This window comes from Aeromonas sp. sif2433 (assembly GCF_019218705.1).
Classification (GTDB): domain Bacteria; phylum Pseudomonadota; class Gammaproteobacteria; order Enterobacterales; family Aeromonadaceae; genus Aeromonas; species Aeromonas encheleia.
Genome location: NZ_JAHUXD010000009.1, coordinates 1 through 55,870 on the forward strand (window position 1 = coordinate 1; position 55,870 = coordinate 55,870).

Sequence of the window (55,870 nt, forward strand, 5' to 3'; positions counted from 1 at the left end):
TTTGCCTGGCGGCCATAGCGCCGTGGAACCACCTGATCCCATGCCGAACTCAGAAGTGAAACGCGGTAGCGCCGATGGTAGTGTGGCATTCGCCATGCGAGAGTAGGACACTGCCAGGCACCCAATTCGAAGAAGCCCGCTCTCACGAGCGGGCTTTTTTATTGCCTGAAATTGACCGTTTTCACGTGATGCGCGGCCAATCCATATACTGTTTCCTGCCTTTATCTGCCTTTATCTGCCTTTATCTGCCTTTATCTGCCTTTATCTGCCTTTATCTGCCTTTATCTGCCTTTATCTGTACAGGGCAGCGCCATATTGACCACCCCATCTTCCAGCTGGATGTCGATCTGAAAACCCAGTCGCTTGGCCAGGTTGATCATGCCGCGATTGCTGGGCATGGTCATGCCGGAGAGCTGGTCGATGCCCCGCTCTCTGGCGTAGCGCACTATCTTCTCCATCATCAGCTTGCCCAGCCCCAGCCCCTTCAGGTCCGAGCGGATCAGGATGGCAAATTCCGCATCGGACAGGTCCGGGTTGGAGATGGCACGCACCACCCCCAGGATCTGCTGGTTGAAGGCGCCATCCTGTCCCACGGCGACGAAGGCCATCTCCCGGTCGTAGTCGATCTGGGTCATGCGGGCCAGCTCTTCATGGCTCAGTTCCCCCACATCAGCGAAGAAACGCTTGTACCTGTCTTCATCGGAGACCTTGAGCACGAACTGCTTGTGGGCAGGCTCGTCCTCCGGCCGGATCGGGCGCAGCAGGACATGGCTCTGATCCTTGAGCCAGGCCCCCTCCTCCAGCTCGGTGGGATAGGGGCGAATGGCCAGGGGGAGTGCCTGCTGGCCCTCCGCCAGCAGGACGAGCCTGGCGTCCAGGATCACCATCTCGTCGGCGCAGGCCTGCAGTGGATGCAGATCAAGTTCCTGAATCTCGGGGAAGGCCAGCAGCAGCTCCGACAGCTGGCACAGCACCCGGCCGAGGGCATCGATATCGAGCCGCGCCGGACTGGCTTGCTCGCGGATCTTGCCCTGCTTGAGGGCGCCGATGATCTGGTAGCGGGCCAGAGCCTGGTTGAGCGGCGGCAGGGCGGCGACCATCTCGTGTGGTGCGGCGCCGGATTCACCGAGCAGGATGACGGGGCCGAAGACGGGATCCTGCTGCAGACGGATGCGCAGCTCGAGCCCGCCGCTGCGTTTTGCCATGCGCTGCACCAGCAGGCCTTCGATGCGTGCCCCCGGATCGTGCTGACGGACCCGATCCAGGATGGCATCCGCCGCCTGGGCCACCTCGGCCGAGGTGCGCAGATTCAGCATGACACCGTGGACCTCGGATTTATGGGCGATATCCGGCGAGCGTAGCTTCACGGCCACCGGATAACCGATCTGCTCTGCGGTCAGCGCTGCCTCGATGGCGTCCGAGACGATCCAGGTTGGCAGGGTGGAGAGCCCGGCGGCCTGCATGATGGGGTGAACCAGGTGGGTATCGAGCACCCGCTGCTTGCGATCCAGCGCCTGCCGGATCAGCTGCTGGCAGCGTTCGACATTGAGTTGGCCAGCTTGCAGGGAGGCGGGGGTTTCCATCAACTGCTTCTGGTTGCGGCGATATTCCACCATGTGCATGAAGGCGGTGACGGCACTCTCCGGGGTGCGATAGGTGGGAATGCCCGCCTCATTGAACAGGCGGCGGCCGGCTTGCGCCGAGTATTCCCCGGCCCAATTGGTCAGGATGTTGAAACGCCTGGCTCTGGGATGCTGCTTGATAAAGTCGATCAGGTTGCCGGCCAAGGCGGCGCCCCGCGCGGTGAGGGAGGGGGCATGGATCAGCAGGATGGCGTCGGTACCGTCCCCCTGCAGCAAGGCATCCAGCGCCTGTCGGTAGGCATCGACATCGGCATCGCTGCCGATGTCTTGCGGCGGCATGGCCAGCTTGCCACCGCGCTCCAGCAGCACATCGGCGGCCATGTTGGCCAGCCCACGGCCGTTGGAGAGGATGGCGAGCCGCTCCCCCTTGAGGGTCAAGGAGTGGCTGAGGGTCTCGACGGTGGCAAACAGCTCATGGGTATCCCGTACCCGCAGCATGCCGGCCCGGCGGATGGCCGCGTCGTAAACGTTGTCGAGCCCGTTGGCCGGATCGTGGCGACCGCTCTTGAGCACCAGGATCGGCTTGTTGCGCGAGGCGGCGCGGGCGGCCGAGAGGAAATGGCGGGCGTCGTGCAGCTTGTCCATGTAGATCAGGATGGCGCGGGTCGAGCCGTCGCGGGAGAGCTGATCCAGCAGCTGACCGAAGTCGATGTCGCAATGATCCCCGAGGGAGACGAAGGCCGAGAAGCCGATCTCCCGCTGCTTGGCCCAGTCGAGAATGGTGGTGCTGACCGCCGCCGACTGGGAGAGGAAGGCCACCTGCCCTGGGGTGGCGGCGATGGGGGAGAAGCTGGCGTTGATGCCCTGCCCAGGCAAGAGCATACCCATGCTGTTGGGGCCGAGCAGGCGGATGCCGTATTGGCGGCACAACCTCTGCAACTGATGGCGATCCTCGGCGGAGAACTGGGCGGCCAGTATGATGGCGGCGCCTGTGCCCTTCTTGCCGAGCTCCTCGATGAGTGGCAGTACCCGCTCGCGCCGGGTGCAGACGATGGCGAGATCGGGGGCCAGCGGCAGGCTGGCGATATCGGGATAGGCGAGCACGCCGGCGATGGCCTGGCTGTGGGGGCTGACCGGCAGTATGGGGCCCTTGAACTGACCCGCGAGCAGGTGCCTGATCACCACATGACCCGCCTTCTGCGGGTCGGTCGAGGCGCCGATGACGGCAATCGATTGGGGTTTAAAGAGCCGATCCAGGCCGCTTGGTTTCATGGGCACTCCTCATGGCGACCCCCGGAGGCGAGGGTGACGGATGGTGCCAGTCTAATACGCTTTCAGGGTATGTTCTGTGACCGATTGCGGATCATGACCGGACCAGGGCGTTGGCGCGCAGGTAGAACCGCAGTTCCCCCTGAATGCGCCTGATGGTGGCCAGGTGCCGATCCTGCAGATAGATCTCCTGCTCCCGATCGAGCGGGCAACGGCGGACGCCAAGGCTCTGCAGATACTCTTCAAACAGGATGGACCCCTTGATCTCGACAAGATGCTGGCTCACGGCGTGCTCCTCTGTGGCTGATGTGCTCGTCGGGCAAGTCTCCGCTCTTAGCGGGCGCTTTCCTACTGACACATCTGACACCTGATAGGAGCGCCATCCCGTCTGCGCTTACCGGGCCTGAGCTCCTTCCTCAGCGCAGGGTGTGGCCGCGAGCCGTGTCCCAGAAGGCGCGGATCAGCGGCTCTTCCAGCCGCTTCTTGAGCACGGCGATGCCCACATCGAACGGCTTGAGCGCCGGCTTGGGCTCGACGATGCGCACCTTGTCCCCCATGGGACTGTGATCGATCACGGCGGCAGGCACCAGACCCACCCCGAAGCCGAGCGCCACCATGGCGACTATGCCCTCGTTGCCGGCGACCTCGGCGTAGATGTTGGGGGCTATGCCCTTGTTGCGAAACCACTGGTCACAGCGTTTGCGAGCCAGTCCCTGCTCGGAGAGGATCAGCGGCAGCCGCTCCCAGTCCGGCTCGCCTTGCAGGAACCATTGGTTGGGTTGGGGGGCATTGCGCGGCGCGATAAACACCAGCGGCACCTGCTGCAGGCTGGCAAACTCCAGCTTGGCGGAGAGTGCATCCGGTCTCGCTGCGATGGCGAGATCGGCCTCGTCGGCCAGGATCTTGTCCACCGCCAGCGCCGGGTCGCCGGTCTCGAGCTTGATCTCGAGCTGGGGATAGCGGCGGCGGAAGCGTTCCAGCACCTCGGGCAGCAGAAAATAGCTGGCGGTGACCGAGCAGAACACCCGCAGTCGACCCTGCAGCGGTTCGTCGCTGCGCTTGAGCTCCTGCTTGAGCCGGCGCCACTCCTGCAGCAGGCTGCCGCCGAACTCCCGCAGCTTCTCGCCGGCGGAGGTGAGCCGCACGCTGCGGTTGTCCCGTTCGAACAGCACGCAGCCGGTTTCCTGCTCCAGCCGCTGGATGGCGCGGCTCAGGGTGGAGGGGCTGACCGCCATGGCATCGGCGCTCTTGCCGAAGTGAAGGGAGTCGGCGAGGTGGAGAAACAGCTCGAGATTGCGAAGGTCCATCTTTCATTCCTGCAACGGCATCGGGTGCCGAATTGTTCAGCTCAGGCAACAACCCCTCCGGCGCTCTTGCCGAACTGGGGGAGATCCCGCCTGAGATTGCGCAGAATCATCTTTCAATTTCTGCAACGTACTGTTTCGAATATATCAGTTCAGGCAATAAGTGTCCCGCGCTATAGTGGTTCAGACAACGCCGCCATCCGGCATGGAATCAATCGAACGGAGCAATCACCATGGCTAATTATTTCAACACCCTGAACCTGCGTCAGCAGTTGGCCCAGCTGGGCAAGTGTCGTTTCATGCAGCGCGAAGAGTTCGCTGACGGTTGTGCGGCGCTCAAGGGCAAGAAGGTGGTGATTGTGGGTTGTGGCGCCCAGGGTCTGAACCAGGGCCTGAACATGCGCGACTCCGGGCTGGACATCTCCTACGCCCTGCGCAAGGCTGCCATCACCGAGAAACGTGCCTCCTGGCAGAAGGCGACCGACAACGGCTTCGTGGTCGGCACCTATGAAGAGCTGATCCCGAGCGCGGATCTGGTACTGAACCTGACTCCGGACAAGCAGCACGCCGACGTGGTGAAAACAGTGATGCCGCTGATGAAGCAGGGCGCGGCCCTGGGTTACTCCCACGGCTTCAACGTGGTGGAAGAGGGTCAACAGATCCGCGCCGACATCACGGTCGTGATGGTGGCGCCCAAGTGCCCGGGTACCGAGGTGCGTGAAGAGTACAAACGTGGCTTCGGCGTGCCGACCCTGCTCGCGGTACACCCGGAGAACGATCCCCAGGGTGAGGGCATGGCCATCGCCAAGGCCTGGGCTTCCGCCACCGGCGGCGATCGCGCCGGGGTACTGGAATCCTCCTTCGTGGCGGAAGTGAAATCCGACCTGATGGGCGAGCAGACCATCTTGTGCGGCATGCTGCAGGCCGGTTCCCTGCTGTGCTACGACAAGCTGGTCGCCGAGGGGACGGATCCGGCCTACGCCGGCAAGCTGATCCAGTTCGGTTGGGAGACCATCACCGAGGCCCTGAAGCAGGGCGGCATCAGCCTGATGATGGACCGCCTCTCCAACCCGGCCAAACTGCGTGCCTTCGAGCTGTCCGAGCAGCTGCGCACCCTGATGCGTCCGCTGTTCGAGAAGCACATGGATGACATCATCGCCGGTGAGTTCTCCCGCGGCATGATGGCCGACTGGGCCGAGGATGACGCCAAGCTGTTCGGCTGGCGCGAAGAGACCGGCAAGTCCGCCTTCGAGAATGCCCCGGCTTATGCGGGCAAGATCGCCGAGCAGGAGTACTTCGACAACGGCGTGGTCATGGTGGCCATGGTCAAGGCGGGGGTGGAGCTGGCGTTCGAGACCATGGTAGCCTCCGGCATCTATGAAGAGTCCGCCTACTACGAATCCCTGCACGAGCTGCCGCTCATCGCCAACACGGTCGCTCGCAAGCGTCTGTATGAGATGAACGTGGTGATCTCGGATACCGCCGAATACGGCAACTACCTGTTCGCCAACGCCGCCGTGCCCTTGCTGCGCGAGCACTTCATGCCGACCCTGCAGGCCGGCGATCTGGGCAGCTCCCGCGCCGAGAGCAAGGGGATCGACAACCAGTCCCTGCTGGCCGCCAACGAGGCGACCCGCAGCCACCCCATCGAGCAGATCGGCCAGACCCTGCGTGGCTACATGAAGGACATGAAACGTATCGCGGTCGGCGGCTAATGAGGCGGCGGTCAGCAAGCATGCCCTTGTCAGACCCTGCGTTGTTATAGATGAAAGACATGAAGCGCATCGCCGTCGGTGGCTAAGCTTCATCGGGGCGGGGGTGACGATCCCCGCTTGCTGGCTGGCTTAGACACCTGGCCAGGTTCCCGGAGTATGCAAACAAGCCGGTTATCGGCCACAAAAAAGCCCCGCTCATCGAGCGGGGCTTTTTTATTCAGGCAAGCACCGGAAATCAGGCTTTCCAGGCTTTCCAGGTGTTGATCAGGCCGTTGGTGGAGCAGTCGTGGCTGCTGACAGCCTCGGCGGTGTTGAGCTCCGGCAGGATCTTGTTGGCCAGCTGTTTGCCCAGCTCCACGCCCCACTGATCGAAGCTGAAGATGTTCAGGATGGCGCCCTGCACGAAGATCTTGTGCTCGTACATGGCGATCAGGGCACCCAGCGTCTTCGGAGTCAGGCTCTTGAACAGGATGCTGTTGGTCGGGCGGTTGCCTTCGAACACCTTGAATGGTACCAGATCCTTGACCTGCTCCAGCGTCTTGCCGGCGGCCAGGAACTCGGCCTCGACCTGTTCCTTGCTCTTGCCGAAGGCCAGCGCCTCGGTCTGGGCGAAGAAGTTCGCCAGCAGTTTCGGATGGTGGTCGCCGATGGGGTTGTGGCTGATGGCCGGCGCCAGGAAGTCACAGGGGATCAGCTTGGTGCCCTGGTGGATCAGCTGATAGAAGGCGTGCTGGCCGTTGGTGCCCGGCTCACCCCAGATGATGGGGCCGGTCTGGTAGTCCACCGGCTTGCCGTTGCGATCCACCTGTTTGCCGTTGGACTCCATGTTGCCCTGCTGGAAGTAGGCAGGGAAGCGGTGCATGTACTGATCGTACGGCAGTATGGCCTCGGACTCGGCACCATAAAAGTTGTTGTACCAGAGGCCGATCAGCGCCAGCAGCACAGGTACGTTCTGCTCATAGGAGGCGGTGGCGAAGTGCATGTCCATCTCGAAGGCGCCTTGCAGCAGGGCCTCGAAATTCTCGAAACCGACGGAGAGGGCGATGGGCATGCCGATGGCAGACCAGGAGGAGTAGCGACCGCCGACCCAGTCCCAGAACTCGAACATGTTCGCGGTGTCGATGCCGAACTCGGCCACGGCCTTGCCGTTGGTGGAGAGCGCGGCGAAGTGTTTGGCGACGTGGGCCTTGTCACCGGCGATCTTGATGAACCAGTCGCGGGCGGTCAGGGCGTTGGTCATGGTCTCCTGGGTGGTGAAGGTCTTGGAGGCCACAAGGAACAGGGTGGTTTCCGGATCGATCTTCTTCAGGGTCTCGGCGATGTGGGTGCCATCGACGTTGGAGACGAAGTGCATCTGCAGGTGGTTTTTGTACGGGCGCAGCGCCTCGGTGATCATCACGGGGCCGAGGTCAGAGCCACCGATGCCGATGTTGACCACGTGCTGGATGGCCTTGCCGGTATAACCCTTCCACTCGCCGTCGATTACCTTCTCGCAGAAGCCCTTCATCTTGGCCAGCACGGCGTTCACTTCCGGCATCACGTCCTTGCCATCGCACTCGATCGGGCGATCGGATCGGTTGCGCAGGGCCACGTGCAGCACGGAGCGCCCCTCGGTCATGTTGATCTTGTCGCCGTTGAACATGGCGTCGATGGCGCTGCGCAGGTCGGTCTCTTTGGCCAGATCCACCAGCAGCTTGAGGGTCTCTTCGGTGATCAGGTTCTTGGAGTAGTCGACCAGGATGTCACCGCCGAAGGTGAGGGAGAACTTGTCGAAACGCTGGGGATCCTGTGCGAACAGCTCCTTGAGCTTGGTCTTTTTGTGAGCCGCGAAGTGGGTTTCCAGGGCCTGCCAGGCCTTGGTCTGGGTTGGATTGATGTTTTTCATAGGATTCCTGAGATTCCAAGTTGTGTTTGAACCTTGCAGGCAAGGCTCCCGCCAAACCTTATTATTCGAACATTATACCGAGCCCTGCGTGTGGCCCGTGTAACAGAGCTTTACCAATTGTCTGTCATCGAAGGAGTTTACATCCAAAACGCTGCGATTATGAGTCAGCAGGGGCCATCAGATCTTGCGCTTGCGCATGCTTCCCCGGCCTCGTCCGGCTGAAAGGGCTTTCAGCTCAGGGTGCGGGCAGATCGGCCTTGCCTCCGGCTCAAAGCAGGCATGGATAGGCATCTTTCCGGTGATTTTATGAGCAAACGCAACTTTGCCCCGCCAACGGCTGGTTATCATCTGAGCCAGATGGACGAGTCTCCCAGGGATGGCCAATGTTGTTGGAACGAGGAGATCAACATGAAACGCGCTTTATCCCTGTTTGCCCTTAGCCTGATCGCCACCGGCCTCATCGGCCTGCTGACCCTGGTGCTGACCAGCGCCGCCCCGACCCTGGAGATGCGGGTGCTGGCCGTGATGGCCGCCGTGTTGGGAGGCTATGTGCTGGTGCAGCCGCTGCTCAACCGGGTCGCCCGCCGGCTGGTGTGAGGGCTTGCGGGCCCGAGGTCGCGGGCGATAGCCTTATCTCCGACCCCGGTGGCCGGATTTTTTATGGCCCAGCCCGGGACCCGGAAACGACAATGCCAGCCCGGAGGCTGGCATTGTCGTCATCAGGTCTGGATTCAGGCCTGGGACTTTTGCATGTGCATGACCATCTGCGGGAAGGGGATCTCGACGCCTTCGGCATCGAAGGCCAGCTTCACCTTCTCGTGGAAGTCGAACCAGACACCCCAGTAGTCGGCGGTCTTGACCCAGGGGCGCACCACTATGTTGACCGCGGAGTCGGCCAGGGCGGCGACGGCGATGACGGCTTCCGGATCCTTCAGGATGCGCGGCTCCTCGTTGACCAGTTGCTCCAGGATCTGCTTGGCCTTGCGCAGGTCAGAGCCGTAGCCGATGCCGAAGGTCATGTCGACCCGACGGGTATCCATGCGGGAGTAGTTGACTATGGTGCCGTTGAGGATGGCGGAGTTCGGCACCACCACCATCTTGTTGTCGCCGGAGGTGAGGGTGGTGGTGAACAGTTGCACCGACTGCACCACACCCGCAGTGCCGGCCACTTCGATGAACTCGCCCGCCTTGATGGGGCGGAAGATGATCAGCAGGAAACCGGCGGCAAAGTTGGAGAGGGAGCCTTGCAGCGCCAGACCGATGGCCAGGCCGGCGGCACCTATGATGGCGACGAAGGAGGCGGTCTGTACCCCGACCCGGCCGAGGGCGGCGATCACCACGAACACCAGGATGGTGTACTTGAGGATGCTACCGACGAAGTGGGTGACGGTGGCATCCAGTTTGCGGGTCTGCATCACCTTGACCACACCACCGCTGAGGATGTTGGCGGCGATGTAACCGATCAGCAGGGTGAGCAGAGCGGCGGCGATGTTGACCGCATACTCGATGATCAGTCCCTGGTTATTGGTCAACCAGGTCTGTGCTTCTGTGATGATCTCGGGTTCCATAGGATATCCTGTTGGTATAAAGGTTTATGGCGCATGAATCTAACACCGGGACGCGACAACCTGGGTCGCATCTGGTGCTTATTTTGTGCCATAGAAAGCTGCCACAAAAAACAAGGGAGGCCAAGGCCTCCCTCTTTGTTCAATCCAATAAGGCCTCCCTCTTTGTTCAATCCAATGTGGCTCAGCTTTGCAGTAGCTGGCTGCGCATGAATTGCCACTGAGCCTCAAACCCGGCGGTGGGTTTGAGTTTGAACTCGGAGCGGACAAACTGGCTGATCCGCCCCTTTGGCTCAGCTCTGCAGCAGCTGGCTGCGCATGAATTGCCACTGGTCTTCAAACCCGGCGGTGGGTTTGAGTTTGAACTCGGAGCGGACAAACTGGCTGATCCGCCCCTCGGCATAGGCTAGCAGCAGGTTGGCCAGCATGGTCTCGTCGAGCTGGAAACCCTGGCCTTCCCGCAGCCGCTTCTCGCGCAGCGCCTGTTTGAGCTGGGTCTCCAGCTTGTCGAACAGGGTGCTGATGCGATCTCGCAGCCGATCGTGCTCGCCCAGCAGGGCATCGCCGTTGAGGATGCGGGTGATGCCGGGATTGCGCTCGGCGAACACCAGCAGCAGCTGCAAGATGTGGTGGCAGCGGGCCATGGTGTCCTTCTCCTCGGCCATGATCAGGTTGACCCGTGACAGCAGGGAATCCTCGATAAAGTCGATCAGCCCCTCGAACATCCGCGCCTTGCTGGGAAAATGTCGATAGAGGGCGGCCTCGGACACACCCACCTCGGCCGCCAGACGGGCCGTGGTGATGCGCTGGCCCGGGCTGCTTTCCAGCATATGGGCGAGTGCCTGCAGGATCTGATCGCGCCGACTCTGTTTCTGGTTACTGCTTGCCATGGATTCCCCTAAAAAAACAATGGCTTGATTCCGTTATTAGGCACCGGTCACGAGGACAGGTGTGGTCTGTTATTGGCGACCAGAAGAACCAAACCCGCCTTCACCCCGTTCACTCTGATTGAATTCGTCGACCAGCTGGAAGCTGGCCTGCACCACCGGCAGGATCACCAGCTGGGCGATGCGCTCGCCGGGCTGCATGGTGAAGCTGTCGTTGCCGCGATTCCAGACCGAGACCATCAGCTGGCCCTGGTAGTCGGAATCGATGAGGCCGACCAGGTTGCCGAGCACTATGCCGTGCTTATGGCCGAGACCGGAGCGGGGCAGTATGGTGGCGCACAGGCCCGGATCCTGGATGTGAATGGCGAGGCCGGTCGGCACCAGGCTGGTGTCCCCCGGCGCCAGGGTCAGCGGCGCATCCAGCAGGGCGCGCAGATCCATGCCGGCAGAACCCGGTGTGGCGTAGGCAGGCAGCGGGAATTCGGTGCCGATGCGGGCATCCAGGATTTTCAGTTCAACTTGTGTGTTCATGAATCGTTCGTTTTCAATGAGTGCTTGTGTGGACGCCCAGAATTTTCAATGCAATCTGCGCCGTCATGAATCTTTCGTCAGTTGGAATGGGCCGGGGCTCAGGGTCGATAGTGGCGTGCAATCAGGGTGACAAGATGACGAGCCAGCGTCAGCTTATCGGCCAGGGGCAGGGCGGCTTGACCCCCTTGCCAGAAGACGGTCAGGGCGTTGTCATCGGCATTGAAGCCTTGACCTGCGCGGGACACGTCGTTGGCGGCGATCATATCCAGCCGTTTTCGCTGCAGTTTATCGAGGGCGTATTGTTCCACATCCACGGTTTCGGCGGCAAATCCGACGGTGAAGGGCTTGTTCGGCAGCGCCCCCACGGCGGCGATGATGTCGGGATTCTTGACCAGGGTCAGCAGCATCTGGTCGTTGTCACCGGTCTTCTTGATCTTCTGGTCGGCGACCCGCTCCGGGCGATAGTCCGCCACGGCGGCGCAGCCGATGAAGAGGTCGCACTCGCCAACCCGGCTCATCACCGCCTGATGCATCTGCTCGGCGCTCTCCACCTCGACCCGTTCCACCCCCTGAGGGGTGGCCAGGGTGACCGGGCCGCTCACCAGCGTCACCTCGGCGCCCGCCTCACGGGCGGCGCGGGCGATGGCATAGCCCATCTTGCCGGAGCTGTGGTTGCTGATGTAGCGCACCGGATCCAGCGCCTCGCGGGTCGGCCCTGCGGTGAGCAGCAGTTTGACGCCCGCCAGCAACGGCTCGGTGGCGAGCCGCTGGCAGCAGCGTTCGACCAGCTCGAGGGGATCCAGCATCCGGCCTGGACCGACATCACCGCAGGCCTGGCTGCCGGAGTCCGGCCCCCACAGCAGGATGCCACGGCTGGCCAGGGTATCGAGGTTGGCCTGAGTGGCGGCGTTGCGATACATCTGCTGGTTCATGGCCGGGGCCAGCGCCACCGGTGCCGGCGTCGCCAGGCAGAGGGTGGTCAGCAGCTCGTCCGCCATGCCGGCGGCCATGCGTGCCATCAGGTTGGCGCTGGCGGGGGCGATCAGCACCAGATCGGCCCACTTGGCCAGCTCGATGTGGCCCATGCCCGCCTCGGCGGCGGGATCCAGCAGACTGTCGGCGACCGGGTGGCCGGAGACCGCCTGCAGGGTCAGCGGGGTGATGAACTCCTTGGCGGAGCGGGTCATCACCACGCGCACCTCGGCCCCCTGATCTTTCAGGCGGCGTACCAGTTCGGCACTCTTGTAGGCGGCGATCCCGCCACTGACACCCAACAGGATGCGTTTATCGGCCAATCTCATCTGCTGCATCTCTTCCGGCTCACTCTGACTGGTCGGCTAAGATACCACAGGCGACGGGCGACGACAGAGGCTGACATGGGGGAGTTGTGGTCGGGCTCCCGTGATTTTTTGCTATGGTTTCTCTCAATAGGGATGAGGGAGAGACAAATGAGCATCAAGGAGTGGCCGGAGGAGGAACGTCCGAGAGAGAAGCTGTTGCGGCGGGGGGCCGGGGTACTGTCCGATGCCGAATTGCTGGCCATCTTCCTGCGCACCGGGGTCAACGGACTGAGCGCGGTGGACCTCTCCCGCCAGCTGTTGCAGCAGTTTGGCTCGCTGCGGGCGCTGCTCGGCGCCGAGCAGCAGAGCTTCTGCAGCGCCCACGGGCTGGGGCCGGCCAAGTACGCCCAACTGCAGGCGGTGCTGGAGATGGGCAAGCGCCATCTGGCCGAGCAGTTGCAACGGGGAGATGCGCTCACCTCGCCCCAGCTGACCCGGGATTATCTGCAGGCCCAGCTGCGGGATAGACCGCGGGAGGTGTTCGCCCTGTTGCTGCTGGACAACCAGCATAGAGTCATTCAATTCGTTGAACTTTTCTACGGCACCCTCGATTCGGCGAGCGTCTGGCCCAGAGAAATCGTGCAGATCGCGCTCAAACATAATGCAGCCGCCGTGATTCTGGCGCATAATCACCCGTCCGGCGTAGCCGAGCCCAGTAGGGCCGACCGCCAACTCACGGATCGGATCTTGGCCGCCTTGGCCCTGATCGATATCAGAGTGCTGGATCACTTGGTGATCGGTGATGGCATCACGGTTTCTTTCGCAGAGCGTGGTTGGTTGTAACTGGGCTCTGGCACTGTATTAGTTGATCTTTGATCACGGATGCTGTATAAAATGCCGCCTTCTGTTTGCCCCGCAATCGAAGGCCAGCGGGGCAGATATTTGCTCGAGCAATAATGAAGTAAGATTTGGAGAGACTGACATGTCTAGAGTATGCCAAGTAACCGGCAAGCGCCCGGCAGTTGGTAACAACCGTTCGCACGCTAACAACGCGACCAAGCGTCGTTTCCTGCCGAACCTGCACACTCACCGTTTTTGGGTTGAGAGTGAAAAACGCTTCGTGAGCCTGCGCGTATCCGCAAAAGGCATGCGTATCATCGACAAGCGCGGCGTTGAAGTGGTTCTGGCTGAACTGCGTGCCAGCGGCGTTAAGGTATAAGGAATTAGATCATGGCTAAAGGTATTCGCGATAAGATTCGTCTGAACTCCAGCGCCGGTACTGGTCACTTCTATACCACTACCAAGAACAAGCGCACCATGCCCGAAAAAATGGAGATCAAAAAGTTTGATCCCGTGATTCGTCAGCATGTGATCTACAAGGAAGGCAAAATCAAGTAATTACTTGATGCTGCATTCCCAAAAGCCCGGCTTCGTGCCGGGTTTTTTTATGGCCGGAATTCAGTACACTGCCGGTTGAAACGGAGGCTTGTCATGTTCAAATTGAGCCGTAAAGGCTGGAATAACGTGATCATTGTGGTGGTGCTGATCGTGATCACCCTGCTGCACCGGTTGGAGCAGGCCCAGCAGGAGAACAGCGCCCAACGGCCGCGGCCCCTGTTGCCGGACGCCGCCGTGGTGCTGACCTGGCAAGGCCCGAGCTGGCAGATAGAACGCATCGGCCAGGGCTGGCGCAGCGGGCCGGATCTGGGGCTGAGCAGCGCCCAGCTGGCCGCCCATATCGAGGCGTGGCAAGGCTGGTTGCTGCCACCCGGCGGCGCCGTGCGCGGCACCCCGGTCACCCTCAAGGTGTGGATCGCCGGCCAGAGCGATCCGATCGAGCTGGGGCTCTATCAGGACAGCGGCAAGTTTGCCGCCCTGCTGCCCCCCTCAACCTGGCTCAGCCTGAGCCAGGCGCAATACCGCAGCCTGCTGCGGCCAACCCCCTGATCCACACTCATTAGCGTGAGAGCCATTTATGCCTGAATTACCGGAAGTCGAAGTCAGCCGCCAGGGTATCTCCCCCTGGCTCACCGGCATCAAGGTTACGCGCGTGGTGGTGCGGGACGGGCGCTTGCGCTGGCCGGTGCCCGGCGAGATCCAGGAGCTGGTGGATCTGTGCATCAACCGGGTCAGCCGCCGCGCCAAGTACCTGTTGCTGGAGACCGATTTCGGCACCGCCATCCTGCACCTTGGCATGTCCGGCAGCCTGCGGGTGCTGGACATCGGCACCCCGGCCGAGAAGCACGATCACGTGGACATCGAGCTGGCCAACGGCAAGCTGCTGCGGCTCAACGATCCGCGCCGCTTTGGTGCCCTGCTGTGGACCCGTGAACCGGCCGAGGCCCATGCGCTGCTGGCCAGGCTGGGGCCGGAGCCGCTGACCGAGGCCTTCAGTGCCGAGTACCTGCAAGGGCGTGCCAAGGGGCGCAGCACCGCCATCAAGACCTTCCTGATGGACAACCAGGTAGTGGTCGGGGTGGGCAACATCTACGCCAACGAGGCGCTCTACGCCGCTGGCATTCACCCCAAGCGGGCGGCAGGCAATATCAGCGCCGAGCGGCTGGCGACCCTGGTCGCCGAGATCAAGCGGGTGCTGGCCGCCGCCATCCAGCAGGGGGGCACCACCCTCAAGGATTTCACCAGCGCCGATGGCAAGCCAGGCTATTTCGTGCAGCAGTTGCAGGTCTATGGCCGGGGTGGTCAGCCCTGTTTCCACTGCCATACCCTGCTCAGCGAAGTGCGGCTGGGGCAGCGCACCACGGTGTTCTGCTCCCATTGCCAGCGCTGAGGGGGGACCATTTGGGGGGAAAGGTGGTGAAGTTGTAACGACGTATTTCCAGTCTGTTGAAGCCCTGCCTGTCGATTACTAGTATCTCGCTGTACACGCAGAGAGATAATAAAATGACAGCAAAATCAATAGACTGGGAACATCTGTCCCGGCAGGGGCACTATTGTGCCCAAAAAATGGCCCGCTTCCTCTATCCCGATGACAGCGCCCGCAAGACCTTCAACCGCGGCAAGTTCGTGCTGCGCAGCCTGCTCTATCGGCCGCAACTGAGCCGGGTGTTCGAGCTGTTTCAGGCAGAACCTCTTCGGGCCCTGCCTGCCCAGCACCCCGAGTTGCTCGACAAGCCGATGCGGCCCTATCGCTTCGCCTGCTCGACCGTCAGCCAGCGGGCCGAGATGGTGGAGGATCACTACCGGCAACTGTTGGCCCGCTATCCGGAGCTGATCGACCCGCTCTATCTAGGGGAGGGGATCGAGCTCGGCCGTTACCCCGCCAGCGAACATCGCATCGTGCTGCGCCACGATGGCACCTTCCGCCGCGAGGCCGAGCTGGCTCTCTCCGTCGTCAACGAGCGGGGCGAGCGGCTCTACAGCTGCGCCTTCTCGCTGGCCGGCAGCGGCGCCGAGCTGGTGCTGGTGATCGGCTCGGTGCAGGGGCCTGAACCCTGTGTCGCGCAGCCGCAACAGCAGGTGCGGGCGTTGACCAAGGCGGGCCATGGCCTGAGGCCCAAGTCGCTGGTGGTGATGATGGTGCTGGCGTTGGCCGAGGCGATGGGGGCATGCCGCGTGTCGGCGGTGCGGATGAAGGCGCACATCTTCCAGGCCAAGCGCTACAGCAAGAAGAAGAGAGCCTGTCTGCAGGCGGATTATGACGAGCTGTGGCAGGAGTTCGGCGCCCTCTCGCAGGACGCCAACTTCGTGCGGTTGCAGCCGGTGGTGCGCAAACCGCTTGAGGAAATCGCGGCCAAGAAGCGCGCAATGTACCGGCGACGCTACGCCTGGCTCGACGAGTTGCAGCTGGCCTGCCGTCAGGCCCTGAGCTGACGCCAGGGCCCTGGCTGGCTATGACGGGCCACTGGTCGTCACTTGCCTCGCTTGGCGGCAATCGCCTTGGCGACGAGGGGATCGACGAACTGGTGAATGTCGCCACCGTGCAGGGCGACCTCCTTCACCAGGGTGGAGGAGATGAAGGAGTTCTCCTCCGCCGGGGTGAGGAAGACGCTCTCCAGCTCCGGCATCAGGCGACGGTTCATGTTGGCCAGCTGGAACTCGTACTCGAAGTCGGAGACGGCGCGCAGGCCCCGGATCAGCACGTTGGCCTGCTGCTCCCTGGCAAAATCCACCAACAGGCCGGAGAAGCCGACCACCTTGACGTTGGGCAGATGGGCGGTCACCTGGCGAGCAAGTTGGACACGTTCTGCCAGATCGAACAGCGGTCGCTTGCTCGGGCTGTTGGCCACCCCGACCACCACCTCGTCAAACAGCCTGGCGGCCCGGCCAATCAGGTCGGTATGGCCATTGGTGATGGGGTCGAAGGTGCCGGGATAAATTACCTTGTTGGTCATGCTGTTGAGTCCTGCAACCGGGAAATTTGGTCGCATTATAGGGGCTGTTGAGGTTTTGTCGCGACCGCGACTGAGTCATCGCTTGAGAATAGCAGTGCATCAGGCAAGAATACCGGCACCGCGCATCAAGCCTTCCTGCATTGGTGACAGGAAGCATAGGGATTTCTTATGAAACGCATTCTGGTAGTACGCAATGACAAGATTGGCGACTTCATGCTGGCCTGGCCGAGCTTTGCCATGCTCAAGCGCTCCATGGATTGTCATGTGACTGCCCTGGTGCCTGCCTACACGGCGCCGCTGGCCCGCCTCTGCCCCTGGATCGACGAGATCATCCTGGACCCGGGCGCCCGGGCCGACAAGGAACAGCAACGGGCCTTGCAGGCCCGCATCAAGGCCGCTGCCTTCGATGCGTCCATCTGCCTCTTCTCCAACTCCCGCAACGCCATGCTGGTGTGGAAGGCGCACATCCCTTACCGGCTGGCCCCCGCCACCAAGCTGGCCCAGGTGCTCTACAACCAGCGCCTGATCCAGCGCCGCTCCCGCTCCCAGAAGCCGGAGTACGAATACAACCTGGACCTGGTGCGCCGCTTCCTCGCCGATCAGCAGCAGAGCGTGGTGGAGCCGCAGGCCCCCTACCTCAGCTTCGATGAGCAGAGCCTGCAGCAGGTGCGCGAGCAGGTCGCCAGCCGGCTGAAACTGGACGCCAGCCGGCCCTGGCTGATGGTCCATGCCGGCAGCGGTGGCTCGGCCAACAACCTCTCCATCGAGCAGTACTCGCGGCTCATCATCAAGCTCAACCAGGCCTGCCCCGAGTTGCAGTGCGTGCTGACCGCGGGACCGGGGGAGGAGGGCAAGGCCGAGCAGCTGGCGGCGGAACTGCTGGCCCACGGCGGCAACGGCTGGATCTACCGCTCCGACGAGGGGCTGCCCAAGTTCTGCCAGGTGATGGCCAACGCCGCCCTGTTCGTGGCGGGCAGCACGGGGCCGCTGCACATAGCCGCGGCGCTGGACGTGCCGACCATCGGCTTCTTCCCGGCCCACCGCTCCGCCACCCCGCTGCGCTGGCGGCCGCTCAACAGCGAGGGACGCCACCTGGCGTTCAGCCCGCCGGAAGACAGCGATCACCCGGATGACATGAGCCAGCTCGATCCCAAGACCATGGCGGCGGCGATCGCCCGCTGGGCCTCGCCGTTCTGGCAGGAGAAAAACGGATAGACAGCAACAGGGCCCTCGCGGGCCCTGTTTCATCATGCTGGTTTATCCGGTTGGGGCCGGCGTTACTTGTCCGCTTGGTCCGGCGCCTGGGGCTGCTGCCGGATCCAGAGATCCGCGTACTTCACGAAGGTGGAGTGGGCGGAGAGGATGGCCAGCAGCAGGCCCTGCTTGCCATCGAGGAAGCCGGCCTTGAGCAGGTACATCTTCAGGAAGCAGCCCAGCGCATGCACCAGCCCCTGGCCGAGGGAGCCCTTCTTGCCGCGGACGGTGCGCTGATCGGCCCAGGCCCTGGCGTAACCGGCTGACTTCACCAGATAGTGCTCCAGATCCCGATAGGTGAAGTGGAGCAGGTCGCCGTGCAGGTTGACTATCTTCATGTTGGCGCGCACCTCCACCTTCTCGTGCACCAGCACCTCGTTGTAGCTGGTCAGCGCCTTGGGATAGAGGCGCAGCACCCGATCCGGATACCAGCCGCTGTGGCGGATGAAGCGGCCGAACACCCAGGAGAGGCGTGGCAGGGAGTAGATGGTGTCCTGGGCCGGGTTGGCCATGACGGTGGCGATGGCCGCTCTCAGCTCGGGGGTGAGCCGCTCGTCCGCGTCCAGCCACAGCACCCATTCCGACTGGACGTGGGACTGGGCGAGGCGGCGCTGGCGGCCGAAGCCGGGCCACTGGGCGTTGACGAAGAAGCGAGCGCCGAATTCGGCGGCGATGGCGGGGGTCTCGTCCTGGCTGCCGGAGTCCAGGATGACGATCTCGTCCACCAGATCTTCGAGGGAGGCGAGGCAGGCGCGCAGGTTGTCGGCTTCATTCTTGACGATCAGGACGGCCGCCAGGGTCGGTTTTTTCACGGGTTCAGGGCTCTCGTTGGCGCCCGGCGGGCGGGTCATGCTCAGATTGGCGCCCATTCTAGCCTAAAACACCGGCCGGAGCATGGGTCTGCGACCAGGTTCGGGCATCTCCTTTTGGCATGTGCTGAGCGGGTTATCGGGGATCTTCGGCCATTCTTGGGGCATAATCTCGCCCAGCAACGATTAACCGCAGGGCTTGGCCCAAGAGACGCGTGAGATGAAGATATTGGTGATCGGCCCCTCCTGGGTCGGCGACATGGTGATGTCCCAGAGCCTCTACAAGGCGATCAAGGCCAATCACCCCGACAGCGAGCTGCATGTGATGGCCCCGGCCTGGTGTGTAGCCCTGCTGGAGCGGATGCCCGAGGTGGACAAGGCGATTCCCATGCCGCTCGGCCACGGCGACTTCAAGCTGGGGGCCCGCCGCCGGCTCGGCAAGCAGCTGGCCGCCGAGCAGTACGATCAGGCCATCATCCAGCCCAACTCCATGAAGTCGGCGCTGATCCCCTGGTTTGCCAACATCCCGGTGCGTACCGGCTGGAAGGGGGAGCACCGCTTCGGCCTGCTCAACGATCTGCGCAGCAACAAGAAGGCCTTCCCGCTGATGGTGGAGGCCTATCTGGCGCTGGCCTATCCCAAGGCGCAGATGAAGAGCCGGACCGACATCCCGACCATTCCCCATCCCTCCCTCCATGTGGACCTCATCAACCAGGACAAGGCGCTGGTGCGGCTCGGGCTGGATCGCGCCCGCCCTGTGCTGGTGCTCTGCCCGGGGGCCGAGTTCGGGCCGGCCAAGCGCTGGCCTGAGGGGCACTACGCCGTGGTGGCCCAGAAGCATCTGGATGAGGGCTGGCAGGTATGGATCTTCGGCTCCGGCAAGGATGTGGAGGTGGCCAACACCATCCGCGATCGGATCAATCCGCTGTCGCGCTCCAACTGCCACGTGCTGGCGGGCAAGACCAGCCTGCACGAGGCGATCGATCTGATGGCGCTGGCCGGTCGGGTCATCGCCAATGACTCCGGCCTGATGCACGTCGCCGCCGCCCTCAACCGGCCGCTGATCGGCGTCTATGGCTCCACCTCGCCGCTCTACACGCCGCCCCTGGCGGATCGGGTCGAGATAGTGCACACCGACATCGAATGCCGCCCCTGCTTCAAGCGCACCTGCAAGTTTGGCCACCTCAAGTGCCTGATCGAGCTGATGCCGGAGCAGGTAATTGAGGCGGGTAAACGCTTGGAGCGGGGCGAGTCGGCGGAGCTTGTCATCGCGCTGCAACCAGTCAACGACGGTGCCGCCGGCTCGGGACAGGGCCAGTAGCATGGGGTACCGGCTGCTCTACAACCTGCTGATCCATTTAGGCTTGCCGCTGGCGCTGCTGGCGCTCTACCGGCCGAAGAAGGGCAAGCCGGGCTTCGGGGCACGCTGGGCCGAGCATCTGGGTCGCTCTCCCGCCAGCGGGCAGGAGGCGCCACTCTGGATCCACGCGGTCAGCGTGGGCGAGACCCTCGCCATCACCCCCTTCATCCGTGCCCTCAAGGCCGAGCGGCCGGATCTGCCCATTCTGCTCACCACCACCACTCGCACCGGTGCCGAACAGGCGGCCAGGCTCGGCGAGCTGGTGGTGCATCGCTACGCGCCCCTCGACTACCCCTGGGCGATCGCGGCCTTCCTCAAGCGCTTCCAGCCCCGTGCCCTCTGGGTGATGGAGACCGAGCTGTGGCCGAACTGGCTGGCCGCCTGCGAGGCACATCACCTGCCGGTGACCATCCTCAATGCCCGCCTCTCCGAGCGCTCCTGTCAGCGTTATGCCCGTTTCCAGGGGGCGTTCGATGCCCTCAGCCGGCCGCTGACCCACCTGCTCTGCCAGCATCAGGACGATGCGGATCGCTTCCATCGGCTTGGGCTGGGGCGCGAGCGGCTGGCGGTGACCGGCTCCATCAAGTTCGATATCCAGCTGGGGGACGAGCTGCTGGCCAAGGGTCACAGCCTGCGCCAGACCTTGGGGGAGGCGCGACCGGTGTGGATCGCCGCCAGCACCCATCAGGGCGAAGACGAGCAGGTGCTGACCGCCTTCGAGCGGGTGCTGCGTACTCATCCCGAGGCGCTGCTGATCCTGGTGCCGCGCCATCCCGAGCGTTTCGAGCGGGTGGCCGAGCTGTGCGCTCCCTATGGCTGCGTGCGGCGCACCAGCGCGGCACCGATCGGGGCCACCGATCAGATCTACCTGGGGGACACCATGGGCGAGCTGCCGCTGATGCTGGCGGCGGCCGATCTGGCCTTCGTCGGTGGCAGCCTGGTGCCCGTCGGCGGCCACAACCTGCTGGAGCCGGCGGCGCTCGGCAAGCCCTGCCTGACCGGGCCTGCCTACTTCAATTTCAGCGACATCACCCGCCAGCTGGTGGCTCAGGGCGGTGCCGCCCTGGTGGCGGACGCCGCCGCCCTCGGCGACAAGGTGAGCGAGCTGCTCACCGATGGCGGTGCCCGCCACCGGATGGGTGAGCAGGCCCGCGCCGTGGTGCTGCGCAATCAGGGGGCGCTGGCGCGCACCCTGTCCCACTGCCTCGCCAGCCTGGAAAACGACTGATCCCCGGGGCCGGCAAGCCGTCGGCCCTTATCACCCGCCGCCGCGGTTCTCTCGTTCCCCCCTCACTGTGTGCTCCGCCTGCCGGTATCCTGGCGCCAGCCACTTGCTTGCCCCTGCTCCAGGGGCTGGTCAGTTGCACCATGGCGGCCCGGCCTCGCTTATTCGGGCCCAAGAGGGGTCTAACCTAGTAGTTGGGATCCTGATATCGAACCTGTGGAGGCGAGCCATGAAAGTCCTGAGCATATTGTTGGTGGGCATCCTGTGTTTCAGCAGCAGTGGCCTGGCGCTGGCGGCAGGGGGAGGCGGCAGCAGTGGTGGTGGGAGCAGCGGGGGCGGAGCAGCAGGCTCATCGTCGACCCAGCGGCAACTGCAGCGGGTCGAGCAACTGGTCGGGGCGCAGCAATGGCAGCAGGCCGAGGCGCTGTTGCGGGATCTGCGCCAGGACGCGGCCAACTCCGCCGACGTCTGGAACTGGTCAGGCTACGTGGCCCGCAAGTCTGGCCGCTTGGCGCAGGCCTTTCCCTATTACGACAAGGCGCTGAGGCTAGATCCGGAGCACCGTGGCGCTCACGAGTATCTGGGGGAGGCCTATCTGCAAAATGGTGAACCCCAGAAGGCGCAGGAGCAGCTGTGGATCTTGCAGGGCCTGTGCGGGCGATGCGAGGAAGCGGACGATCTGTCCGCCGCGCTGAGGGCGGCGCCCCAGCCGAAGAAGCCGACTTCCTCCTTCCTGCTCGGCAGCTGAGTCCTTATCGGGAGCGGCCAGATGGCGGGCGCACTATAAAAAAAGCCCTTGTTAACAAGGGCTTTTTCAATCAGTTCAGCAACCGAAGCGATCACTCGATGTTCTGGATCTGCTCGCGCATCTGCTCGATCAACACCTTCAGCTCGACCGCGGACTGGGTCACCTCGGCGTTGATGGATTTCGAACCCAGCGTGTTCGACTCGCGGTTGAACTCCTGCATCATGAAGTCGAGGCGACGGCCACAGGCGCCGCCCTTCTTCATGATCTTGATGGTCTCGCTGATGTGCATCTCCAGCCGATCCAGCTCCTCGGCCACGTCGATCTTCTGGGCCAGCAGCACGATTTCCTGCTCGATGCGGGCCGGATCCAGCTCCACCTTGGCCTCGGTCAGGCGGTCGGTGAGCTTCTGGCGCTGCCACTCGATGATCTGCGGCAGGTGTACCCGTACCTTCTTCACTTCCACCTGGATGCCGTCCAGACGCTGCTCGATCAGCGCCTTGAGGTTGGTCCCTTCGCTGGCGCGGGAGGCGAGGAAGTCTTCCATGGTCTGGTCAAAGCCGCCGAGCAGCTCGGTGGCGACCGCGTCCATGTCCTGCTCGGCGGCAGCCATGACGCCGGGCCAGCGCAGCACGTCGACCGGGTTGAGCTGGCCCTGGCCAGCTTCTTTCATCACCCAGTTGGCGCTGTCGATGATCAGTTTGGCCAGCTCTTCATTGATGTGCAGCTGGCTGGCGGCAGCCTGGGCCGCCTCGAACCGCAGGTTGCACTCCACCTTGCCGCGCTGCAGCTTGGCACGGAAACGCTCACGCAGCACCGGCTCCAGGCTGCGCAGCTGCTCGGGCAGGCGGATGTAGGTTTCCAGATAGCGCTGGTTGACCGAACGAATTTCCCAAACGGCTGTGCCCCAGTCGCCCTTGAATTCCTTGCGGGCGTAGGCGGTCATGCTGTGAATCATTGATTGTTCCGGGCTTGATGAAGTGTGGGGCCAGTATACTCAGCCAGGCTTGCCCCGTCAGCCGACAGCGTGGTTTTAGCGGCTGATATTTGGGCTGGGATGGCTTATACTCCTGCGCCAATTCAGCCAGCCCAGAGGTCAGTCCCATGTCCCGTCCCAGCGATCGCAGTGCCGCGCAAGTGCGCCCGGTTACCATCACCCGCCACTTCACCAAACATGCAGAAGGCTCGGTACTGGTGGAGTTCGGCAGCACCCGCGTGCTCTGCACCGCCAGCGTCGACACCAGCGTGCCGCGTTTCCTGAAGGGCAAGGGCCAGGGCTGGGTCACCGCCGAGTACGGCATGCTGCCGCGCTCCACCCATTCGCGCATGAACCGTGAAGCCGCCGCCGGCAAGCAGAGTGGTCGCACCCTGGAGATCTCCCGGCTGATCGCCCGCTCCCTGCGCGCCGCCGTGGACCTGACCGCCCTGGGCGAGCACTCCATCACGGTGGACTGTGACGTGCTGCAGGCCGACGGTGGCACCCGCACCGCCGCCATCACAGGTGCCTGCGTGGCGCTGGTGGACGCGCTGAACTGGATGGTGGAGAAGGGTCTGCTCAAGCAGAGCCCGCTCAAGCAGATGATCGCGGCTGTCTCCGTCGGCATCTTCCAAGGGGAAGCCATCTGCGATCTGGAGTACCTCGAGGACTCCGCCGCCGAGACCGACATGAACGTGGTGATGACCGAGGATGGCCGTATCATAGAGGTGCAGGGCACCGCCGAGGGCGAACCCTTCACCCACGAGGAGCTGCTGGCCATGCTGGCGCTCGCCAAGGGCGGCATCGACGACATCATCGCGCTGCAGAAGCAGGCGCTCTCTTGAATTTCTGATTTGAAAAACGCGGCATTGACCGCGTTTTTTTATACCCCCACGCAAGTAAACGACAAGCCAAGCAAGGAGCCAGAATGAAAGCCTACCAGCGTCAATTTATCGAGTTCGCCCTGGAGAAACAGGTTCTCAAATTCGGTGAGTTCACCCTGAAATCCGGCCGCAAGAGCCCCTACTTCTTCAACGCCGGCCTGTTCAACAGCGGTCGCGATCTGGCCCGCCTCGGCCGCTTCTATGCCGCCGCCCTGATGGATGCCGGCATCGAGTTCGACGTGCTGTTTGGCCCGGCCTACAAGGGGATCCCCATTGCCTCCGCCACCGCGGTGCAGCTGGTGGAGCAGCACGACGTGGACGTGCCCTGGTGCTTCAACCGCAAGGAGGCCAAGGATCACGGCGAGGGCGGCAACCTGGTGGGCAGCCCGCTCAAGGGGCGCATCATGCTGGTGGATGACGTCATCACCGCCGGCACAGCCATCCGCGAGTCCATGGATCTGATCCAGGCCAACGGTGCCTCCCTGGCCGGCGTGCTGATCGCGCTGGATCGCCAGGAGAAGGGCAAGGGCGAGCTCTCCGCCATTCAGGAAGTCGAGCGTGACTACGGCGCCCACATCATCGCCATCATCCAGATGGGGGATCTGATCCAGTATCTGGAAGAGAAGCAGCTAGAGCAGCCTGAGCTGGCGGAGCAGTTGACCGCCATGCGGGCCTACCGTGCCCAGTACGGCATCTGATCGCCGTCTCCGGAGTGTTAAATGCGGCGCCTTTTGGCGCCGTTTTTTATGCGAGCAAAAAGTGAGTGCGGTCGCTTGAGCTTACCCTTACTGTAAAGGTTAAGGTTTGCTGGTCTATCCGAGGAGGATTGTCATGACCATGCATATTCAACTTCCCATCAGCGGCATGAGCTGCGCGAACTGCGCCAGCCGGATCAGCACCGCCCTCAACAAGCTCGACGGGGTGCAGGCCACCGTCAACTTCGCGCTGGAGCAGGCGGCCATCGAACTGAGCCAGGATGCCCGGCTGCCCGAGGTGCTGGACAGCATAGAGGCGCAGGGCTACGGCTATGGCAGCGAGTCGTTGTCGTTCCAGATCAGCGGCATGACCTGTGCCGGTTGCTCGGCCCGGCTCGGCAAGATGCTGACCGCCTTGCCGGGTGTCCTCTCGGCTGACGTGAACTTCTCCCTCGAGCAGGCCCGCATCACCCTGGTGCCGGGGGCGCAGACGCCGGCCTCGCTGCGTGGGCAGATCGAGGCGCTCGGCTTCGGTGCCCGGCTGGCACAAGGCAGTGCCAGCGCCCGCCGTCAGCAGTTGCAGGAGCGTGAGGCGCAGGAGGCGGCCATCGCCCACAAGGCCTTGATCCAGGTGGTTGTCTCGGCCCTGCTGACGCTGCCGCTGCTGGTGGGGATGGTCGCCATGGCCGGGCTGCTGCCCTGGCATCTGCCGGCCTGGCTGGAGCTGGCGCTCGCCACCCCGGTGCAGTTCTGGATCGGGGCCCGCTTCTATCGCGGCGCCTGGCTGGCCCTCAAGAACCGCTCCGCCAACATGGATGTGCTGGTGGCGACCGGTACCAGCGCCGCCTACTTCTACAGTCTCTACCTGTTGCTGACCCTGGGGGCGGCCGCCAGCGGCAAGCTCTACTTCGAGGCGAGTGCCATCATCATCACCCTGATCTCGTTAGGGAAGTTGCTGGAGGCGCGCGCCCGGCGCAGCACCCAGTCCGCCATTCGCGAGCTGATGGCGCTGCGTCCCGAGACCGCCACCGTCTGGCGCGGCGAGGGGTGGCAGAGCCTCTCTGTCGACGAGGTGCTGCGCGGCGATCGGCTGCGGGTGCTGGTCGGTGAACGGGTGCCGGTGGATGGCAAGATCACCAGCGGCGAGAGCGAGCTGGATGAATCCATCCTCACCGGCGAGAGCCTGCCGGTGCTGCGCGCACTGGAGGATGCCGTGCTGGGCGGTGCCATCAACCGCTCCGGCGTGCTGGAGATCGAGGCCACCACAGTGGGGGAAGACTCCAGCCTCAGCAAGATCATTGCCCTGGTGGAGAGTGCCCAGATGGGCAAGGCCCCGTTGCAACAGCTGGTGGACAAGGTCTCCGCGGTGTTCGTGCCGGTGGTGATGGCCATCGCCCTGCTCACCTTGCTGGTGTGGTACGCCATCGGCAACGACTTCGGCCAGGCGCTGCTGGCGGCGGTGGCCGTGCTGGTGATCGCCTGTCCCTGCGCCCTGGGGCTGGCCACGCCGGCCGCCATCGTCACCGGCACCGGGGTGGCGGCGCGCCACGGCATCCTGATCAAGGACGTGGATACCCTGCAAAAAGCCCATGCCATCAAGGCGCTGATATTCGACAAGACCGGCACCCTCACCCAGGGCAAGCCCGTGCTGGCGAGCTGGAGCGGCACCCCGGCGCAACTGCGCCTGGCCGCCGCCCTGCAACAGGCGAGTGAACACCCGCTGGCGCTGGCCATGCGTGAGGCGGTCAGTGGCGATGCCCTGCCGCAACCGGACGAGGTGGAGGTGCGGGTTGGTGCCGGCATCCTCGGCAAGGTGGCGGGTCATGAGGTGGCCATCGGCAACCCCTCCCTGCTGAGCGCGCTCGGGATCTCGATGCCGCAGCAGGATGAGGCGGACGGCGATGGCGCGACCCGGGTCTGGGTCGCCATCGACGGCGTGGCGGTTGGCATCGCCGCCCTGGCCGACACCCTGCGCCCCGAGAGCCCGGCCGCCATCGCCACTCTGCGCCAGCGCGGCATCGCCTGCTGGCTGGTGAGTGGCGATGCGCCGGCCCCCGTGGCCTATATCGCCGCCAAGCTGGGGTTGGACGGGGCCTTCGATTCTGTGCTGCCCGCCGGCAAGGTGGCCAAGGTCGAGGCGCTGCGCGCCCAGGTCGACGGCCTGGTGGCCATGGTCGGGGACGGGGTGAACGACGCTCCGGCACTGGCGGCGGCCGATGTGGGGATCGCCATGGGCTCAGGCTCCGACGTGGCGATGGAGACCGCCTCCATCACTCTCATGAGATCGGATCCGCGGCTGGTGGCCGACGCCATCGACATCTCGGCGGCGACCTGGCGCACCATACAGCAGAACCTGTTCTGGGCCTTCGTGTTCAACGTGGTCGGCATTCCGCTGGCTGCGTTTGGCTACCTCAGCCCCGAACTGGCGGGGGCGGCCATGGCCCTGAGCAGCATCACCGTATTGAGCAATTCCCTGTTACTGAAACGCTGGCAGCCCAAGGCGGCGAGCCATGCCGGCACTCATTAGAACATTTAAGGAGGCACAGATGAACATCAGCAAGGTTGCCAAGGCCACCGGCCTGACCGCCAAGACCATCCGCTACTACGAGAGCATCGGCCTGATCGCGGCGCCCGTGCGCAGCGATAACGGCTACCGCAGCTATAACGACGGGGCGCTGCGGGAGCTGCGCTTCGTCAAGCGGGCGCGGGAGACGGGCTTCAATCTGGAGGAGTGCCAGGAGCTCTTGGCACTCTACCGGGACGAGCACAGGACCAGCGCCCAGGTGAAGAAGCTGGCGCAGGAGAAGATCGTCGACTTGCGGGCCCGCATCCAGGGCCTGCAGGCCATGCTGGCCTCCCTCGAGGAGGTGGTGGGCTGCTGTCACGGCGACGAGAGCCCGGAGTGCCCCATCCTCGACGAGCTGGATCGCGGCTGATCTGGCCGGGGTTGCCGGGTCGCCCCGCGCTCGTGGCGGGCCCGGCGGTCTCCCGGCCTGAGCCGGTGCCGATCGGGTTTCTTTCCACGCGCTGGCTGAGCGGCAGCATAATAGCGGGCAATTGATTGTTGGCCTGGAAGGGGGAGTGCTAAACTGCCCGGCTCTTGAACAGGGAGTATCCAGTTGACCCAGAGTGTCACACGCCAGGTGCGGCAAGCCATCATGGCCCAACTCTATGCCCACGCCTCGTTCAGCCTGCCTTGTCTGGCGCTGTTGGCGCTCGGCTGGAGCCTGCTGTTTCACGACTATCTGCCGGCCGGGGAGGCGCTGGGTTGGCTGGGGCTGATCTGCCTGCTGCTGCTGGCACGCTGGTGGCACCTGCGCTGGCGCCGGCCAAGGCTGGCGCAGATCCCCTTGCCGGTGCTGGAGCGGGAGCTGTTCATCGGGGTCACCATCACCTCCATCCTCTGGGCGCTCGGGGTGCTGCTCTACATGGATCGGCTGCCCGACACCTATCGCGCCGCCATGATGATGCTCGCCAGCCTGATCCTCACCGGCAGCGCCATCATGCTGTTCGGCTGTCGCCGTGCGCTCTATGGCGCCGTGCTGCCGCTCGGCCTCGCCATGCTGTTCGAGCTGGGGGGCGGCAACGAGCAGGAACGCCTCGTCTCCTGCCTGCTGGCGGGTTACCTGTTCGTGTTTCTGCCGACCCTGTTGCGCCGCCTGCGGCGGGATCAGGTGGCCTCCCTCTATCACCGCTTCGCCAACGCGGATCTGGTGGCCGAGCTCAAGACGGTGTCCGAGCACCTCAGGCTCACCTCCCGGCTGGACGGGCTGACCGGCATCGCCAACCGGGCCCACCTCGACGACACCCTGGCACGCGCCTGGCGTCGCTGCCAGCGGGCCAGGGCGCCCCTCTCCCTGGTGCTGGTGGACGTGGATTACTTCAAGCAGTTCAACGATCTCTACGGCCATCAGCTGGGAGACGACTGTCTGCAACAGGTGGCCTGCCTGCTGGCCGAGGTGCTGCGGCGGGAGGACGATCTGGCCGCCCGCTACGGCGGGGAGGAGTTTGCCCTGCTGCTGCCCTGCACCGGCCTGCAGGGGGCCATCCAGATCGCCGAGCAGGTGCGCAGGGCCCTGCGTTCCCTCGGCATCCCGCACCAGAAATCCCTGGTCTCCGGCCGGGTCAGTTGCAGCTTCGGGGTGGCCACCCTGGTGCCGGATCCCAGCCTCTCGACCGCAGAGCTGATCCAAAAAGCGGATGCGGCGCTCTATCAGGCCAAGCATAATGGGCGGGATCGTATCGAAGTAGCCTTGATGGGTAAGGTTGCCTGAGTTTCACATGACAGATTTAAAGAGGTCGTCTATGCAATGTCATCGTATCGAAGAGCTGCTGGAGCTGCTGCAGCCCGCCTGGATCAAGGAACAGGATCTCAGCCTGGTGCAGTTCGTCAGCAAACTGGCGGCAGAGGCCGGTTATGACGGCGCCCTGGCCGAGCTGACCGACGACATGCTGATCTACCACCTCAAGATGCGGGAGTCCGACAAGCAGGCGATGATCCCGGGCCTGGCCAAGGATCATGTCCCCGACTTCAAGGAAGCCCTGCTCAAGGCGCGCGGCATCAAGTAAAGCTTGCTCCTGCGGCAGGCTATGAGGTTTTCAAAAGAATCTCTAAAAAGAGCCCATAGTCAACCGACTATGGGCTCTTTTTGTTAGCCGAAATTGCGACAACACTCGAACTATAGATACATTTAACCCACACAATTAGCAGGCTGTTTAAGATATAATCGGCTTCATAACAATATGAGTGGAGCTATGTGTTGAAATGGCCGACCAGGACAAGATCGATATCAAGGATGTCACCGGCGATGTCACCGGGACCTTCAATCCCAACACGTTCAAAGCCGGCGATGACAGGTTCAACCCCGGTAACAGCATCTATGTGAGATCCCAGACCGGCTACTGGCAGCGGGTGCGCAAGGCCATGGGCTGGTTCTTCGTCGCCCTCTTCGTCACCCTGCCCCTGCTGCGCTACGACGGCCGCCAGGCGGTGCTGTTCGATCTCGAACACCAGCAGTTCCACATCTTCGGCGCCACCATCTGGCCGCAGGATCTGACCCTGCTGGCCTGGGTCTTCATGATCGCCGCCTTTGCGCTCTTCTTCGTGACCACCTTCCTCGGCCGGGTCTGGTGTGGCTACCTCTGCCCGCAGACGGTGTGGACCTTCATGTTCATCTGGTTCGAGGAGAAGCTGGAAGGCTCCGCCAACAAGCGCCGCAAGCTGGACGCGGCCCCCTGGAGCGGCGAGAAGCTGGCGCGCAAGGGCACCAAGCATCTGGCCTGGCTCCTGCTGTCGCTCGGCACCGGCCTCACCTTCGTCGCCTACTTCCAGGATGTGTTCCAGCTGGTACCGGAATTCTTCACCCTGCAGGCGAGCGGCTGGGTCATCTTCTGGGTGCTGTTCTTCGCCGCCTGCACCTACGGCAACGCCGGCTGGATGCGCGCCATCATGTGCATCCACATGTGCCCCTACGCCCGCTTCCAGTCCGCCATGTTCGACAAGGACACCTACATCGTCGGCTACGACAGCAAGCGCGGCGAGACCCGCGGCGCCCGCAGCCGCAAGGCCGATCCCAAGGCGCTGGGGCTGGGGGACTGCATCGACTGCGATCTCTGCGTGCAGGTCTGCCCGACCGGCATCGACATCCGCGACGGCCTGCAGTACGAGTGCATCAACTGTGGCGCCTGCGTCGATGCCTGCGATCAGACCATGGATCGGATGGGCTATGCGCCCGGCCTCATCAGCTACACCACCGAGCACAAGCTGGCCCACAACGTCACCCAGGTGGCGCGGCCCAAGTTGCTCGGCTATGGCCTGGTGATGGTCATCATGCTGGGGGTGTTCGTCTACAACGCCATGTCCATCATGCCGATGGGGCTCGACATACTGCGGGATCGCAACCAGCTGTTCCGCGAGAACAGCGAGGGGCTGATTGAGAACACCTATACCCTCAAGATCCTCAACAAGACCCTGCAGCCCCAGACCTATCAGCTGGACGTGGAAGGGCTGCCGGAGCACCAGTGGTTCGGCCCGCGCGAGGTGACTCTCAAACCAGGGGAAATCTTCACCCTGCCGGTGAGTGTGGCGGTGGACCCCTTCAACCTGAAGCGACCGACCCTGGACATCCAGTTCGTGCTGAAGCGGGAAGGGGCGGCAGAGGGCGACAGCAAGGGCACCCTGCGCCAGGCCAGCAAGTTTATCAGCCGGCTGTGACGGGCCTTGGCCTTGAGCGGAGTGGGTCCGCCATGGCGGCCGTTCCCTGCCCAGGTGCAACCCGGCCAGCGTATCGGCCGGTGCCGAGGGCGGTATTCATCCGCCATCTCGGATAGAATGGGGCGCAACAGCGCCCCTTTCTCATGGTGGATGACATGCGTTTCAACTATTCCGACCTCAATCCCGATCTCATCATGGATGCGATCGATCTCAGCGGCCTGCGCATCGATTCCGGCCTCATCGAGCTCAACAGCTATGAGAACCGGGTCTACCAGTTCCAGGATGAGGATCGCCGCCGCTTCGTGGTGAAGTTCTATCGTCCCGGTCGCTGGAGCCGGACCCAGATCCTGGAGGAGCACGGCTTCTCCGCCCGCCTCAACGAGGCGGAGATCCCGGTGGCGGCGCCGCTCGCCTTCGCCGGTGAGACTCTGCTGGAGCATCAGGGCTACCCCTTCGCCATCTGGCAGAGCGTGGGGGGCCGTCAGTTCGAGGTGGACAACCTGGATCAGCTGGAGTGGGTGGGGCGCTATCTCGGCCGCATCCACCGCATCGGCGCCAGCCGCCCCTTCCATCACCGCGTCCGGCTGGACGTGGAGAGCATGCTGCACGAGCCGCGCCAGCTGCTGGCGGCCGGTGAGTGGGTGCCGAGCGGGCTGGCCAAGCAGTTCTTCGGGGTGCTCGACGAGCTGATCCGGCATGTCTGCGACGCCATGACCCTGGACGTGGCCCAGATCTCCCTGCACGGGGATTGCCACCCCGGCAACATACTGTGGCGCGATGGCCCCATGTTCGTCGATCTCGATGACTGCCGCACCGGCCCCGCCATCCAGGATCTGTGGATGCTGCTGTCCGGGGATCGCAACGAGCAGCTGATCCAGCTCGATACCCTGCTGGCCGGCTACGAGGAGTTCATGGAGTTCGACCCGCGGGAGCTGGCGCTGATCGAGCCACTGCGGGCCATGCGCATCGTTCACTACATGGCCTGGCTGGCCCGGCGCTGGGAAGATCCGGCGTTTCCGCGCCACTTCCCCTGGTTTGGCACCGATCACTACTGGCACCAGCAGATCGCGACCCTGCATGACCAGCTCGCCGCCCTGCAGGCCCCGCCGCTGTCACTGACGCCGGGGTGGTGATGCCAGGGATGGGGATGCTGTTTGCAGATCGCCATCCCTGAGCACGATCAGCTCGCCGCCCTGCAAGCGCCGCCGCTGTCGCCGGGGTGGTGATGCCGTTTGCGGGTCCTCGTGCCCGCTGGCGATCCTGCCTGGCTCGCCTTGGGCATTGACGGCAAGAGGGTGACGCAATAGGCTTGGACTGCTTCGGTTCGCCGGGCGTGCCTCACAGTGATCCCTTAACAGGAAACGTCATGAAAAAAGTACTATTTTTCCTCGCTGCCATGCTGATGATCCCCATGGTTCACGCCGCCCCGGAATTCAAGGAAGGCGTCAACTATGACGTGGTCACCCAGACCGGCAGCGCCCAACCGGAAGTGCTGGAGTTCTTCTCCTACTTCTGCCCGCACTGCGCCAAGTTCGAGCCGATTGCCGAGGATCTGAAGAAGAACCTGCCGGAAGGCGTGCCGATGAAGAAGAACCCGGTGGCCTTCCTGGGTCGCGAGATGGGTCCCGAGATGCAGCGTGCCTATGCGGTCGCCAACCTGCTGAACGTGGAAGGCAAGCTGACCCCGGCCATCTTCGACAAGATCCATACCCAGCGTCAGATGCCGCAGAGCCGTGCTGACGTGAAGCAGATCTTCGTGGACAACGGGGTGCCGGCCGAAGAGTTCGACGGTGCCGTCGACAGCTTCGCGGTCTCCGGCATGGTCTCCCAGTTCGATCGCAACACCGAGAGCTACAACGTGCGCGGTGTGCCGGCCTTCCTGGTCAACGGCAAGTACATGGTGAAGATTGAATCCATCACCTCCCAGGAGCAGTTCAACCAGCTGGTGAAGTACCTGCTGGCCAAGAAAGACTGATCCCGCCTGACCTCATGAAAAAAGCCCGCCGGTGCGAACCGGCGGGCTTTTTTGTTTTTTACGGCCATCTCGGCGGGCAAGGCAGACGGAGGTTAATCCGGATTCAGATCTGGCAGTCCCGCTGGGACGGCGCCGGCCGCGGCAGCCGGGTGCGACGGCTGATGGCCTCCGCCAGCCAGACCAGCAGCAGTATGGCCAGGATCAGGGTGGCCGCCTGATCGTAACGGAACAGGCTCAGGGACACATAGAGCTGCTGCCCCAAGCCGCCGGCGCCCACCACCCCGAGGATGGTGGCTGCGCGCAGGTTCATCTCGCCACGATAGAGGCTGTAGGCCAGCCACTGGCGCGCCACCAGCGGGAACAGGCCGTACCAGAAGCTGGCGATGCGACCGGCGCCGCTCAGCTGCAGGGCGAGGCGAGGGGCCTGATCCGCATTCTCCAGCGTCTCCACGAACAGCCGCGCCAGCACCCCGGTGGTGTGCAGCGCCAGCGCCAGTATGCCCGCCACCGGCCCCAACCCGACCGCGATCACCAGCAGGCTGGCGAAGATGAGCTCGGGCACGGAGCGCAGCAGGTTGAACAGCAGCCGCAGCGGCCAGCAGTGACGGGCGAGGCAGGCCAGCGGCAGGGCCAGCAGGGCGCTGAGCAGGGTGCTCAGCAGCGCCATCTGCACCGTATCGAGAAGGCCGGTACCCACCGTCAGCAGGAAGGGCGTCGACCAGTCCGGCTGCAGAAACTCGCCGATGAACTGCCCCACTCCGCCGAAGGAGAAGCTCAGCATGCGCCAGTCGAGCTGGTGGAACGCCAAGGCGCCGGCCAGCCCCAGGCAGGCCAGCAGTTGCAGCCCGGGGGAGCGGCTGTGGCGCAGCCAGGCGCTGAGGCCGTCGGCCAGGCTCACCAGCAGGATGAAGGCCAGCAGCAGGGTCACCACCTCGCCGCCGGCAAACATGCGCAGGGAGAGTTCGAGCTGCTGGCCGAGCCCGCCGGCGCCGACGAAGCCCATGATGACGGAGGCGCGCAGGGCGCACTCCCAGCGAGAGACGGTGTAGGAGAGCAGCTCCTGGCGTACCGCGGGCAGCACTCCATACCAGAGCGCCTGCAGGCGGCCGCTGCCACTGAGCAGCAGGGCGCGGGCCGGTTGCAGGGCGCCGCTCTCCATGATCTCGTTGTAGACCTTGGCCAGCATGCCGCCGTAGCTGACGGTGATGGCCAGGATGGCGGCCAGGGGCCCGAGCCCGGACAGCCGCACGAACAGCAGCGCCCAGATGAGCTCGGGCAGGCTGCGCAGCAGGATGGCGATCAGCCGGCTGAGGGCCCGCAAGGCACCGCGCAGCGGGCTGGGAATGGGGCCCAGCTCGGCCAGCGACAGGGCGCGGGAGCCGAGCAGGGCGAACGGGACGCCGAGCAGCAGGGCACCGGCCAGCCCCAGGGTGGCGACCGCCAGGCTCTCCAGGGCAGCGCTCAGGGTCAGGCCGAGAAAGTCCTGATCCATGCGGGGTGGCCAGCTGGTGGCGAGGAAGTTGCCCATCTGCCGCCAGCTCTGGCCGTCAAACAGCCCGAGCCAGCCCTCGGCATGCTGCCACAGGCTGAAGCCGATCAGTGCCAGCAGCCAGGGCAGGGGATGGCGCCAGCGGTCCGTCAGCCCAGGCACGCATCCACCTCGTCATCGCCGGCGTAGAGCGCGCTCAGCATGGCGGGGGTGACCGCCTGGGCGGGGCAGTCGAACTGCACCCGTCCCTCGCGCAGGCCTATGATGCGGGGGAAGCGCTCGAGCGCCAGCTCGACCGCATGCAGGTTGGCGATGAGCGTGCTGCCCCGGGCGCGGGCCTGGGCCAGCAAGGCGTCCAGGCTGCTGCGGGCGAGCACGGGATCGAGGGCGGAGACAGGCTCATCGGCCAGGATCAGGTCCGGCTGTTGATAGAGCACCCGGGCTATGCCGACCCGCTGCAACTGGCCGCCGGAGAGCTCGCCGCAGCGCTGCTGCCACTTGTCGGCGAGGCCGAGGCGGGCCAGCTCGGCCCTGGCCCCATCGGGGTCGCAGGGGCGCAGCAGCGAGAGCAGGGCGCGGCCGAGGGACCACTGGCCGAGCCGCCCGGCCAGCACGGCGGTCAGCACCGGCTGGGAGGCGGGCAGGGGCGGCTGTTGCCAGACCATGCCGATCCGGCTGCGCAGCCGTTGGCGGGCGTGGCTGGAGAGCGCCCAGGGATCCTGCCCCCAGAGGCTGAGGCTGCCCTCCCCGCGCAGCTCGGTGCCGAGCAGGCGCAGCAGGCTGGTCTTGCCCGCCCCGCTCGGCCCTATGATGGCGACGCACTCACCCGCCTCCAGCCGCAGGCTGAACGGGTGCAGGATGCGGCTCTGGCCGAGCCGCAGTCCTTCCCCTGTCAAGGCGACGGCGATCACTTCAGCAGGCCGGCCTGGGTCGCGGCGGCTTCGATGCCCAGGTAGTTCTCGGGCTTGGTCTCGATGAAGCGGCTGGCCCGTTGCAGCTTGAGTATCTCGGCCTGGGCCGGAACGGCGGGATCCAGCTTGAGGAAGGCCTGCTTGATCTTCTCCTGCAGCGCCGGGTCCAGGTCGCCGCGCACCGTCCAGTTGTAGTCAAAATAGGTCGGCGTGGTCCAGATCACCTTCACCTTGGCGGTATCGACCTTGCCCTCTTCCACCAGCTTGTCCCACACAGAGGCGTTGAGCGCACCGGCCGGCACCTTGCCGGAGGCGACCCAGGCGACGGTGGCGTCGTGGGCGCCGGAGAAGGCGACATGGGCGAAGTCACGCTCCGGCACTATGCCTTGCTCGGCCAGGAAGTGGCGCGGCATCAGGTGGCCCGAGGTGGAGGAGGGGGAACCGAACGCGAAGTCCTTGCCCTTGGTGTCGGCCAGGGTCTTGATGCCGCTGTCCGCGTTGGCGATGAATTTGGAGGTGAACTGGGCATCTTCCTGACGCTGTACCAGCGGTACTACCTTGTCGGCCCGGCGATGGGCCTGCACGTAGGTGAAGCCCCCGAGCCAGGCCATGTCGAGCTTGCCGGAGGCCAGCGCCTCCACCACGGCGGCGTAGTCGTTGACCGGCACGAACACCACCTCGCGGCCGGTCTGCTCAGCCAGGTAGTCACCCAGCGGGGCAAACTTGCGCTGCAGCTCGGTGGGAGCCTCGTCCGGAATGGCGGAGACGCGCAGCGGCTCGGCGGCGGTGGCGCCCAGGCTGGCGAGCAGGGTGGTGAGGGCAAACATCCATTTACGAGTCATGGCAGTTCCTTGTGGTCTGTCGTTCGGGCAAGAGAAAGGCCCGACAACTGTCGGACCTGGCAAGTGAATCATGGTAGGGCGCCGGCGGCGTGATGCACAAGGCGGCGCCCCTAAAAAGCTACCTTACACCCCGACGTGAAACGCCTGCTTGAGGTTGCGGATGAAGTCCGCATCCCGGCACAGGGTCTTGCCCGGGCTGTCGGAGATCTTGGCGACCGGGCCACCGTTGCACTCCATCAGCTTGAAGACGATGTTCATCGGGCTGACGCCGGGCAGATCGCAGGTGAGCTTGGTGCCGATGCCGAAGCTGGTGTTGATGCGGCCGCGGAAGTGGCGGAACAGCTGCACCGCCTTGTCGAGGTTGAGGCCGTCGGAGAACACCAGCGTCTTGTCTCTGGGGTCTATGCCGAGCCGCTGATAGTGGCTGATGGCCTTCTCGCCCCACACCACGGGATCGCCGGAGTCGTGGCGCAGGCCCTGGTAGCGGCTGGCCAGCTCGAAGTCGAAGTCGCGCAGGAAGGCATCCATGGTGATGCAGTCGGTCAGGGCGATCCCCAGGTGGTTGGTGAACTCGTCCAGCCAGCTGGTGAGGGCCGCGCGCTGGCTGTGCTCCAGCGGGAAGCCGAGCTGCTGGTGGGCCTGGAACCATTCGTGGGCCTGGGTGCCCACCGCCGGCAGCCGGTATTTCTGAGCCAGCTGGTAGTTGCTGGTGCCCTTGAATGCCGGCAGGCGCTCCTTGAGACGGCCCACCACGGCGTCCTGCACCGCGTGGGAGAAGCGGCGGCGGGTGCCGAAGTCGATGAGGTTGAAATCCTGCATCTCCGCCGGGCTCAGCTCATGCTTCAGCTTGTCGATCTTCTGATCCAGCCGATCCAGCGCCTGGCTCACCCCGAACTGGGGATAGCGAAAGCGGTTGCGCATCTCGCTGATGATGGCGAGCACAGGGATTTCCCACAGGATCACGTCCTGCCAGGGGCCCTCGACCCGCACATTGATGCGACCATCCTGCTCGAACACCCGCAGCAGGGAGGCGTCGAGCGGCTTGCGGCGCAGGTGATCGAGGTAATCGGCGGTGAAGAAGGGACGCTCGGCCAGGAAGTCGAGTTCGGGCTTGGTCAGCCGCAGGGAGCCGGCGAGGCGCAGCTGCTCCTCGATCTGGCCCATCATGGGCAGCAGATCCTCTTCATTGCGGCTGTGGAACTCGGCCACCACCTCGGCATCCGGATAGCGATGGAACACGGCCTGCTGCATGTGCAGCTTGTAGGCGTCGGTGTCGAGCAGGCTGGTGAGAATCGGCGGCATATCAGACTCCCCGCAGGCTGGTGAGCGCGATGACGTTCCCCTGCCGCATAGGTAATTTGCAGGCATCGGTGTCGAGCAGGCTGGTGAGGATAGGAGGCATATCAGACTCCTCGCAGGCGGGTGAGCGCGCTGGCTCGCCCCTGCCGCATGGAAAAGTTGCAGGCGCCGGTATCGGCTTGGCGGGTGAGGATCGGCGGCATGTCAGGCGTCCAGCAGGCGTTGTACATCGGTCAGGGTCTGGACCAGTTCGGCGCCAGCCTCGATCATCTGGGTGCGGGCCTGGGCCACAGTCTCGGGGCTGATGCCACGGCAGGCGTCGAGATGAACGATCACCCGCAGGCCGGCCCGGCGCAGTTGCAACACGCTGGTCTTGACGCAGTAGTCGGTGGCGAGGCCGCCGACCAGCACTGTGCTGACGCCGCGGGACTGCAGAAACTCGATGAGGCCTGTGCTGCGCCGCTCGGCCAGGTCGTGGAAGCAGGCGCCGTAGGGATGCAGATCCGGCTCGACCCCCTTCCAGACGAAGAAGTCGTAATCGATGGGGGCGGGCAGGCCGTCCAGCAGCTCGAAGCCCGGGGTGCCCGGCACGCAGTGCACCGGCCAGCTGAGGTCGGCGTTGGGCAGATCCAGCGGCTGCAGCATGTCGGCGGGGTCAGAGACGGCCCAGGCGGCATTGCGGGGATGGGCATCCTTGCTGCCTGCCCGCAGGCTGGCGAGGGTTGCCTGGGCGTTGAGTGCAGCCACAATTGCATCCCCACCCGCGACGGGCAGTTCGTTCGGGCAGAGGGGGGTGAAGCCCTTCTGCGCATCAATATCCAGGCTGGCGACGGTTCCCATGATTGGCTCCTGCACATACTATCCTTGTGATATTATCTACCAAACATTATTGGAAGGCGAGCAGGTCAGTCAGGATGCCGAGAATGAGTCTGGATATGGTGGTGCTGCGGTTGAACGAGGAGCGGCTCGAGCTGCTCCTCGAGACCCGCGATCGCCCCCCCTTTGCCCATAGCTGGCAGTTGCCCGCGCTGCGCATCGACGAGACGCGGGACCGGGATCTGGACGCCGCCCGCCATCGCCTGCTGGCGGAGTGGGGGCTGGGCCACTGCTACAGCGAGCAGGTCTGCACCCTCGGCAATCTGGAGCGGGATCCCCGCGGCTGGTCCACCACCCTGGTCTACCTGTGCCTGGTCGAGCCTGAGGTGGAGGTGGTGCGCGGCTGCTGGCATCCGCTCTCTGTCTTGCCGGGCATCGGCCTCGCCTTCGACCACGGCCAGCTGATCGCCAAGGGGCTGGAGCGGCTGCGCATCAAGAGCCGCTACAGCACCCTGCCACTGCAACTGCTTGGCCCCGAGTTCACCCTCTCCGAGGTGCAGCGCGCCTTCGAGGTCATCCTGCAGACCCCGATGAACACGGCGGCGTTTCGCAAGCGCATCCACCGCGCCGATATCCTGGTGGATACCGGCCGCAAGCGCACCGGCAAGCAGCGCCCCGCCATCCTCTACCGGCTGGAGAGCCCCTGCTGCGTGATGTTTGATCAGGTGATGAATGGAGCCGAAGCATGAACCATAAACCGCTACGCGTGCTGGTCAGCGCTTGCCTGCTCGGGCAGCCGGTGCGGTACGACGGTCAGAGCAAGGGGATCCTCAGCGACTGGCTGAGCGCGCTGGGGGCCGAGGGGCGCACCCTGGCCTTCTGCCCCGAGGTGGCCGGTGGCCTGCCGACCCCGCGCCCGCCCGCCGAACGGCAGGGGGAGTTGGTGGTGACTCAGTCTGGGCTGGACGTGACCGCCGAATTCGATCGCGGTGCCGAACTGGCGTTGCGGCTCTGCCAGAGCCAGGGGATCCGCTTCGCGCTGCTCAAGGAGGGGAGTCCCTCCTGTGGCAGCGGCCGCATCTACAACGGCCGCTTCGAGGGAGTTTCGGTGGCGGGTGAGGGCAAGACCACGGCCCTGCTGCGGCGCCACGGCATCAGAGTCTTCTCGGAGGATCAGCTGCCCGAGCTGGCCTCGGCGCTCACCTTGGCGATCACCGCCTCGACCTGAGCCGCCGCATCGGTCTCCTGCCACTGCGCCAGCACCCTGTCTTTCTCCTGCCAGCGCTGGTTCAGCCACTGCTGGAAGCCCCGCTTGAACTGCTTGTCGTTGAAGTAATCCCCCACCAGCGGCTCATCGACGGGCAGCTCCTCGATGCGCACCCGAATGCGCTTCATCCGCCCCATCAGGAAGTCCTTGAACGGGGTCTCGGCGTTGTCCGGATAGCTGATGGTGACGTTGATCAGGCTGTCGAACTGCTCCCCCATGGCGGCCAGGGTGAAGGCCAGCCCCGCCGCCTTGGGCGGCATCAGGTGACGGTAGGCTGAGTGCACCGCATCCCGCTTGGACTCGGTGAAACGGGTGCCTTCCACGAAGTTGATGACGGTGGTGGGGATGTGGCGAAACTTCTCGCAGGCGTTGCGGGTGGTCTCTATGTCCTTGCCGCGCAGGTGCGGGTTGCGCAGCAGGAATGCCCGCGAGTAGCGGCGCATGAAGGGCATGTCCAGCCCCCAGCAGGCCAATCCCATCAGCGGGATGTAGATCAGCTCGTGCTTCATGAAGAACTTGGGCACCGGCAGCCGGTCCCTGAACAGATGGCCCAGCACCACTATGTCGGTCCAGCTCAGGTGGTTGCTGACGATCAGATACCAGCCATCCTTGCGCAACCGGGTGTCGTCTTCGATCTGCCACTCGATGCGGGTGGTGAGGCGGATCACCAGGGCGTTGCAGCTCAGCCAGAAGCGCATGATGCCGTTGTTGATCCGGCTGCAGGCGTGGCTGAGGCCCGGGATCGGCAACAGCTTGATCAGCGACACCAGCAGGATCAGGCTGGAGACCAGGATGATGAACAATATGGTCAGGCTGGCGCTGATGAGCAGCACCAGCGGGCCGGGAAGAAAGGTGAGCATGGGTGTCGTTTACTGTGTCTCGTCCGCCAGCAGTTGGCTCAGGGTCTGATCCTTCTCGTGCCAGATCCCGTTCAACCACTGTTGAAACTCTTGTTGGAACTCGGGGTCATTGAAGTAATCCCCCACCAGATTGCGTTCGATCGGCAGATAGCGCACCCGAACCTTGATTTCCCTGACCCGCCCGCACATGAAGTCCCAGTAACTGGGGATGCCGCCCGGATAGGCGATGGTCACATCCACCAGCTGGTGCAGTTGATCCCCCATGGCCGCCAGGGTAAAGGCGACCCCGCCCGCCCTCGGGTGCAGCAGATGGCGATAGGGGGCGGCCTGCTTGTCATGCTTGTGGGCGGTGAAGCGGGTGCCCTCCACGAAGTTCATCACGCTCACCGGAATGTGGCGGAACTTGGCACAGGCCTTACGGGTTGTTTCTATGTCCTTTCCCTTCAGATGAGGGCGTTTTTCCAGAAATTTCCGGGAATAACGTCGCATGAAGGGGAAATCCAGCGCCCACCAGGCCAGACCGAGAAAAGGTACCCAAATCAGTTCTTTCTTGAGGAAAAACTTCAGGAAGGGGATTTTCTGATTAAAAATCCGCTGCAATACCAGTATGTCGACCCAGGATTGATGGTTGGCAATCACCATATACCACTCATTCCGGCGCCCTTTGTCCACTCCGACCACCTCAAAAGTGGTTCTGATGATGACTTTCTGGATCAGATTGTTGAAACCTATCCAGCAGCTGGCGCAGCCATCCAGCAGGGCGTTGCAGAGGGTACGCCAGCCCCTGATCGGCAGCAGCAGCTTGATCAGGCCGAGCAGCAGTATGGGGACAAACCAGAACAGGGTATTGAGGAAATAGAGCAGGGTCGAGAGGCTGCCGCGCAGTCGCTCTATCAGCTTGTTTTGCATGAATCGAGTCCGTCTTCTTGTCTGTGGATGACCAGCAAGTGGTCAGATCTGTGGCCATAATATCAGCCGATGGCGCGCTAAACCATGTCTGACAGCCATGGACCACATAGGACTCACTTTTCCATAATCCCAGTCATTCAGCCGCTGCGCAGGCGGGAGAGCAGCCGATCCATGGCCCTGTAGCCGAGCGCCTCGATCAGGTGTTCCTTCTCGATGGCGGGCCGGCCCGCCAGATCCGCTATGGTGCGCGACACCCTCAGTATGCGGTGCCAGGCCCGGATGCTGAGTCCGAGTTTCTGAATGGCGCTCTCCAGAAACTCGGCATCTTGCGCCGATAGTCGGCAAATATCTTCGATCTCGCGGCTATCCAGCAGGTTGTTGAGCTTGCCATTGCGGCTCAGCATCCGCTCCCGCGCCGCCAGCACCCGCTCCCGGATCTGGCGGCTCGGCTCACCGCGCTCCGCCTTGCCGGTAAGGCTGCCCTTGGGCAGCAGCGGCACCTCCACCGTCAGATCGAAGCGATCGAGGAAAGGGCCGGAGAGCTTGCCGAGATAGCGCAGGATCTGATCCGGGCTGGAGCGGGTCTGGCCGTCCCCATAGTGACCGCAGGGGCTGGGATTCATGGCGCCAATCAGCTGGAAGCGGGCGGGGAAGTTCACCTGGCGCGCGGCCCGGCTGATGGTGATGTGGCCGGTCTCCAGCGGCTCGCGCAGGGAGTCGAGCACCTTGCGCTCGAACTCCGGCAGTTCGTCGAGAAACAGCACTCCGTTGTGGGCCAGCGAGATCTCGCCGGGTCTCGGGTGGCTGCCTCCCCCCACCAGGGCCACCGCCGAGGCGCTGTGATGGGGCGTGCGATAGGGCCTGTGGTGCCAGTGGCCGACCCGGGGAGTGAGTCCGCCGATGGAGTGGATGGCGGCGGTCTGCTGCGCCTCCTGCTCGCTGAGCGGCGGCAAGATGCCGGGCAGGCGGCTCGCCAGCATGCTCTTGCCGGTGCCGGGGGGGCCTATGAACAGCAGGTTGTGGCTGCCGGCGGCGGCGATCTCCAGCGCCCGCTTGGCCTGGGACTGGCCGATCACATCCTGCAGATCCGGCACGTCTGGCAGTGTCTCCGTCCTCTGGGGCTCCGGCAGTGGCAGCTCATACTGGCCCGCCAGCCAGGCGGTCACCGCCAGCAGCTGGTGGGCGGTGCGCACCTCCGCATCCTGGATGAGCGAGGCCTCGGGGCCGTTCTCCCGCGGCACCAGCAGGGTGCGGCCCGCATCGCGGCAGGCGAGCACGGCGGGCAAGACCCCGAGTACGGGGCGGATCTCGCCGGTCAGGGCCAGTTCCCCCAAAAATTCATGATCGAGCAGGTATTTTGCCGGTATCTGCTTGGAAGCGGCGAGAATGCCGATGGCGATGGCCAGATCGAAACGGCCCCCCTCCTTGGGCAGATCGGCGGGGGCCAGGTTGACCGTGATGTGCTTGCTCGGGAACTCGAAGTTGCCGTTGAGCAGGGCGCTGCGCACCCGATCCCGCGACTCCTTCACCGAGGTTTCCGGTAATCCCACCATGTTGAAGGCGGGCAGCCCGTTGGATAAATGGACTTCTACCGTGACTTGCGGCGCCGCGATCCCCAGGCTGGCACGGCTATAAACCACAGCTAATGACATAAATCCCGTCCTTGGTTTGATGTATGTGCTGGTTAACCGTTTTTTATTAGTTTTTTGTGCCAGCCAGAGGCCGTCGGCGCGCTTGAAATCAGAGTCTTGTCAGCTAAAAAACGCTTGCCCAATAAAAATCACCGTGCTAGTTCTAATAGCCATTCGCGGTGCAAACCGCCCCTATTTCACAGGATTTCCGGTTGTAACTATGAACATGGCCTCCCGTTTCGTCAGCATTATTGTGGTCCTAGTGGTGATTATTATCTCACCGCTCGGGGCTCGTTTAGCTGCACGGAACAAGGGATAGACCCACCACCGGACAGAACGAAACAAGCGACCCCCGAGCCTCACGGCTCGGGGGTTTTTTTTCGACCAAAGGACAGGATTTCCACATGAACGGCGCGCAGTTTTTGGTACAGGCTCTCAAGAAACAGGGTGTGACCCAGGTGTTTGGTTACCCGGGCGGGGCCATCATGCCGGTCTACGATGCCCTGTATGACGGTGGTCTGGCCCATCAGCTCTGCCGCCACGAGCAGGGCGCCGCCATGGCGGCGGTGGGCTATGCCCGCGCCTCCGGCCGGGTGGGGGTCTGCATCGCCACCTCGGGCCCGGGTGCCACCAACCTGGTGACCGGGCTGGCGGAGGCGCTGCTCGACTCGGTGCCGCTGGTGGCCATCAGCGGCCAGGTAGCCTGCGCCGCCGTGGGCACCGATGCCTTCCAGGAGGTGGATGTACTTGGCATGTCCCTCTCTTGCACCAAGCACTCCTTCATGGTCACCGACCCCGCCGATCTGGGGCGGGTGCTGGCCGAAGCCTTCGCCATCGCCACCGAAGGCCGCCCCGGCCCTGTGCTCATCGATTTCCCCAAGGATATCCAGCTGGCCGCCGTGCCCACCCTGAGCCCGCTGTTTGCGGTGGCGGAGCCGGAGGCCCTCAACCTGGCCGAGATCGGCGCCGCCCGCGCCCTGCTGGCGGCCGCCGAGCGCCCCGTGCTCTACGTCGGGGGCGGGGTCGGCATGGCCAATGCCGAGGCCGAGCTGCGCGAGTTTGCCGCCACCAGCGGCATGCCGGCGGTCACCACCCTCAAGGGGATAGGGGCGCTGGATCCCGACAGCCCCGTCTATCTCGGCATGCTCGGCATGCACGGCACCAAGGCCGCCAACTACGCGGTGCAGCAGTGTGATCTGCTGCTGGTGGTGGGCGCCCGTTTCGATGATCGGGTGACCGGCAAGCTGGACGAGTTCGCCCCCCACGCCAGGGTGGTCCATCTGGACGTGGACGCCGCCGAGTTCGGCAAGCGCCGCGCCGCCGAGGTGGGCATCACCACGGATCTGAGGCTGGTGCTGCCGGCGCTGGCCATGGCCCTCGACATCGCCCCCTGGCGTGAGCACTGCGCCGCCATGGCACGGGAATATGCGTTTCGCTACGACCACCCCGGCCAGCCCATCTACGCCCCGGCCCTGCTCAAGCAGCTCTCCGAGCGTCTGCCCGAGAGCAGCGTGGTGGCCTGCGATGTGGGCCAGCACCAGATGTGGGTAGCCCAGCACATGCGCTTCACCAGCCCGCGCAACCATCTCTCCAGCGCCGGCCTCGGCACCATGGGCTTCGGCCTGCCCGCCGCCATCGGCGCCAAGATGTCGCGGCCGGATGACGAGGTGGTGCTGGTGAGCGGTGACGGCTCCTTCATGATGAACGTGCAGGAGCTCGGCACCATACGCCGCGCCCAGCTCAAGGTGAAAATGGTGCTGATCGACAACCAGCGTCTCGGCATGGTGCGCCAGTGGCAGGAGCTGTTCTTCGACGGCCGCTACAGCGAGACCATACTCTCGGACAACCCGGACTTCATCGCCCTGGCCGCCGCCTTCGGCATCCCCGGCGAGACCATCAGCCGCAAGGCGGAGATAGCGCCGGCACTGGGCCGTCTGCTGGCGAGCGAGAGCGCCTACCTGCTGCATGTCGCGATTTCAGAGGAAGAAAACGTCTGGCCCCTGGTGCCACCAGGAGTCGCCAACCACAAGATGATGGAGCAACGCCCATGAACCAGCACACATTGCATATTCACGCCCAGCCGAGACCCGAAGTGATGGAGCGGGTGCTGCGGGTGGTGCGCCACCGCGGCTTCGCGCTCTGCGCCCTCAATATGGAGCAGGATTGCCAACAGCTGCGGATCACGGTTACTGTCGAGTCGGTGCGTCCCATCCAGCAGTTGTGGAGCCAGCTGGTCAAGCTGGTGGACGTCTCCCGGGTCGATGCACTGGAACAGCAGCCCCGGATCAGCGCTTAAGGAGCAAAGCCAATGTCACAGCCTTCCCACCCCCAGTACATCTGGTTCAACGGCAAACTGGTGCCCTGGCAAGATGCCCAGGTCCACGTCATGAGCCACGCCCTGCACTACGGCTCCTCGGTGTTCGAGGGAGTGCGTGCCTACGACACCCCCAGGGGAACCTGCATCTTCCGCCTGCAGGAGCACACCCGTCGCCTGTTCGACTCCGCCAAGATCTACTGGATGGACGTGCCCTACAGCGAGGCCGAGGTGAATGACGCCTGCCGCACCGTGGTGCGCGAGAACGGCCTCAAAAGCGGCTATCTGCGCCCGCTGGCCTTTGTCGGCAACGTGGGGCTGGGGCTGCATCCGCCGCTGGATGCCAAGGCGGATCTCATGGTCGCCGCGCTGCCCTGGGGCGCCTACCTCGGTGAGGAGGGGCTCAAAAACGGGGTGGATGTGTGCGTCACCTCCTGGAGCCGGCTCGCGCCCAACACCATCCCCACCGGTGCCAAGGCCGGCGGCAACTATCTCTCATCCCAGCTGATCAGCCGGGAGGCCAAGCGCAACGGCTTCGCCGAGGGGCTGGCGCTGGACGTGAACGGCTATCTGAGCGAGGGGGCCGGGGAGAACCTGTTCCTGGTGAAGAACGGTGTGCTGTTCACCCCGCCCGCCACCGCCGCCATCCTGCCCGGCATCACCCGCGACACCATAATGACGCTGGCCAAAGATCTGGGTTATGAGGTGCGTGAGCAGGCGCTGCCGCGCGAAGCGCTGTATGTGGCAGACGAGATCTTCATGACCGGCACCGCCGCCGAGGTGACCCCGGTGCGATCGGTGGATCGGATGAAAGTCGGGGCCGGGAGCCGTGGCCCCGTGACCGAGCGGCTGCAGAATGCCTTCTTCGGCCTGTTCAACGGCCAGACCGAGGACAAGTGGGGTTGGCTGACCCCGGTCAACGACTGATCGAAGGCTGAGCGGGCGATCCGTCGCCCGCTCTCAGACCAGAGTCGGCTATGGCAAGGGCAGGTCCCTTGCCACAACCGATTTGCAGTGACAGTTTTGCATCACTAATTTGCCCAACCGGGCTCATGTATTCAGGGAGTAGAGACAATGCCGAAGTTGAGATCCGCCACCACCACCCACGGACGTAACATGGCCGGGGCTCGTGCCCTCTGGCGCGCCACCGGCATGACCGACCAGGATTTCGGCAAGCCCATCATCGCCGTGGTCAACTCCTTCACCCAGTTCGTGCCCGGTCACGTGCACCTCAAGGATCTCGGCCAGCTGGTGGCCCGGGAGATCGAGGCGGCCGGTGGCGTCGCCAAGGAATTCAACACCATAGCCGTGGATGACGGCATCGCCATGGGCCACGGCGGCATGCTCTATTCGCTGCCCTCCCGCGAATTGATCGCCGATTCTGTGGAGTACATGGTCAATGCCCACTGCGCCGACGCCATGGTCTGCATCTCCAACTGCGACAAGATCACCCCGGGGATGCTGATGGCCGCCTTGCGCATCAACATCCCGGTGATCTTCGTCTCCGGCGGCCCCATGGAGGCGGGCAAGACCAAGCTGTCGGATCAGATCATCAAGCTGGATCTGGTGGACGCCATGATCCAGGGCGCCGACCCCAAGGTGTCCGACGCCCAGAGCGATCAGATAGAGCGCAGCGCCTGTCCCACCTGTGGCTCCTGCTCCGGCATGTTCACCGCCAACTCCATGAACTGCCTGACCGAGGCGCTGGGCCTCTCCCAGCCGGGCAACGGCTCCATGCTGGCGACTCACTCCGATCGGGAGCAGCTGTTCAAGCTGGCCGGCCAGCGCATCGTCGCTTTGGCCAACCGCTACTACCTGCAGGATGACGAGAGCGCCCTGCCGCGCAACATCGCCACCAAGGCGGCGTTCGAGAACGCCATGGCGCTGGACATCGCCATGGGCGGCTCCACCAATACCGTGCTGCACCTGCTGGCGGCGGCCCAGGAGGCCGGGGTGGACTTCACCATGACTGACATCGATCGCATGTCCCGCCGGGTGCCCCAGCTGTGCAAGGTCGCGCCCTCGACCCAGAAGTACCACATGGAAGACGTGCACCGCGCCGGTGGCGTGGTCGCCATCCTGGGCCAGCTGGAGAAGGCCGGGCTGGTGCACGGCGACACCCGCAACGTGCTCGGCACCAGCTTGCACGAGCTGCTGGAGCAGTACGACGTCAGCCGCTGCGATGACAAGGCGGTGCACGACTTCTATCGCGCCGGCCCGGCCGGGATCCGCACCACCAAGGCGTTCAGCCAGAGCTGCCGCTGGCCCGAGCTGGATCTGGACCGTGCCGAGGGCTGCATCCGCTCCCTGGACAACGCCTACAGCCTGGAAGGCGGCCTGGCCGTGCTCTCCGGCAACCTTGCCCTGAACGGCGCCATCGTCAAGACCGCCGGGGTGGATGAAGAGAACCTCTGCTTCCGCGGCCCGGCCCGGGTGTTCGAGAGCCAGGACACGGCGGTGGCCGGCATCCTGGATGGCACTGTGCAGGCTGGTGAGGTGGTGGTGATCCGCTACGAAGGGCCCAAGGGCGGCCCCGGCATGCAGGAGATGCTCTACCCCACCACCTATCTCAAATCCATGGGCCTCGGCAAGGCCTGCGCGCTGATCACCGACGGTCGTTTCTCCGGCGGTACCTCGGGCCTCTCCATCGGTCACGTCTCCCCCGAGGCGGCCTCCGGCGGCACCATAGGCCTGGTGGAGGATGGCGACATCATCAACATCAACATCCCGGCCCGCAGCATGGTGCTGGAAGTCGCTGACAGCGTGCTGGCTGCGCGCCGCGCCGCCGTCGAGGCCCGTGGCTGGAAACCGCTGAACCGTCAGCGTCAGGTCTCCTACGCCCTGCGTGCCTACGCCATGCTCGCCACCAGCGCAGATAAAGGCGCGGTGCGCGATTTAAGCAAGCTGGAGGAGTGATGATGAGCGCGACGACAAATCATTCATGCAAAGTGCTGCTCGCCTCCTCCTGTGCCGACAAAGGTGCGGTACGTGATTTAAGCAAGCTGGAGGAATAGGACATGGTTTCAGCGGCAGATTATCTACGCAAGGTGTTGCTCTCCCCCGTCTACGAGGCGGCGCGGGTGACGCCTCTGCAGACCCTCAAGAAGCTCTCCGAGCGGCTCGGCAACCAGGTCTCCCTCAAGCGGGAAGACTTGCAACCGGTGCACTCCTTCAAGCTACGCGGTGCCTATCACAAGATCGCGACCTTAAGCGCTGAGCAGAAGGCGAATGGCGTGGTGGCGGCCTCGGCCGGCAACCACGCTCAGGGGGTCGCCCTGTCGGCCGCCAAGCTCGGCATCAAGGCCATCATAGTGATGCCCAAGACCACGCCGGACATCAAGATCGATGCGGTGCGCCGCCTGGGCGGCAACGTGCTGCTGTTTGGCAACAGCTTCGACGAGGCCTACGGCGAGAGTCGCCGCCTCGCCGAACTGGAGGGCTACACCCTGATACCGCCGTTCGACGACGTCGAGGTGATCGCGGGCCAGGGCACCATCGGCAAGGAACTGCTGGAGCAGGATACACACCTCACCCACGTCTTCGTGCCGGTGGGCGGCGGCGGCCTGGCCGCCGGGGTGGCGGTCTACATCAAGCAACTGCTGCCGGACGTGAAGGTGATCGGGGTGGAAGCCGAGGGCTCCGCCTGCCTCAAGGCCGCGCTGGCGGCCGGTGAGCCGGTCAACCTGGAGCGGGTCTCGCTGTTTGCGGACGGGGTGGCGGTCAGGCGCATCGGCGAGGAGACCTTCCGCCTGTGCAACCAGTATCTGGACGAGGTGGTGACCGTCTCTAACGACCAGATCTGCGCCGCGCTGAAAGACATCTTCGACGACTGCCGCGCCATCGCCGAGCCGTCGGGTGCCCTGTCGCTGGCCGGGCTCAAGGCCTACAGCGAGCGGGAGCAGGTCAAGGGCGGCCGGATGGCGGCCATACTGTCCGGCGCCAACGTCAACTTCCACAGCCTGCGTTACGTGTCGGAGCGCTGCGAGATCGGCGAGAAGCGCGAGGGCATGCTGGCGGTGACCATCCCCGAGCGCAAGGGGGCCTTCCTCGACTTCTGCCGCCAGCTCGGGCCACGCATGGTGACCGAGTTCAACTATCGCTACGCGGATGCCGTGCAGGCCTCGCTGTTCGTGTCGGTGCGCCTCACCGGCGGCGACGAGGAGCTCGGCCAGATCATCGATCAACTTGGTGGCAACGGTTACCCCGTGGTCAACATGACAGAGAGCGAGCTGGCCAAGAACCACGTGCGCTACATGATTGGCGGCCGCCCGGCCCGGCCCCTCGGTGAACGCCTCTACAGCTTCAAGTTCCCGGAGCAGCCGGGCGCCCTGATGCGCTTCCTGGAGACCCTCGGCTGTCGCTGGAACATCAGCCTGTTCCACTACCGCAACCACGGTGCCGACTATGGCCGGGTGCTCTGCGCCTTCGAGCTGCCGGATGAAGACGTGGCCGCCTTCCACGACTACCTGCACGAGATTGGCTACGGCTGGAAGGAGGTGAGCGACGATCCCGCCTACCGGCTGTTCCTGGCGAGTGGCGATGAACGCATGAAGTGATTAAAAAGAGGGAAGTATCAACTTCCCTCTTTTATATTTTCACGAGAGCACTTTTTCAGATGTGCGCCGAGTTGGTAGATTGAATAGCTTGATAGAGGCGATGACTATTAGTGCCCCCATAATAGTTGTTGTTGTAATTTCAGTATCGAAAGCAATGAAATCAAAGAGCATGGTTAATATTGGCACCAGATAGAAGAGGACGCTGACCTTGCTCGCCGAGTTTCTCTGGATCATATAGAACAACAGTAATACGGCCCCGGTGGAAACGACCACTATCATCCATGATAAGGAGAAGACGAAGTTTGGGGTCCAGTTCACATGCCATCCGATAACGAGGGAAGTGGCTACGAAGACGATGGAGGCACAACCATTCTGGATCATGCCTGACTCCAGTGGTGTCATGGGGATCGTCTTCTGGCAGAGAGAACCTATGCTGATTGCCATTACCGAGAGGAGCGCAAAGATAACACCCAAGGGAGTGACATGACTGACATCTTTGGCTCCAAAGATCGCAAGTCCCAGGCCTGAGAAGCCGATCATAAGAATCAGTAGTGTATAGGGTGATGCCTTATCTCCACCGAGCAATATGGTCAGAATGGGTTGCAAACCGAGGACGATGGAGACCAGACCCGGCGAGAGTTCATAACGAATGGACAAGAAATAAAAGGCTTGGTAGAAGACTTGCAACAGGAGGCCTGTTACCACCACTCTGGCAAGTATGCTTGGTGTTAATTTTGTTTTACTCTTTATTTTAAAACAGAGATAGATCATCCCCATCAGTAGAAATGCACCTGTAGCCCTAAGGGTCAGGAAGGACCACACAGATGCGTTCTCCAATCCCATCTTGACGAAGATGGCACCACTACTCCACATCAATAAAAATAAAATAGGAGCTAATCGTTCCAGATAGTTCATGTGTCCAGGTGCCTGTTATCGATTCATGGTGTAATACAGTTTCACCGCTGAGTGAGTCATATTTATTCTGCGGTCTTGGGCGCGTACGAGGCACGGAACCAATCACTAGACATTTATTGGTATTTGTCTTTGGCAGGCGTATCCCATCAAATGCCCCTTGTCATAAATACATCGAGACATTCCTATGCGGATAACATCATTATTATTTGGATGTTATCCGAACGATTGATGGGGGTCAAACGGATTTGATTATGGTCTGGCATATGCAATGCAGCCATGATCAAAGGACGACAGGGTACTGGGCGAATGGGGTCTATTTCCTTGAATATCAGGAAGAAGGCCGCCTTGGTCTCAGAATGTAAGCGAGCTCACACTCCCGAGAGTTTTGTCATTTGAGGCTAGTGACAGATGGGATAATCTCAGTGTGAGGCTTGGGTTCTGGGCCTCGTCAGGGAAGAGAGACGCCAGCGCGTCATAACAATTCATTGCAGGGGCTCATCCATGAACAAATCTATGCTCGCCGTCCTGATCGGTGGTCTGATGGCTACGGGGGCGCTGCAGGCCGCGCCGCAAGACAACACCTGGTATGCCGGTGGCAAGGCCGGTTGGTCCAATTTCTACGGGGTGGATTACGACGATCAGGTCAAGGAGGTGCTCGATACCTTCGATCCCGGTCAGGATCACAGTGACCTCGGCCTTGGCGCCTTCGTGGGCTATCAGGTCAACAGGAATGTGGCCGTCGAGCTGGGGTATGACTGGCTCGGCAAGTATCAGGTCGATCAGCGCTTCAGCAGCAACGGGGTCGAGGCGGGACTGGATGGGGAGGCCAAGGCGCAGATGATCCAGGCCACCATGAAGATCGGCTTCCCGGCGACCGAGGCCCTGGACATCTATGGCCGGCTGGGGGGGGCCTACGCCTGGACCGATAGCTCCATCAGCGCCTGGGCCAACGATGGCACCAGCAACCTCTCCGAGTCGGGCGGCGGCAAGTATCACGGCGCCGCCTTCGTCGGCGCACTCGGTCTGGAATATGCCATCGACAAGGATTGGTCCGCCCGCCTCGAATACCAGTACACCACTCCGCTCGGCAAGACCTCGCTCGATGAGTCCGGCATAGAGCTGGACAACGGGCTGCTGGCGGTCGGCATGGTCTATCACTTCAACCAGATCGGCGACGAACCCGTGGCCCCGACCCCACCCCCCGCCGCTGTCGTGGCGCCCGTGCTGGTCGAGAAGCAGTTCAGCCTGAACTCGGATGTGCTGTTCGAGTTCAACAAGGCGACCCTGAGACCCGAGGCGAGCCAGGCGCTGGATAGCCTGTTCGCCCAGATAGTGGCCGCCAACCCGAAAGACGGGGTCGCGACCGTGATCGGTCATACCGACAGGCTGGGGTCCGATGCCTACAACCAGTCCCTGTCTGAACAGCGCGCCCGCAGCGTGGCCGACTATCTGGTCGCCAAGGGGCTGTTTGCCGACAAGGTACGGGCCGAGGGGCGCGGTGAGTCGGCCCCGGTAACCGGGGGCAGTTGTGGCGAGCAGTCGAGGCAGGCGCTGATCGCCTGTCTGGCGCCGGATCGCCGGGTCGAGGTGCGGCTGGAGGGGGTCTCCCAGCCCGCGCAATAAGGGGCTGCTGCAGATACAACAAGGGGGCGCAGGCCCCCTTGTTGTATCTGTCGGTTCGCCCGCACCGGGTTCAACTTAGTTCAACTCGGTGGGGTCTATATCCAGGCTCCAGCGCACCTTCTTGGTCTCGGGCCAGCCGTCCAGCTCTTTGACCGCCCAATCCAGCAGCTGCGCCAAGGGGGCCCGGTTAGGCCCCTGCACCAGCAGCTGCATCCTGAACTTGCCCGCCTTGCGTTCCATGAAGCCGCTGATGGGCCCCAGCACCTGCACATGGGGATACTGGGCGCTGCGCAGGGTCTCGGCGAGCCGGCCGAGGAACAGCTGCACCTCGTCGCGGCCGTTGGCCTCGGCCCGGAACAGCCCCTGATAGCTGAACGGCGGCAGCCCCAGCAGGCGGCGCTCCTTGAGTGCCGTGTCGGCGAAGTGACCGTAGCCGTTCTGGGTCAGATCCTGCAGCAGGGCGTGCTCCGGGTGGTGGCTCTGCAGCACCACCAACCCTGGCTTGCTGGCGCGCCCGGCGCGGCCTGCCACCTGGGTGTAGAGCTGGGCCAGCTTCTCGGCGGCGCGAAAATCGGCGCTGAACAGGGCACCATCCACATCCAGCAGGCCGACCAGAGTCACATCCGGGAAGTGGTGGCCCTTGGCCAGCATCTGGGTGCCGATCAGGATCTTGTACTTGCCCGCCTTGATGTCGCCGAGATGGGTCTCCAGCTCGCCTTTACGGCGGGTGTTGTCCCGGTCGATACGGACCACAGGGTACTGGGGGAAAACGGTGGTGAGCAGCTGCTCAAGCTGTTCTGTGCCAACTCCGGAACCGATCAGCTCGTTGCTGCCGCACTCCGGGCAGTGGTGGGGCAGCGGGCGTATGCTGTCGCAGTGGTGGCAGTGCAGCCGGCGCCCGGCCTGATGCCAGGTGTACCAGGCGTCGCAGCGTTCGCAGGCGGCGCTCCAGCCGCACTGGTGGCAGATAAGTGACGGGGCATAGCCGCGGCGGTTGAGAAACAGCATCACCTGGTTGCCGGCCGCCAGGTGCTCCGCCATCAGCTGCTCCAATTGGGGGGAGAGCCCGGCCTGCAGCCGCACGCTCTTGATGTCGAGGATCACCTGACGGGCGGTCTGGGCGTTGCCGGCGCGCCGGGTCAGGCTGAGGTGGTGATACTTGCCGCTGCGGGCGTTGTGCAGCGTCTCCAGCGAGGGGGTGGCCGAGCCGAGCAATATGGGGATGCCGGCGCGATGGGCGCGCATCACCGCGAGATCCCGGGCGTGATAGCGGAAGCCGTCCTGCTGCTTGAAGGAGCCGTCGTGCTCCTCGTCGATGATGATGATGCCGAGATCCTTGAAGGGGGTGAACACCGCGGAGCGGGTGCCGATCAGGATGGCGGCGCCACCATCGCGGCAGGCGAGCCAGGCATCGAGCCGCTCCCTGTCGTTCATGGCGGAGTTCATCGCCACCACGGGCACCTGGAAGCGGCGCCGGAAGCGGTTGATGGTCTGGGGGGTGAGGCCGATCTCCGGCACCATCACCAGCGCCTGTTTGCCCGCCCTGAGCAGGGGCTCGAGGATGCTTAAGTACACCTCGGTCTTGCCGGAGCCGGTGATACCGTCCAGCAGGAAGGCGCCGAACTGGTCGCTCTGGCTGGTGATGGCGGAGACCGCCAGCGCCTGCTCGCCGTTGAGGCGCAGCCCCTCGCCCGCCTCGAACCGGCTCGCCCAGTCCCCCTCATGACTCGGCTCCAGGCTGCGTCTCTCCAGCAGCCCCTTCTTCTCCAGCGCGGTGAGCGCCGCACTCTGGATCTCCTCCTGCTTGAGCGCGGAGGGGGTCTGCGGCCCCTTGCGCAGCAGGGCCAGGGCCTGCTGCTGCTTGGCGGCGCGCTTGAGATCGTTGAGATCGATCGCTATCCCGGCGTCGGTAGCAAACCAGAACTCCAGCTCCCGGTAGGCGGCGGGCTCGCCCTTGCGCACCAGCACCGGCAGGGCGTGGGGCAGCACCTCGCCCAGCGGATGCTGGTAGTAGTTGGCACTCCACTCCATCAACGCCAGTATGTCCGGGCCCAGCACAGGCGCGCTGTCCAGCACCCGTTTGATGGGCTTGAGTTTGGTGCGGGGCACCTGACTCTCGCCAGGATGGGCCACCACCAGGCCGACCAGGGTCTGGGGGCCGAAGGGGATCTCGACCCGACAACCGGGCGCAGGCAGGGGCAGGGGGGAGAGATAGTCGAAATGACGGCGTAAGGGTACCGGCACAGCGACACGAACCAGATCAAGCGTTTGCGATGAATCCACCAGGGGTTGCCTATTTTTTCTGCGAAGCCACTTGCCTGAACTCAGGCATTTCCTATATTATTCGCAGCCTTTGAAACTGTGTTCAACAATCGTGTGGTGTCCGACAAGAGATCGGATGGCGACACGGCCTGATAATCGAGGTTGTCCATGAAAGCTAATATCCATCCTGAGTACGTCGCCATCACCGCCAAGTGCTCTTGCGGTAACGTCATCAACACTTTCTCTACCCTGGGTAAAGATCTGAGCCTGGACGTGTGTTCCGCGTGCCACCCGTTCTATACCGGCAAGCAGAAAGAAGTTTCTAGCGGCGGCCGCGTAGACAAGTTCAACAAGCGTTTCGGTGGTCTGACTGCCAAGAAGTAATCTTACTTCTGAAGAATTCTGAAAAAGGCGCCCATCGGGCGCCTTTTTTATTGGTTGGCGTTCTGTATTGAAGCGGTTTGCCCTATGGTGTTGGCTCAATCATGGGAGAAGAACAGATGCGCACATGTCTGGTGATGGGGGCGGCCGGTTATATCGGATCTTATCTGGTGCCCCACCTGCAAACGCTGGGCTACCGGGTGATCGCCGGGGCCCGCCGCCCCTGCCGGCTGCCGGAGGGGGTCGAGTTTCGCCTCGCCGACAGCCTCAAGCCCATCACCCTGCTGCCCGCCCTGGCCGGGGTCGACACCGTCTTCTATCTGGTGCACGCCATGGGTGCCGGAGCGGGTTTCCACCGGCTGGAGCAGCAGGGGGTGAAGAACTTCGCCGCCGCCGCCCGCGCCGCCGGGGTGCGCCGCATCATCTATCTGGGCGCCATCCAGCCGGAGCGCTGCAACAGCCGCCACCTCAACTCCCGCCGCCATTGTGGCGAGCTGTTTCGCGAGGCGGGGGTGCCGACGGTGGAGCTGCGGGCCGGCATCATCATAGGGCCCGGCTCCGCCGCCTTCGAGGTGATGCGGGATCTGGTGTTCAACCTGCCGATGATGGTCACTCCCAAGTGGGTGCGCTCCCGCACGCCGCCCATCGCCTTGTCCAACCTGCTGCACTACCTGGGCGGGCTGGTGGAGGCCGAGGGGGTGGATGGCCTGGTGCTGAACGCCGTGGGCCCCGAACTGCTCAGCTATCAGCAGCAGTTGCAGAAGTTCGCCGCCCATATCGGCAAGCGCTTCCCGGTCATCCCCATCCCCTTCCTGAGCCCAAGGCTCTCCGCCTGGTGGCTGCAATTTGCCACCTCGGTGCCCCAGCCGGTGGCCAAGGCGCTGGTGGGCGGCCTCAAGCACGACATCCCGGCCGAGGGGGGCCAACTGCAGAGCCTGCTGCCCCAGACCCTGCTCAGCTTCGACGAGGCGCTGACCGAGACCCTGGCGCTGGAGCAGCGACTCGGGGCCGAGCAGCAGGGGGAGGAGACGCCGCTGGGCCTGCGCTGGCGCCATCCCGAATACGGTTTCTATGATCGCACCGCCAGCGGGGAGGCGGTCTGCCTCGCCAGCCCTGAGGTGGTGTGGCAGGTGCTGCAGCAGCTGGGGGGCGAGCAGCGCTACTTCTACATGAACGAGCTGTGGGTGGTGCGCGAGTGGATGGATCACCTGATCGGTGGCCCGGCCCGCACCCGCGGCCGCACCAACCCGGATCGCTTCGTGAAGGGGGACATGCTGGACTCCTGGC

Annotated in this window: 53 protein-coding genes and 1 rRNA gene (1 of these 54 cut by a window edge); 32 read left to right on the forward strand and 22 right to left on the reverse strand. The window is 63.9% G+C overall.

From position 1 onward, the window contains the following. Positions 1-4: 4 nt before the first annotated feature. A 5S ribosomal RNA gene (rrf, locus tag KW825_RS14445) occupies positions 5-119 on the forward strand. Positions 120-281: 162 nt separating this feature from the next. On the opposite strand, the gene KW825_RS14450 is transcribed toward rrf, so the two are convergent. The 3 genes from KW825_RS14450 to ilvY form a co-directional block, all read right to left on the reverse strand. Further along, positions 282-2,855 carry a bifunctional acetate--CoA ligase family protein/GNAT family N-acetyltransferase gene (locus tag KW825_RS14450; RefSeq protein WP_218329600.1) on the reverse strand — a complete coding sequence of 858 codons (2,574 nt, stop codon included), beginning with the start codon at positions 2,853-2,855 and terminating at the stop codon, positions 282-284. A 91-nt stretch (positions 2,856-2,946) separates the two neighbouring features. Beyond that, positions 2,947-3,138, reverse strand: coding sequence for a hypothetical protein (locus KW825_RS14455; RefSeq protein WP_218292106.1), 192 nt, complete (start codon positions 3,136-3,138; stop codon positions 2,947-2,949). Positions 3,139-3,268: 130 nt separating this feature from the next. Next, entirely contained in the window at positions 3,269-4,159 is an 891-nt protein-coding gene (ilvY, locus tag KW825_RS14460; RefSeq protein WP_218329601.1) for an HTH-type transcriptional activator IlvY, read from the reverse strand. 230 nt (positions 4,160-4,389) lie between these two features. On the opposite strand from ilvY, the gene ilvC reads away from it, so the two are divergent. Further along, positions 4,390-5,871: a ketol-acid reductoisomerase gene (ilvC, locus tag KW825_RS14465; protein ID WP_218329602.1), complete on the forward strand. Its 1,482-nt coding sequence runs from the start codon at positions 4,390-4,392 to the stop codon at positions 5,869-5,871. Between the two features lie 235 nt (positions 5,872-6,106). On the opposite strand, the gene pgi is transcribed toward ilvC, so the two are convergent. Further along, entirely contained in the window at positions 6,107-7,756 is a 1,650-nt protein-coding gene (pgi, locus tag KW825_RS14470) for a glucose-6-phosphate isomerase (RefSeq protein ID WP_218329603.1), read from the reverse strand. 408 nt (positions 7,757-8,164) lie between these two features. Between pgi and KW825_RS14475 the strand changes: the two genes are divergently transcribed. Next, complete coding sequence (locus KW825_RS14475) at positions 8,165-8,353, forward strand: hypothetical protein (RefSeq protein WP_042654464.1); 189 nt, start codon at positions 8,165-8,167, stop codon at positions 8,351-8,353. 134 nt (positions 8,354-8,487) lie between these two features. Here the strand turns inward: KW825_RS14475 and KW825_RS14480 are convergent, their stop codons facing one another. From KW825_RS14480 to coaBC, 5 genes are all read right to left on the reverse strand, one after another. Continuing rightward, positions 8,488-9,324, reverse strand: a complete 837-nt coding sequence (locus tag KW825_RS14480) for a mechanosensitive ion channel domain-containing protein (protein ID WP_218329604.1) — start codon at positions 9,322-9,324, stop codon at positions 8,488-8,490. A gap of 181 nt (positions 9,325-9,505) precedes the next feature. Continuing rightward, positions 9,506-9,700: a hypothetical protein gene (locus tag KW825_RS20750; protein ID WP_371315814.1), complete on the reverse strand. Its 195-nt coding sequence runs from the start codon at positions 9,698-9,700 to the stop codon at positions 9,506-9,508. Beyond that, the gene (gene slmA, locus KW825_RS14485; protein WP_042654462.1) at positions 9,615-10,211 is read right to left on the reverse strand and encodes a nucleoid occlusion factor SlmA; all 597 of its coding nucleotides are present in this window, start codon (positions 10,209-10,211) and stop codon (positions 9,615-9,617) included. The genes KW825_RS20750 and slmA overlap by 86 nt, the downstream gene beginning before the upstream one ends. 69 nt (positions 10,212-10,280) lie before the next feature. Further along, complete coding sequence (gene dut / locus KW825_RS14490) at positions 10,281-10,739, reverse strand: dUTP diphosphatase (protein ID WP_218329605.1); 459 nt, start codon at positions 10,737-10,739, stop codon at positions 10,281-10,283. A gap of 98 nt (positions 10,740-10,837) precedes the next feature. After that, positions 10,838-12,040, reverse strand: a complete 1,203-nt coding sequence (coaBC, locus tag KW825_RS14495; RefSeq protein WP_218329606.1) for a bifunctional phosphopantothenoylcysteine decarboxylase/phosphopantothenate--cysteine ligase CoaBC — start codon at positions 12,038-12,040, stop codon at positions 10,838-10,840. Between the two features lie 147 nt (positions 12,041-12,187). On the opposite strand from coaBC, the gene radC reads away from it, so the two are divergent. The 6 genes from radC to KW825_RS14525 all read left to right on the forward strand — a co-directional run bounded on the left by radC (position 12,188) and on the right by KW825_RS14525 (position 15,850). Next, positions 12,188-12,862, forward strand: a complete 675-nt coding sequence (radC, locus tag KW825_RS14500) for a DNA repair protein RadC (protein WP_042654460.1) — start codon at positions 12,188-12,190, stop codon at positions 12,860-12,862. A gap of 139 nt (positions 12,863-13,001) precedes the next feature. Next, positions 13,002-13,238, forward strand: coding sequence for a 50S ribosomal protein L28 (rpmB, locus tag KW825_RS14505; protein WP_005307492.1), 237 nt, complete (start codon positions 13,002-13,004; stop codon positions 13,236-13,238). Between the two features lie 11 nt (positions 13,239-13,249). Further along, positions 13,250-13,417, forward strand: coding sequence for a 50S ribosomal protein L33 (rpmG, locus tag KW825_RS14510; protein WP_005323752.1), 168 nt, complete (start codon positions 13,250-13,252; stop codon positions 13,415-13,417). A gap of 93 nt (positions 13,418-13,510) precedes the next feature. Continuing rightward, positions 13,511-13,966, forward strand: a complete 456-nt coding sequence (locus KW825_RS14515) for a hypothetical protein (protein ID WP_218292098.1) — start codon at positions 13,511-13,513, stop codon at positions 13,964-13,966. A gap of 28 nt (positions 13,967-13,994) precedes the next feature. Continuing rightward, positions 13,995-14,807 (forward strand): bifunctional DNA-formamidopyrimidine glycosylase/DNA-(apurinic or apyrimidinic site) lyase, encoded by an 813-nt coding sequence (gene mutM, locus KW825_RS14520; protein WP_218329607.1) that lies wholly within the window; start codon positions 13,995-13,997, stop codon positions 14,805-14,807. A gap of 176 nt (positions 14,808-14,983) precedes the next feature. Beyond that, positions 14,984-15,850, forward strand: a complete 867-nt coding sequence (locus tag KW825_RS14525) for a VirK/YbjX family protein (protein ID WP_218329689.1) — start codon at positions 14,984-14,986, stop codon at positions 15,848-15,850. A 38-nt stretch (positions 15,851-15,888) separates the two neighbouring features. Here the strand turns inward: KW825_RS14525 and coaD are convergent, their stop codons facing one another. After that, positions 15,889-16,371 (reverse strand): pantetheine-phosphate adenylyltransferase, encoded by a 483-nt coding sequence (gene coaD / locus KW825_RS14530; protein ID WP_042654456.1) that lies wholly within the window; start codon positions 16,369-16,371, stop codon positions 15,889-15,891. Between the two features lie 168 nt (positions 16,372-16,539). On the opposite strand from coaD, the gene KW825_RS14535 reads away from it, so the two are divergent. Then, entirely contained in the window at positions 16,540-17,586 is a 1,047-nt protein-coding gene (locus KW825_RS14535) for a glycosyltransferase family 9 protein (RefSeq protein WP_042654455.1), read from the forward strand. Positions 17,587-17,648: 62 nt separating this feature from the next. Here the strand turns inward: KW825_RS14535 and KW825_RS14540 are convergent, their stop codons facing one another. Then, complete coding sequence (locus tag KW825_RS14540) at positions 17,649-18,437, reverse strand: glycosyltransferase family 2 protein (RefSeq protein ID WP_042654482.1); 789 nt, start codon at positions 18,435-18,437, stop codon at positions 17,649-17,651. 217 nt (positions 18,438-18,654) lie between these two features. Here KW825_RS14540 and waaF point away from each other — a divergent pair, with 217 nt between their 5' ends. The 3 genes from waaF (at position 18,655) to KW825_RS14555 (ending at position 21,767) form a co-directional block, all read left to right on the forward strand. Next, on the forward strand, positions 18,655-19,755 hold the full coding sequence (gene waaF / locus KW825_RS14545) for a lipopolysaccharide heptosyltransferase II (protein WP_218329608.1): 1,101 nt from the start codon (positions 18,655-18,657) through the stop codon (positions 19,753-19,755). Position 19,756: 1 nt separating this feature from the next. Further along, positions 19,757-21,022, forward strand: a complete 1,266-nt coding sequence (gene waaA / locus KW825_RS14550) for a lipid IV(A) 3-deoxy-D-manno-octulosonic acid transferase (RefSeq protein ID WP_218329609.1) — start codon at positions 19,757-19,759, stop codon at positions 21,020-21,022. Positions 21,023-21,248: 226 nt separating this feature from the next. Further along, positions 21,249-21,767 carry a M48 family metallopeptidase gene (locus KW825_RS14555; protein WP_218329610.1) on the forward strand — a complete coding sequence of 173 codons (519 nt, stop codon included), beginning with the start codon at positions 21,249-21,251 and terminating at the stop codon, positions 21,765-21,767. Positions 21,768-21,858: 91 nt separating this feature from the next. On the opposite strand, the gene KW825_RS14560 is transcribed toward KW825_RS14555, so the two are convergent. Beyond that, positions 21,859-22,722 (reverse strand): YicC/YloC family endoribonuclease, encoded by an 864-nt coding sequence (locus KW825_RS14560; protein WP_042654452.1) that lies wholly within the window; start codon positions 22,720-22,722, stop codon positions 21,859-21,861. Positions 22,723-22,868: 146 nt separating this feature from the next. Here KW825_RS14560 and rph point away from each other — a divergent pair, with 146 nt between their 5' ends. From rph to KW825_RS14605, 9 genes are all read left to right on the forward strand, one after another. Next, on the forward strand, positions 22,869-23,585 hold the full coding sequence (rph, locus tag KW825_RS14565; RefSeq protein WP_218329611.1) for a ribonuclease PH: 717 nt from the start codon (positions 22,869-22,871) through the stop codon (positions 23,583-23,585). A gap of 83 nt (positions 23,586-23,668) precedes the next feature. After that, entirely contained in the window at positions 23,669-24,322 is a 654-nt protein-coding gene (gene pyrE / locus KW825_RS14570) for an orotate phosphoribosyltransferase (protein ID WP_218329612.1), read from the forward strand. A gap of 133 nt (positions 24,323-24,455) precedes the next feature. Next, on the forward strand, positions 24,456-26,846 hold the full coding sequence (locus KW825_RS14575; RefSeq protein WP_218329613.1) for a heavy metal translocating P-type ATPase: 2,391 nt from the start codon (positions 24,456-24,458) through the stop codon (positions 26,844-26,846). A gap of 19 nt (positions 26,847-26,865) precedes the next feature. Further along, positions 26,866-27,255: a Cu(I)-responsive transcriptional regulator gene (gene cueR / locus KW825_RS14580; protein WP_042654448.1), complete on the forward strand. Its 390-nt coding sequence runs from the start codon at positions 26,866-26,868 to the stop codon at positions 27,253-27,255. Positions 27,256-27,438: 183 nt separating this feature from the next. Continuing rightward, entirely contained in the window at positions 27,439-28,593 is a 1,155-nt protein-coding gene (locus tag KW825_RS14585; protein WP_042654447.1) for a diguanylate cyclase, read from the forward strand. A gap of 31 nt (positions 28,594-28,624) precedes the next feature. Beyond that, positions 28,625-28,888: a YihD family protein gene (locus KW825_RS14590; RefSeq protein WP_042654446.1), complete on the forward strand. Its 264-nt coding sequence runs from the start codon at positions 28,625-28,627 to the stop codon at positions 28,886-28,888. Between the two features lie 196 nt (positions 28,889-29,084). Further along, on the forward strand, positions 29,085-30,533 hold the full coding sequence (ccoG, locus tag KW825_RS14595) for a cytochrome c oxidase accessory protein CcoG (RefSeq protein WP_218329614.1): 1,449 nt from the start codon (positions 29,085-29,087) through the stop codon (positions 30,531-30,533). A 143-nt stretch (positions 30,534-30,676) separates the two neighbouring features. After that, entirely contained in the window at positions 30,677-31,666 is a 990-nt protein-coding gene (locus KW825_RS14600) for a serine/threonine protein kinase (RefSeq protein WP_218329615.1), read from the forward strand. A gap of 233 nt (positions 31,667-31,899) precedes the next feature. Next, positions 31,900-32,508: a thiol:disulfide interchange protein DsbA/DsbL gene (locus tag KW825_RS14605; RefSeq protein WP_042654443.1), complete on the forward strand. Its 609-nt coding sequence runs from the start codon at positions 31,900-31,902 to the stop codon at positions 32,506-32,508. Between the two features lie 103 nt (positions 32,509-32,611). Here KW825_RS14605 and phnE read toward each other — a convergent pair whose 3' ends face one another. The 5 genes from phnE to KW825_RS14630 form a co-directional block, all read right to left on the reverse strand. Further along, positions 32,612-34,150 carry a phosphonate ABC transporter, permease protein PhnE gene (gene phnE, locus KW825_RS14610; RefSeq protein ID WP_256353873.1) on the reverse strand — a complete coding sequence of 513 codons (1,539 nt, stop codon included), beginning with the start codon at positions 34,148-34,150 and terminating at the stop codon, positions 32,612-32,614. Next, complete coding sequence (locus KW825_RS14615) at positions 34,147-34,908, reverse strand: ATP-binding cassette domain-containing protein (protein WP_218329617.1); 762 nt, start codon at positions 34,906-34,908, stop codon at positions 34,147-34,149. The genes phnE and KW825_RS14615 overlap by 4 nt, the downstream gene beginning before the upstream one ends. Continuing rightward, positions 34,905-35,750 (reverse strand): putative selenate ABC transporter substrate-binding protein, encoded by an 846-nt coding sequence (locus KW825_RS14620; protein ID WP_218329618.1) that lies wholly within the window; start codon positions 35,748-35,750, stop codon positions 34,905-34,907. The genes KW825_RS14615 and KW825_RS14620 overlap by 4 nt, the downstream gene beginning before the upstream one ends. A 123-nt stretch (positions 35,751-35,873) precedes the next feature. Continuing rightward, entirely contained in the window at positions 35,874-37,052 is a 1,179-nt protein-coding gene (gene pncB / locus KW825_RS14625; RefSeq protein WP_218329619.1) for a nicotinate phosphoribosyltransferase, read from the reverse strand. Positions 37,053-37,253: 201 nt separating this feature from the next. Continuing rightward, entirely contained in the window at positions 37,254-37,889 is a 636-nt protein-coding gene (locus KW825_RS14630) for a nicotinamidase (RefSeq protein ID WP_218329620.1), read from the reverse strand. 74 nt (positions 37,890-37,963) lie between these two features. On the opposite strand from KW825_RS14630, the gene KW825_RS14635 reads away from it, so the two are divergent. Both KW825_RS14635 and KW825_RS14640 read left to right on the forward strand, forming a co-directional pair. Continuing rightward, positions 37,964-38,614, forward strand: coding sequence for a DNA mismatch repair protein MutT (locus KW825_RS14635; RefSeq protein WP_218329621.1), 651 nt, complete (start codon positions 37,964-37,966; stop codon positions 38,612-38,614). Continuing rightward, positions 38,611-39,093 (forward strand): DUF523 domain-containing protein, encoded by a 483-nt coding sequence (locus KW825_RS14640; RefSeq protein WP_218329622.1) that lies wholly within the window; start codon positions 38,611-38,613, stop codon positions 39,091-39,093. Before KW825_RS14635 ends, KW825_RS14640 begins: the two co-directional genes overlap by 4 nt. Here the strand turns inward: KW825_RS14640 and KW825_RS14645 are convergent. From KW825_RS14645 to KW825_RS14655, 3 genes are all read right to left on the reverse strand, one after another. After that, complete coding sequence (locus tag KW825_RS14645) at positions 39,039-39,992, reverse strand: acyltransferase (protein WP_218329623.1); 954 nt, start codon at positions 39,990-39,992, stop codon at positions 39,039-39,041. The two genes, KW825_RS14640 and KW825_RS14645, sit on opposite strands and share 55 nt — an antisense overlap. A gap of 9 nt (positions 39,993-40,001) precedes the next feature. Next, entirely contained in the window at positions 40,002-40,901 is a 900-nt protein-coding gene (locus tag KW825_RS14650) for an acyltransferase (RefSeq protein ID WP_218329624.1), read from the reverse strand. A gap of 137 nt (positions 40,902-41,038) precedes the next feature. Continuing rightward, positions 41,039-42,553, reverse strand: coding sequence for a YifB family Mg chelatase-like AAA ATPase (locus KW825_RS14655; RefSeq protein WP_218329625.1), 1,515 nt, complete (start codon positions 42,551-42,553; stop codon positions 41,039-41,041). 383 nt (positions 42,554-42,936) lie between these two features. Here KW825_RS14655 and ilvG point away from each other — a divergent pair, with 383 nt between their 5' ends. From ilvG to ilvA, 5 genes are all read left to right on the forward strand, one after another. Next, complete coding sequence (ilvG, locus tag KW825_RS14660) at positions 42,937-44,583, forward strand: acetolactate synthase 2 catalytic subunit (protein ID WP_218329626.1); 1,647 nt, start codon at positions 42,937-42,939, stop codon at positions 44,581-44,583. Next, the gene (gene ilvM / locus KW825_RS14665) at positions 44,580-44,828 is read left to right on the forward strand and encodes an acetolactate synthase 2 small subunit (RefSeq protein ID WP_033129032.1); all 249 of its coding nucleotides are present in this window, start codon (positions 44,580-44,582) and stop codon (positions 44,826-44,828) included. The genes ilvG and ilvM overlap by 4 nt, the downstream gene beginning before the upstream one ends. Positions 44,829-44,840: 12 nt before the next feature. Next, positions 44,841-45,773, forward strand: a complete 933-nt coding sequence (locus tag KW825_RS14670) for a branched-chain amino acid transaminase (protein ID WP_218329627.1) — start codon at positions 44,841-44,843, stop codon at positions 45,771-45,773. Positions 45,774-45,920: 147 nt separating this feature from the next. Then, positions 45,921-47,762: a dihydroxy-acid dehydratase gene (ilvD, locus tag KW825_RS14675; RefSeq protein ID WP_218329628.1), complete on the forward strand. Its 1,842-nt coding sequence runs from the start codon at positions 45,921-45,923 to the stop codon at positions 47,760-47,762. 101 nt (positions 47,763-47,863) lie between these two features. Next, on the forward strand, positions 47,864-49,402 hold the full coding sequence (gene ilvA, locus KW825_RS14680) for a threonine ammonia-lyase, biosynthetic (RefSeq protein ID WP_218329629.1): 1,539 nt from the start codon (positions 47,864-47,866) through the stop codon (positions 49,400-49,402). A 39-nt stretch (positions 49,403-49,441) separates the two neighbouring features. On the opposite strand, the gene KW825_RS14685 is transcribed toward ilvA, so the two are convergent. Beyond that, positions 49,442-50,317: a DMT family transporter gene (locus tag KW825_RS14685; RefSeq protein ID WP_218329630.1), complete on the reverse strand. Its 876-nt coding sequence runs from the start codon at positions 50,315-50,317 to the stop codon at positions 49,442-49,444. Between the two features lie 501 nt (positions 50,318-50,818). On the opposite strand from KW825_RS14685, the gene ompA reads away from it, so the two are divergent. After that, positions 50,819-51,940: a porin OmpA gene (gene ompA / locus KW825_RS14690; RefSeq protein ID WP_218329631.1), complete on the forward strand. Its 1,122-nt coding sequence runs from the start codon at positions 50,819-50,821 to the stop codon at positions 51,938-51,940. 75 nt (positions 51,941-52,015) lie between these two features. On the opposite strand, the gene priA is transcribed toward ompA, so the two are convergent. Beyond that, the gene (gene priA, locus KW825_RS14695) at positions 52,016-54,223 is read right to left on the reverse strand and encodes a primosomal protein N' (RefSeq protein WP_218329632.1); all 2,208 of its coding nucleotides are present in this window, start codon (positions 54,221-54,223) and stop codon (positions 52,016-52,018) included. Between the two features lie 147 nt (positions 54,224-54,370). Between priA and rpmE the strand changes: the two genes are divergently transcribed. Beyond that, positions 54,371-54,586 carry a 50S ribosomal protein L31 gene (gene rpmE / locus KW825_RS14700; protein ID WP_042654428.1) on the forward strand — a complete coding sequence of 72 codons (216 nt, stop codon included), beginning with the start codon at positions 54,371-54,373 and terminating at the stop codon, positions 54,584-54,586. A gap of 116 nt (positions 54,587-54,702) precedes the next feature. Beyond that, positions 54,703-55,870 carry the 5' portion of a DUF2867 domain-containing protein gene (locus tag KW825_RS14705; protein WP_218329633.1) on the forward strand. The gene runs 266 nt beyond the window's last position, so the window shows 1,168 of its 1,434 coding nt (coding positions 1-1,168); it begins with the start codon at positions 54,703-54,705; its stop codon lies beyond the right edge, outside the window.

Coding starts and splice junctions, on each gene's coding strand:
- KW825_RS14450 (WP_218329600.1), bottom strand. CDS start 2,855: ATGAAACCAAGCGGCCTGGATCGGCTCTTTAAACCCCAATCGATTGCC.
- ilvY (WP_218329601.1), bottom strand. CDS start 4,159: ATGGACCTTCGCAATCTCGAGCTGTTTCTCCACCTCGCCGACTCCCTT.
- ilvC (WP_218329602.1), top strand. CDS start 4,390: ATGGCTAATTATTTCAACACCCTGAACCTGCGTCAGCAGTTGGCCCAG.
- pgi (WP_218329603.1), bottom strand. CDS start 7,756: ATGAAAAACATCAATCCAACCCAGACCAAGGCCTGGCAGGCCCTGGAA.
- KW825_RS14475 (WP_042654464.1), top strand. CDS start 8,165: ATGAAACGCGCTTTATCCCTGTTTGCCCTTAGCCTGATCGCCACCGGC.
- KW825_RS14480 (WP_218329604.1), bottom strand. CDS start 9,324: ATGGAACCCGAGATCATCACAGAAGCACAGACCTGGTTGACCAATAAC.
- slmA (WP_042654462.1), bottom strand. CDS start 10,211: ATGGCAAGCAGTAACCAGAAACAGAGTCGGCGCGATCAGATCCTGCAG.
- dut (WP_218329605.1), bottom strand. CDS start 10,739: ATGAACACACAAGTTGAACTGAAAATCCTGGATGCCCGCATCGGCACC.
- coaBC (WP_218329606.1), bottom strand. CDS start 12,040: ATGAGATTGGCCGATAAACGCATCCTGTTGGGTGTCAGTGGCGGGATC.
- radC (WP_042654460.1), top strand. CDS start 12,188: ATGAGCATCAAGGAGTGGCCGGAGGAGGAACGTCCGAGAGAGAAGCTG.
- rpmB (WP_005307492.1), top strand. CDS start 13,002: ATGTCTAGAGTATGCCAAGTAACCGGCAAGCGCCCGGCAGTTGGTAAC.
- rpmG (WP_005323752.1), top strand. CDS start 13,250: ATGGCTAAAGGTATTCGCGATAAGATTCGTCTGAACTCCAGCGCCGGT.
- KW825_RS14515 (WP_218292098.1), top strand. CDS start 13,511: ATGTTCAAATTGAGCCGTAAAGGCTGGAATAACGTGATCATTGTGGTG.
- mutM (WP_218329607.1), top strand. CDS start 13,995: ATGCCTGAATTACCGGAAGTCGAAGTCAGCCGCCAGGGTATCTCCCCC.
- KW825_RS14525 (WP_218329689.1), top strand. CDS start 14,984: ATGGCCCGCTTCCTCTATCCCGATGACAGCGCCCGCAAGACCTTCAAC.
- coaD (WP_042654456.1), bottom strand. CDS start 16,371: ATGACCAACAAGGTAATTTATCCCGGCACCTTCGACCCCATCACCAAT.
- KW825_RS14535 (WP_042654455.1), top strand. CDS start 16,540: ATGAAACGCATTCTGGTAGTACGCAATGACAAGATTGGCGACTTCATG.
- waaF (WP_218329608.1), top strand. CDS start 18,655: ATGAAGATATTGGTGATCGGCCCCTCCTGGGTCGGCGACATGGTGATG.
- waaA (WP_218329609.1), top strand. CDS start 19,757: ATGGGGTACCGGCTGCTCTACAACCTGCTGATCCATTTAGGCTTGCCG.
- KW825_RS14555 (WP_218329610.1), top strand. CDS start 21,249: ATGAAAGTCCTGAGCATATTGTTGGTGGGCATCCTGTGTTTCAGCAGC.
- KW825_RS14560 (WP_042654452.1), bottom strand. CDS start 22,722: ATGATTCACAGCATGACCGCCTACGCCCGCAAGGAATTCAAGGGCGAC.
- rph (WP_218329611.1), top strand. CDS start 22,869: ATGTCCCGTCCCAGCGATCGCAGTGCCGCGCAAGTGCGCCCGGTTACC.
- pyrE (WP_218329612.1), top strand. CDS start 23,669: ATGAAAGCCTACCAGCGTCAATTTATCGAGTTCGCCCTGGAGAAACAG.
- KW825_RS14575 (WP_218329613.1), top strand. CDS start 24,456: ATGACCATGCATATTCAACTTCCCATCAGCGGCATGAGCTGCGCGAAC.
- cueR (WP_042654448.1), top strand. CDS start 26,866: ATGAACATCAGCAAGGTTGCCAAGGCCACCGGCCTGACCGCCAAGACC.
- KW825_RS14590 (WP_042654446.1), top strand. CDS start 28,625: ATGCAATGTCATCGTATCGAAGAGCTGCTGGAGCTGCTGCAGCCCGCC.
- ccoG (WP_218329614.1), top strand. CDS start 29,085: ATGGCCGACCAGGACAAGATCGATATCAAGGATGTCACCGGCGATGTC.
- KW825_RS14600 (WP_218329615.1), top strand. CDS start 30,677: ATGGTGGATGACATGCGTTTCAACTATTCCGACCTCAATCCCGATCTC.
- KW825_RS14605 (WP_042654443.1), top strand. CDS start 31,900: ATGAAAAAAGTACTATTTTTCCTCGCTGCCATGCTGATGATCCCCATG.
- KW825_RS14620 (WP_218329618.1), bottom strand. CDS start 35,750: ATGACTCGTAAATGGATGTTTGCCCTCACCACCCTGCTCGCCAGCCTG.
- pncB (WP_218329619.1), bottom strand. CDS start 37,052: ATGCCGCCGATTCTCACCAGCCTGCTCGACACCGACGCCTACAAGCTG.
- KW825_RS14630 (WP_218329620.1), bottom strand. CDS start 37,889: ATGGGAACCGTCGCCAGCCTGGATATTGATGCGCAGAAGGGCTTCACC.
- KW825_RS14635 (WP_218329621.1), top strand. CDS start 37,964: ATGCCGAGAATGAGTCTGGATATGGTGGTGCTGCGGTTGAACGAGGAG.
- KW825_RS14640 (WP_218329622.1), top strand. CDS start 38,611: ATGAACCATAAACCGCTACGCGTGCTGGTCAGCGCTTGCCTGCTCGGG.
- KW825_RS14645 (WP_218329623.1), bottom strand. CDS start 39,992: ATGCTCACCTTTCTTCCCGGCCCGCTGGTGCTGCTCATCAGCGCCAGC.
- KW825_RS14650 (WP_218329624.1), bottom strand. CDS start 40,901: ATGCAAAACAAGCTGATAGAGCGACTGCGCGGCAGCCTCTCGACCCTG.
- KW825_RS14655 (WP_218329625.1), bottom strand. CDS start 42,553: ATGTCATTAGCTGTGGTTTATAGCCGTGCCAGCCTGGGGATCGCGGCG.
- ilvG (WP_218329626.1), top strand. CDS start 42,937: ATGAACGGCGCGCAGTTTTTGGTACAGGCTCTCAAGAAACAGGGTGTG.
- ilvM (WP_033129032.1), top strand. CDS start 44,580: ATGAACCAGCACACATTGCATATTCACGCCCAGCCGAGACCCGAAGTG.
- KW825_RS14670 (WP_218329627.1), top strand. CDS start 44,841: ATGTCACAGCCTTCCCACCCCCAGTACATCTGGTTCAACGGCAAACTG.
- ilvD (WP_218329628.1), top strand. CDS start 45,921: ATGCCGAAGTTGAGATCCGCCACCACCACCCACGGACGTAACATGGCC.
- ilvA (WP_218329629.1), top strand. CDS start 47,864: ATGGTTTCAGCGGCAGATTATCTACGCAAGGTGTTGCTCTCCCCCGTC.
- KW825_RS14685 (WP_218329630.1), bottom strand. CDS start 50,317: ATGAACTATCTGGAACGATTAGCTCCTATTTTATTTTTATTGATGTGG.
- ompA (WP_218329631.1), top strand. CDS start 50,819: ATGAACAAATCTATGCTCGCCGTCCTGATCGGTGGTCTGATGGCTACG.
- rpmE (WP_042654428.1), top strand. CDS start 54,371: ATGAAAGCTAATATCCATCCTGAGTACGTCGCCATCACCGCCAAGTGC.